The sequence below is a fragment of the Companilactobacillus muriivasis genome (assembly GCF_036246245.1).
Classification (GTDB): domain Bacteria; phylum Bacillota; class Bacilli; order Lactobacillales; family Lactobacillaceae; genus Companilactobacillus; species Companilactobacillus muriivasis.
This window is the reverse complement of the sequence record NZ_BTTQ01000001.1, coordinates 461,095-518,765: the sequence shown is the minus strand read 5'-3', so window position 1 is coordinate 518,765 and position 57,671 is coordinate 461,095. Positions and strand designations below refer to the sequence as shown.

Sequence of the window (57,671 nt, the reverse complement as noted above, 5' to 3'; positions counted from 1 at the left end):
ACAATATTGTATAATTAATAATTGTCGGGTTTCCGCCTCCGGTTTCCAGAAAAATGGAGTCCGCTGTGGGGACCGGGCCGAGCCAAGGTCTCGTCCCTCGGTTTGAAGCCTTGCCAAAAACCGGCAAGTCTCCAAACTCGTCCTGTGGAGTAAGAACGGAAAATCACCGTCCTAACTCCACCTCCACTGCAGGACTCCATTTTCTGGAAACCTCCGGCTAGTTTATTGGTAATAACTTGAGGTATTATTGGACTAAAAAGTTAGTTTATTTAAAGGTTATCTATTTTTTTAATGCGCAAATCAATTATGTAATAATCGTCTCATTGGTCATTGTAGTCGTATTATTAGTAATAAAAAATATAACGATTGATTTGTTAGTAAAGAAACCTTAGCTTCCGGTTGGCTGTGATTTCACCAGCAGTGAAAGTAATATAAGGACGCAAGTCCTTATATTACGGACGTCTTTTGAGACGCGGTTTTCGGCTCAAAAGCGAGGTTCGAGACCTTGGCTCGAACCGGTCCCACAGCAGGTGAAATCACAGCCAACCGGAAGCGGCAGATGTAATAGGCTTTAACATATATCATGCAATATCAAACCTGTAAATAATTATAGGAATTCATGAAAATAGTTAATAATTTGTAATTTACCCAGAATAAGTTTGTTATAATTGAAACAATTAAGAATTAAGACCCTATGAAAGAGGGATAAAATGAGTAAAGTAAAAATCCTTGCCGATTCATCGGTACAATTAACACCAGAAGAAATAGAAAAATATGATATTGGCATCGTTCCTTTAACAATCAGTATTGACGATAAGACTTACACTGATGGCGTAGATATTACTAGAGAAAAATTCGTTGAGGAAATGGATTCTTCAAAAGATCTACCTAAGACATCTCAACCATCGATTGGTACTTTTATGAAGGTTATTGATGACGTTCCAGAAGACTATACGGATATCTTAGCTTTGATTATGACACCATCGATTAGTGGTACTATTAATGCTGCTCGTCAGGTGGCTGACATGACTGACCGTAATGTGGAAGTTATCGATACTGAATTTACTGACCGTGCTCAAGGTTTCCAAGTTCTCAAGGCTGCTAAGATGGCTCAAGAGGGCAAATCAGCTGAGGAAATTAAGGCTGCCGTTAAAAAAGTACGCGATCACACATACCTATACATGGGTGTAACAAGTATTGAAAATATTTTGCGTGGTGGACGTTTGAGCCGTTTTGCTGGAACTCTTTCAACGCTTTTAAATATCAACTTAGTTTTAATTGTAAAAAACAACAGTTTGGATATCGCTAAACGTGGCCGTGGCCGTAAGACGATTGAGAAATATATGAATAATGTCATGGAAGAAATCAAAAGCTTGGAAAATATCAAGGCAATTGGTATTTCATACGTTGATAAAATGGATTATGTGAACGAACTCAAAGAGAAGTTGGCTGAAATTGTACCGAATGTACCATTATTAATTCGTGTAACAAGTCCGGTAATTGCAACACATGCCGGTTCAGGTGCCTTCGCAATTGAATTTTATACAGAGTAAAGCTGATGATTGCATCAGCTTTTTTTTGAAAGATGGATTATAAATGAAGAAAAAAAGTATTTGGATCATAATATTAATTGTTTTATTAATCGCTGTTGGCGGTGGGACATATTATTTTGTCAATCATAATCAACAACAAATTACTGAAACAAAGACAGTTAAAAAAACTAAACCTAAGAAAAAGGTTATTCCCAAGAAGACTAATATCAGCATTGTCGCCGTCGGGGATTCGTTGACTCAAGGTGTTGGCGATTCTAAATCTGTTGGTGGCGGATATGTTACTCGCTTAACCAAACGAGTTCAAAATAAGTATAAGATTAAAACAGAATCACATAATTATGGTGTTTCTGGTGATACTAGTCAGCAAATTATGGCACGTATCAAGTCAGACAAGAAGATGCATCAAGACTTGCCCAAAGCAGATATTATTACGGTAACTGTTGGTGGTAATGACTTCATGCACTTGTTGCAGCGTAAAGGATTGGATCTTACAGCTGGCGATATTGCTGATGAACAGGTTCAATTCGACAAGCGCCTTAAACAGTTGTTGACTGATATTAGAGCTTATAATAATGATGCACCAATTTACCTGATTGGTATTTACAATCCTTTCAGTATTTATTTGAGTAACGTCAAGAATGCTAAAACAGCCTTTATCAACTGGAACAATGCTTCAGCTAAAGTTGCCAGCACGTTTAACAAAACCTACTTTGTAGATATCAATAACTTATATCAACCAAAAGGTATCACGAAGAAAGTTAAGAAAACTGGTAGCAATCCATATCTATACACGAAGGACCACTTCCATCCAAATGGGACCGGTTATGATATGATGACAGACAAAGTCTTTGAGAAAGTAAACGGGACTACAAAGGAGTGGCTTTACAAGTAATCATGAAAAGAAATTATTGGAAATATGCGTTTATCGCTTTAGTAGCAATTATTGTCGTTGGTTTAGGATACATGGGTACGAAAGTTTTGAGTTCTTCAAAAGATAATTATCAAGTTTCTACAACCATTCCGGATCAAAATGAACGTGTCTTTACGGTTGACATGAACAAGCAAGAAGCCAATAAAATGGCTCAATATTATCTCAAGAACACTCTAAACGATGGTAAAACTGACTATCAATTGATTTTGAAAAAGGACGCTGAATTGACTGGTGCAATTGCCTTTTTAGGTGCCAAGATTCACTTTACAATTTTGATGCATCCATATGCCAAGACTAATGGTGATGTGCTTTTGAAAGCTAAAGAAATGAAGATTGGCGATTTATCATTGCCAATTTCCTTTGTAATGAATTATATTAAGAATAGCTTTAAGACTCCTGAATGGGTCAGTATCGATGGTAAACAGAAGACAATTCTTTTGAAGTTTACTAAATTCACTACTAAAGATGGCTACGGTATTCGTGCTAAAAGGATCGATTTGAAAAATAACAAATTGTCCTTTGAAGTAATGAATAGTAAAATTACGAATAACCAGTAGGAAGGAGTACATATGAGACGCAGTTTTTATGAGTTTTTAATGACTCTTCGCAATGCGGATAGTGTCGAACCAGAAGCAGAATTTGCGATGAATGCTTTTCGCGATACTTCTTTCCCCAAGCAAGAGCAAAATTATCAAAAGTTATCAGAATATTTAGAGTTGAATGCCGGGTACTTGCCTAGCATGACAATTTTTGATGAAGCATTTCAAAAGTATCAAGAAACAGATAAAAAATAAATTGACAGAAATAGGTGATGGTAATGGCACTACAATGGTATCCCGGACATATGAACAAGGCAAAAAATCAAGTACAAGATCGATTGAAATTAGTCGATATTGTATTGGAAATTGTTGATGCGAGATTGCCTTTCTCATCAAGAAACCCAGTTTTGGAAAATATTATTGATCAAAAGAAACACATCATTATTTTAAATAAATCTGATTTGGCCGACCCTAAGGTTACGAAAGATTGGAAACTCAACTTCCAACAAGAAGGTACTAACTCCATTGAGCTTGATGCCAAGCACAACAAAGGTTTAGGTCAAATTAAGAGTTTGATTAGATCTGAATTGTCAGATAAAATTGAACGTTACGAAAAAAATGGTGTCAAAAACTATCAGATTAAAGCTATGTGTATCGGGATTCCTAATGTCGGTAAATCTACCATTTTGAATCGACTCGTTGGTAAAAATGTTGCTGTTACCGGTAATAAACCTGGTGTCACTAAGAACCAGAATTGGTTGAAGACTAGTATCGGTATCGATTTATTGGATACACCAGGTATTCTTTGGCCAAAGATTGATGATCCCAAAGTTGGTATGAAATTGGCTTTGTCCGGCGCTATCAAGGATAAAATCTATGCGCCTGATGATGTTGCCATCTACGCCTTGAATTTCCTTGAGACCCACTATATGGACCAATTACAGGAAGCCTATGGTCTAACTAATGCTGATGTTTTCAATCATACGACTCCACAGCTATTGATGGACCTTACTCAAAAATTTGGTTATAAGGACGATTATGACCGTACATCACGTCGTATTATTGACGACGTGCGTAAATTGAAATTAGGCCGTTTGACGTTTGACATCCCTGGGGAGTTTTATGAAGAATAAGTACACTGTTAAAGCTGTTAGAGAAATACTAGAAGATAATGATGTTGATAAAGAATTATTAGCTGAATTGTCTGAAGATACGCGCAGTGGCGTTAAAAAGTTATTAGAGCAATATTATAAGAGACAGACTAAACATCAGGAACTGATTACTCGCTTTCAACAAAAGGAGTTTCTAGAAAAGCCTTATTGGGAAAATGGGGCAGTTGTTGCTGGTGTTGATGAAGTCGGTAGAGGACCGTTAGCTGGACCAGTTGTCACAGCAGCGGTTGTTTTGCCGTCCGATAATACGCTTTATGAAGTTGACGATTCAAAAAAGTTATCTAGTGCCAAGCGAGATGAACTTTATAAGCAAATTTGTGATCAAGCGATTGATATTAGTATTGGCGTCGGTAGTCCACACTTGATTGATACCCAAAATATTTATCATGCGACAGAATTGACAATGGCTGATTCTATCAATAATTTGTATCTCGAACCAGATCATATTTTAGTTGATGCGATGACTATACCAGTTGATATTCCACAGACTAAATTGATCAAAGGTGACTCAAAATCTTTGAGTATTGGTGCTGCTAGTATTGTTGCTAAAGTGGCCAGAGACCGTTTGATGACGATGTACAGCCATATTTATCCTGAATTTGGTTTCGAACGAAACGACGGTTATGGTACCAAAGAGCATCTAAAAGCTTTGGATACCGTTGGTAGAACTAAAATTCATCGTTTGAGTTTTGCGCCTGTAAAAAATATTCATAAGTTATACTAAAATAAGCATCACTTCCGTAATTTTATTCTGAGGGAGTGATGTTTTTCTTATGACAAAATTGACAGATTTCTTAATCAGATGCAGAATGACTGGCATGATGTCCAATCAGATAATGCTAAATATTATAAAAATTTCAATAAATAGTGCTAATCTAGAATCTGAGGCATATGAATTTTTGGAAACTGTTTGGGACCGTGGCAAATTTAACCAGTTTCTACTATTATTAGAACGTTCGCCTGAAGTTTTGCCGCCAGCAATTAATTATCTTGATGACGAATATCCGCAACTATTAAGAACTATTTATAATCCACCTGCTCTCTTGTTTTTTTCAGGAAAGATTGCTTTACTTAAAACTGACTGTATCGCCATTGTCGGTGCACGCAAAGCGACAGATTATAGTTTTCGTTGCATTGGCGGGCTTGTCCCACGTTTAGTAAATCGTTATACTATTGTGAGCGGTTTAGCTAGAGGCGTGGATTCTTGGGCGCATGAACATACGTTAAAGAATCACGGACAAACAATCGCTGTCACTGGCTGTGGTCTTGATTTAGTTTATCCTCCAGAAAATCTTGATTTACAGCAACAGATTATGAATAATGGTTTGGTAATCAGTGAATATCCGCCTAAAATGCCGGCTGATCGATTCCATTTCCCCCAAAGAAATCGAATCATTGCTGGTTTGAGTCAGAAAGTTATCATTACTGAAGCTAGAAAAAGAAGTGGTTCTCTAATTACTGCTAGTCTAGCTTTGGAAAACAATCGTGAGGTTCTGGCGATTCCTGGTCCAATTGATAGAGCTTTGTCTGTTGGTTGTAACCGGTTAATCGAAGAAGGAGCCACACCTTTAATTAATTTTAATAATTTATAAAATCAAGATGTCATTTTGAAGAAGTAAATTATCCTTTGAATTGACAAAATTAAAATCTGTGATTAATATATTGACAGTTTTACTTGATCCATTTGAAAGGAGCACCTTTACGTGCCATCAACTAAGCAAAAGAATTTGGTGATTGTTGAATCACCTTCAAAAGCAAAAACTATCGAAAAATATTTGGGACGTAATTATCATGTAGTTGCCAGTTTGGGTCACGTTCGTGATTTACCTAAGAGTCAGATGGGTGTCGACATCGAACATGACTACGAACCAAAATACATTTCAATTCGTGGTAAAGGTCCAGTTATAAAGGATCTCAAAAAAGAAGCAAAAAAAGCCAAACGCGTTTATCTGGCAGCCGATCCGGATCGTGAAGGGGAAGCCATTGCATGGCATGTCTCACATTTACTTGGTCTGGAAGATGACGGAAAGAATCGTGTTGTCTTTAACGAAATTACTAAAGATACTGTTAAACAAGCTTTCAAATCACCTCGTTCAATCGATATGAACCTCGTTGATGCCCAACAAGCACGTCGTGTTTTAGATCGTTTGGTAGGTTACTCAATTTCCCCAATCCTTTGGGCTAAAGTTAAGAAAGGTCTCAGTGCCGGTCGTGTTCAATCAATTGCTTTGAAATTAGTGATCGAACGTGAAAATGACATCAAGAAATTTATTCCTGAAGAGTATTGGACCATTGAATCAGTTTTCAAACATGATAAAGATAAATTCAAAGCTAACTTTTACGGATTAAACGGTAAAAAGGCTGAATTAAAAGATAATGCCCAAGTTCAAGAAGTATTGGGTAAGATTGATAAGAAAAAAGATTTCAATATTGATAAAGTTACTAAAAAAGAACGTAAACGTATGCCAGCTGCTCCATTTACAACCAGTTCGTTGCAACAGGAAGCTAACAAACGTTTAAACTTCAAGACTCGTAAGACCATGATGATTGCTCAACAATTATATGAAGGAATCAACTTGGGACGTAAGGAAGGTACTGTTGGTTTAATTACTTATATGCGTACTGATTCTAAGCGTATTTCAAAGGTCGCTGAAGCAGAAGCATCTAAGTTTATTCATGAAGAATATGGTGAACCTTTCGCTATCGTTAAAGAACGTAAGGATAAGAACCAAGAAGGTGCTCAAGATGCCCATGAAGCTATTCGTCCATCTTCAGTATTCCGAACACCAGCTTCACTTAAAGAAATTCTTAGTCGTGATCAATTCCGCCTTTACAGCTTGATTTGGTCAAGATTCGTTGCCAGTCAAATGACACCAGCTGTTTTCGATACAATGACAGTTGATTTGTCACAAAATGGCGTAATGTTTAGAGCTAATGGTTCAAAAATTAAGTTTGAAGGTTACCGTAAGGTTTACCAAAGCACATCTGATACTTCTAAGAAAGATAATATTCTTCCTGAATTAAACGAAGGCGACAGTGCTAAATTACAAAAGAACGATCCAGCGCAACATTTTACTCAACCACCTGCAAGATTTACTGAAGCATCACTTGTTAAGGCTTTGGAAGAAAATGGTGTTGGTCGTCCATCAACTTATGCACCAACAATTGATACGATTCAACGTCGTTACTACGTTAAATTAAATGGTAAGAGTTTTGAACCAACTGAATTAGGTGAAATAGTTGACAATTTAATTCAAGATTATTTCCCAGATATCGTTAATATCGACTTTACTGCTCATTTGGAAGATGAACTCGATGAGATTGAAGAAGGCAAAGAAGATTGGGTCAAGGTTGTTGACCACTATTACAAGCCTTTTGCTAAAGAACTTGAATCAGCTGAGGATAAAATCGAAAAAGTCCAAATCAAAGATGAACCAGCCGGCATGGATTGTGATATCTGTGGTGCACCAATGGTTATCAAGATGGGCCGCTACGGTAAGTTCTATGCATGTTCACGTTTCCCAGATTGTCGTAATACTAAGCCAATCGTTAAAGAAATCGGTGTTGTTTGTCCTAAATGTAAGAAAGGCCAAGTTATTGAAAGAAAATCAAAGAAAAATCGTATTTTCTATGGTTGTTCAAGATATCCTGACTGTGACTTTGTTTCATGGGATAAGCCAATCGGTCGTGATTGTCCTAAAGATGGCCACTACCTTGTTGAAAAGAAGGTTAAGGGTGGTCGTCAAGTAATTTGTCCAAACGGAGATTATGAAGAGGATATTCAAAAGTAATGAAAGAAAAAAAATTAATCGATAAATTTGTTGATAATTTAATGATTAATCATCGCTACTCGGAAGAAACAAAAAAATCTTATTTAGAAGATATAGATAATTTTGTTTCTTTTTTAAACCAAAATGGTGGATTTCATGGATTCACTAAGGTAACGCGTATCGATGTCGATACATATTTGACATATTTAGATGAAAAAAACTATGCGGATGAGACAATTGCCCGTAGAATCTCCGCATTGCGGTCTTTTTACAACTTCTTAATCAAAAATAAATTCATCAAGGCAAATCCCTTTGATTTAGTACAATTGCGCCACAAAGGCCGTAAACTGCCCCATTTCTTTTATGAAAAAGAGATGACGCAATTGTTCGAAGCAGTCAAAGGGGATGACCCACTTTCCCAAAGAAATTCAGCTTTATTAGAATTGCTCTATGCCACTGGCATGCGGGTGAGTGAGTGTGCTAATCTAGTATTAGATCAACTGGATTTTTCTAATGAAATAGTTTTAATTCATGGTAAAGGCGACAAGGACCGCTATGTGCCCTTTGGAAGTTATGCCAGGAGAGCATTAGAGACTTATTTTGATCAAGGTAGAAAGACGTTGATGCTTAAAAACCATCAAGATCACGATTACGTTTTTGTAAATAGTCGTGGTAAAAATTTGACTAGTCGTGGAATCGAATATATTTTGGATCAGATAATCAAGAAAACTAGCTTGACATCCGATATACATCCGCATATGATACGTCATACATTTGCCACACACATGCTCGATCATGGTGCTGATTTGCGAACGGTTCAAGAGCTACTGGGACATTCCAGCCTTTCGACCACGCAGATTTACACCCATGTGACAATGGAACATTTACAAAACGATTATAAAAAATATTTTCCAAGATAAGAGGAAGGTAAATAAATGACTACAATAGTTGCTGTTAAACATGACGGTCACACTGCAATTGCCGGTGATGGTCAAGTTACATTAGGTGAAAAATATATTATGAAGGGCTCAGCTCACAAAGTAAGACGTATCTTTGACGACCAAGTCGTTATTGGTTTTGCTGGTGGTGTTGCTGACGCTATTACACTTCAAGATTGGCTAGAAAAGAAGCTCAAGGCATATTCAGGTAACTTGAAACGTGCTGCAGTTGAACTGGCTCAAGATTGGCGTAAGGATCCAACTTTACAAAAACTCGAAGCAATGTTGATTGCCATGGATAAGGACAATTTGTTACTTATTTCTGGTAGTGGCGAAGTTATCGAACCTGACGAAGATGTTGTTTCAATCGGTTCTGGTGGTAACTTTGCGCAAGCAGCAGCCATCGCTATGCAACGTCATGCAAAAGATATGGACGCTGAACAAATTGCTGTAGAAGCAATTAAGATTGCATCAAGTATTGATATTTTTACAAACGAAAATATTATTTCCGATAAATTTTAGAGTGGAGATTAGTAATAAATGGACACATTAACCCCAAAAGAAATTGTTGCTAAACTAGATGATTATATTATTGGTCAAACCGATGCTAAGAAAGCCGTAGCGATTGCTTTATACAACCGTTACCGTCGGATGCAAGTACCTGCAAAATTGCAAGCTGAGATCACACCCAAGAATTTGATGATGATTGGACCAACTGGTGTTGGTAAAACTGAAATTGCTCGTCGTTTGGCAAAAATTGTCAACGCACCTTTCGTAAAGGTTGAAGCAACTAAGTTTACTGAAGTTGGTTATGTCGGTCGTGATGTTGAATCAATGGTTCGTGACTTGGTTAGCGTTGCAGTTACAATGGTTGAAAAAGAAAAATTTGACGAAATCAGACCAGAAGTTCGTCGCGATGTTGACAAAAAATTGGTCAAATTGCTTGCTCCTGGTGTTAAAAAAGAACAACGTCAAAACAATAACAATGACTTTATGAGTATGCTTAACAGCATGCAAAATGGTGGTCAAGGATTAGGTAATATTTTCAATAACGCTGGCGATACAGTGGACGAAGATCCTGATGCTAATGCTGATGTAACTGATGAAGTACGTGATCAACGTCTGTCAGTTAAAGAACAACTTGATAAAGGCTTGCTTGAAAACGAAGAAGTAACTATCAAAGTTGAAGAGTCTAAAAAAGTTGGTGCCATGGGCGACCAAATGGGTCAAATGGGTATCGATATGTCAGGAATGATGGATTCCTTGGTACCTAAGAAGACCATTACTAGAACATTACCAGTTAAGGAAGCACGTGAATTGTTGATTCAACAAGAATCACAAAAACGTGTTGACCATGATGAAATTTATCAAAAGGCTATCGAAAGAACTCAAAATAACGGAATTATCTTTATTGATGAGTTTGATAAGATTGCTGCTGGAGACAAACGTAATTCTGGTGAAGTTTCTCGTGAAGGTGTCCAACGTGATATCTTGCCTATCGTTGAAGGTTCACAAATTGCCACTAAATATGGTCCCGTTGATACAGATCACATTCTCTTTATTGCTTCTGGTGCTTTTGCCGAAAGTAAACCTAGTGATTTGATTGCTGAACTTCAAGGACGTTTCCCAATCCGTGTTGAATTGAATGACTTGACTGAAGACGATTTCATTCAAATCTTGACAAAACCAGACAATGCTTTGACAAAGCAATATGTAGCGCTTACAAGAGCGGACGGAATACATTTAACTTTTACTAAAGAATCTGTCGAAGAGATTGCAAAAATTGCTTTTGAATTGAATAATAGTAATCAGAATATCGGTGCAAGACGTCTTTCTACTGTCTTGGAAAAAATCTTGGCAGATATTTTGTATGAAGGACCTGATATGCAAATGGGTGATATTACCATTACTCGTGAATATGTCCACGAACAAGTTGGTAAGATTGCTTCAGATCAAGATCTTTCACGTTATATTCTTTAGGGGGAAAAACATGACAGTTTATCAATTGAAGAACGACTTCTTAACATTAAAGGTTAATTCTTTAGGTGCTGAAATGAACAGCATCAAGAATAACGAAGATTCAGAATTTATCTGGCAAGCAGATCCAAAAGTTTGGGGACGCCATGCACCTGTATTATTCCCAATTGTTGGACGTTTAAAGGATGACCATTACTTCGTTGACGACAAAGAATACAAGATGACACAACACGGTTTTGCTCGTGATCAAGAATTTGCTCTTGATTCACAAACAGATTCAAAATTAGTTTTGAGTTTGACAACTAGTGAAGCTAGTCTTGCTAAGTATCCATATCACTTCAAGTTGAGAATTGTTTATCAACTAGTTAAGGATACTGTTCAAATTTCTTACCTAGTCGACAGTATGGAAGAATCAGAAGATATGTACTTCTCAATTGGTGCACATCCCGGATTTGAAGTACCTTTCGATAAAGGTCTTAACTTTGAAGATTACAAAGTTACTGTAGATCCAGCCGAAACAAGAACTCATATTCCAATCGACAACCACTTAGTTAACCTAAATGGCGAAACAAAGGTTGAGAATCAAAACTTCCCAATGACACGTGACTACTTTGTTGACGATGCTGTTGTTTATCGTTTGAATGAACCAGCAGAAGTAACAATTGCTAGCGACAAGTCAGATCACAAGTTGACACTAGATACTGGTAACGCTAAGTTCTTCGGTATGTGGTCAACATATCCTGATGAAAATGGTAAGTTTATGTGTATCGAACCTTGGTGGGGACTTGCAGATAAGACTGACTCAGATAACAATCTTAAAAATAAATATGCTATTAACAAATTGGCTCCTAAGGAACAATTTGAAGCATACTTTAGCATTTCAGTTAAATAGTTAATCAAAAAGCTCAACATCTATTAAAGGTGTTGAGCTTTTTTTTGGCTGTCATTTTGATTATTTTAAAGCAGACACTTTTTTAGTGTTGGTAATGATACATTTTCGTGATAATTCTCTTTGAGATATTTCTGAATTCCAGTGACCGTATCATGATGTTCTGATAGTGATTTTATAAAAGTTCTGGCCTCATTTGTTAGTGGACTTCTTGATGAGCTAGTTTTTCTAAAGCTGCCATTGAATTTTTGAGTTTCAATAGGTTTAGGATCTTCAACGAGTTTTAATTTTATTTTTGGCTCAGGCGTTGTAATAACAGTAGTCTTTGACTCAGCCGCTACATAATCCGCTTGCTCGCTTAATTCAGCATCTTTTTGCTTCAATTCGTGCTGCAATGAATCGATAGTCAATACCAAGTCTGCTGTAATACTCTTATATTGGTTAATCTTTTTTTCATAAGACCCGATACGAGCTAATAAGGTATTGAGTTCTTTTTTTGTCCAAACGATGGCATCGTTACTTAGGCTGATGTAGCCTAAAGTATCATTCTCGTGTACTTGAATCGGTTTGATTGGTCCAGTAGGGGAGTCTTCAAAAGTGCCGTACGGGATGTTTTTAAAATAACCTTTTGTATGAGCGGTGTATGATTTGGTGGTTCCATGGAGACTGTTTTTAACATCCTCAATAAAATCAGAAACAATTCTTGTCAGCATGTCTTTATCTTTGTAATGAATTATCAAAAGAGGAATGTTGTTCTTATTACAGTAATCCAGACGAGCTGTTCCATTAGAACTAAGTCGCCTTAGGGCCTCATGAGCGCTTGTACTGCTATTTTTAGCTTTGTAATGTTGTGAGCCGTTATATTCGATAATTGCTAGAAAGCCATTAATATTCAATGCAAAATCGACTGGTAGCAGCACATGTTCAGTTTTACTTATTAGGTTGGGAAATGTTCGTTCACGATCAAAAACTATTTTCAGGTTATTCAAAATTCCAATGATCTGTGATTCTGGCACCGATGGTTGTATCAAAATTGAGCCTCCTCAAATAAGTTAACTTTATTTTAAAGGAAGTGGTCTAGACTCGTCTAATGTAAAACCTTAAAATACCTATAGAAAACGTTTGAATAGATATGGTTTTCAGCGTTATGAAACATTTAATTGCGCCAGTACTAGAATTGCTATAAAAGTTTATTGATAGTCTATAAGGCTAGAATTTTTTGTATACTGGAACCAAATAGATAATTATTCAGAAGGTCGTATTAATACATTCAAATTCAAAATTCGAAGGTATTAATACGACATTGCCACAAACAAAAACTATTGTTGAAGGTATGGGTGTTTCAGGCGTTAATATTGATGCAATAGGTATAATTGTTAATTTAAAACGTGGTTGGGAGTACGTTATAAACTCAACTTATAAATTTTATAATAATTCTGCTAAGAAAATAAATGAAATAGTTGCTAGGGATGATGATATTGATTCTGTAGCTATAAGAACTGGAAATATTCAAATTGGCGGTGTTGATTATGAACCTAAAATACCCACGGAAGATGAATTAATCAGTGATATAGATATATGTATCAACAATAAATCTCAATCTAAAACTCAAAATATCATTGAACTGATGTATAAAATGATGCGAAAGCAATATTTTAGGGATGGTAATAAGAGAACGGCAATTTTATTTGCTAATTATTATATGATCAGAAATGGGTTAGGCGTTCTAAATATTAATGAACAGCAAATGGAAAAGTTCAATGAATTACTTTCAGTTTATTATAATAGCAATGATATGAGCGTAATATTACAGTGGACGTATGATAATTGTATCTATGGGATTGATCGTTAGAATATCCTAAAACAACTAATTTATTTTTAAGAGCACAACAAAAAGGAGCTGATAACTAGTATCAACTCTTTTTTTGCATTATTTCATCCCTGTCTGGCTCTTACCGCTGACAGTCCCATTAGTGAAGTTAACAACGAAGTTAGCACCAGTACTACCAGATACACCAGAGGAGTAAGTAAAGCTCTTAGATGTCTTGTCAGAACTGAATGACTCGCTATAACCGTTAGGCTTGCCAACGTTTGTTAGAACAGTACTTTCTTCCATACCATTTTGAACCGAACTATAAGCATCTAGGCCTAATTTCTCAGAACGAACAGCCTTGAGCCCGCTAATTGCTTTAGCAATTGCATGACCATTGGCAAAAGTGACTTTCAGGCTTGATCCAAGTTCACCATTTTCAATATTATTCCAAGTATTGACTTCAGTTTTAGCATTATTGGCTGTTGAAGTGGATGTCGAAGATGGCTTTCCAAGCAGTCGTTGAACAGTTTTGATTGGCGTGCCACTGGACTCGTTGAGAAAAATACCGCTGTATTGGGCAAAGGTAACTCCAGGTTTCTTGGCTACTTTCTTCTTAGTAGTTTTCTTTGACTTCGAAACCTTAGTAGTTTGACTGAATGGACCAGTTTTGGTCATCTTCATCCCGCCGATGCCGCCACCAGCTAGTAAAAGAATTACGATAATAGTCCAGAACCACCACCGTTTATAAAAATGCTTCTTTTTATGTTTTAAAGAACGGCGAAATTCCGCTCTTGTAGGCAAATTATTGTTAAAGTTCATAATCGACCCCCTCCCCGAATTGATAACGCTTTACTATTATTCTATCAGTAACGAGGGATTATATGACTTTTATAAGCAAATTTTTACGATTATTTTATATTTTATTTCAACTTTTTATAGATAGATTATTTTTGTGAATAATAAATCCGGTATAACTCGTGGTGTGTGCTTTTTGTGTGTAAGTCAGTCTGAATCGAAAAAAATAGCCCATAATCAATCGATTATGAACTAGGAAAATTACTTATGAGATTTTTCTTGAGCTTCACGTTGCTGTTTTTTATACCGTAATCCAATTGGGACGAGGTTTTCTTGACCCTTCAAAAGTCGCTTGATATTAGGAATATGACGATAATAAATAATGACAGTAACAATTGCAGCGACGGCTGTTAGGATCCAATCGTGTAAGAATAGTGTCGCAATCGTAAAGAACAGAACGGTTGTAAGACTAGCTACACTGACCATACTTGTGATATATACGATTGAAGCTAAAACGATAAAGCAAATCACGAATAGTAGGGGATTATAGGCAAGCAAGATACCGGCACTAGTGGCAACGGCCTTACCGCCTCGGAATTTCAAGAAAATTGAGTAGCAGTGTCCAATAACGGCACAGATTCCGACAAAAAGAATTAGATGACGATCTAGTCCAAAGAAGACAGGCATCAATGCACCCAGAGTTCCTTTTAAGATATCAATCACTAAAACGACTGTTCCAGCGACTTTACCAAGAACTCGGTAAGCATTAGTTGTTCCGACATTTCCACTCCCGTACTCAAAAATATTTTTGTGGAAAAATACTTTTGCTATTATATAAGCGGTTGGAAATGAGCCAATTAGATAGGCTAAAATTACACAAATGAGAAGTTTCATTAAAAAATCACTCTCTCAGCTTTATTTTTTGGTATATTGTAACTCTATGGTGTTTTAACAAGAATTATAAATACCAACCTAGACATTATCCACTATTTTACCTGAAATTAAAAGATTTCTCTTGAATACGAACGTATATTCGTATATCGTTGATAGTGTTATAATACTAGAATATCGGATTTGTAGTAAATGAAAAGGAATGATATAAATGCCAAAATCATCTTATGATGATTCGTCAATTCAAATCCTTGAAGGATTAGAAGCTGTACGAAAAAGACCTGGTATGTACATTGGTTCCACTGATTCACGTGGATTACATCACCTTGTCTATGAAATCGTTGATAATGCGGTCGATGAAGCTTTATCAGGATTTGGTAAAGAGATCAATGTCACAATCAACAAAGATAGCAGCATTACGGTAGTTGACCATGGACGTGGGATGCCAACAGGGATGCATGCTTCTGGTAAGCCAACAATTGAAGTTATCCTAACAGTACTTCATGCTGGTGGTAAATTCTCAGAAAATAGTTACAAAACGTCTGGTGGTCTGCACGGTGTAGGTTCATCAGTTGTTAATGCTTTGTCAGAGTGGATGACAGTTCGTGTTGTTCGTGAAGGTAAAGTATACGAAGAACGTTTTGAAAAAGGTGGACACCCAGTTGGAACTTTGAAAAAGACTGGTACTACCAAAGAAGGTAGTGGAACAACAATTAGCTTTAAGCCTGATAAAACTATTTTTCAGACGACAAAGTTTAATTACGATACCTTAGCAGAACGTTTACGTGAGTCAGCATTCTTGCTCAAGGGTGTTAAGTTCACTATCACTGACAAACGTGGCGAAGAAGAGAAACAGGATGTTTTCCATTATGAAGATGGGATTCAATCATTCGTTAAGTATTTGAACGAGGACAAAGATACACTTGGTGGCATCTTCTATATTGAAGGTGAGAATTCCCAAATCGAAATCGAGTTCTCTGGTCAATACAACGATGGTTATTCTGAAAACATTATCTCCTTCGTTAATAACGTTCGTACTGCTGATGGTGGGACGCACGAAGCTGGAATGAAGTCTGGTTTAACAAAAGCTTTCAACGACTATGCTCGTAAAGTTGGCTTATTGAAGGAAAATAGTAAGAACCTCGAGGGTAGTGATGTCCGTGAAGGTCTTTCAGCTATTATTTCCGTGCGTATTCCTGAAGAAATTCTTCAATTTGAAGGCCAAACAAAGGGTAAACTAGGTACTCCGCAAGCACGTTCAGCTGTTGATCAACTAGTTTACGAACAAATGAGTTTCTACTTGCTAGAAAATGGTGAGCAAGCTCAGATGTTAGTTAAGAAAGCTTTGAAGGCTCGTGAAGCTCGAGATGCTGCTAGAAAAGCTCGTGAGAGCACTCGTAGTGGTAAAAAGAACAAGAAGACTGATGGTCTATTGTCTGGTAAGTTGACACCCGCTCAATCAAAGAACTCAGATAAGAATGAACTATTCTTAGTCGAGGGTGATTCTGCCGGTGGTTCTGCTAAACAAGGCCGTGACCGAAAGTTCCAAGCTATCTTGCCATTACGTGGTAAGGTTTTAAATACACAAAAAGCTAAACTTGAAGATATTTACAAGAACGAAGAAATCAATACAATGATTTATACGATTGGTGCTGGTGTAGGTGCGGACTTTAAACTTGAAGACCGTAACTATGACAAGGTTATTATCATGACCGATGCCGATGATGATGGTTCACATATTCAAATCTTGTTATTAACCTTCTTCTATCGCTACATGCGTCCATTAGTTGAGTCGGGACATGTTTACATTGCCTTGTCGCCTCTTTACAAGCTTCAAAAAGGTAAGGGTGCTAAGACTCAAATTAAGTACGCTTGGACTCCTGATGAACTACAAGCTGGAATCAAGAAGATGGGTAAAGGCTATGATTTACAACGATTCAAAGGTCTTGGTGAAATGAATGCCGACCAATTATGGAAGACAACTATGGATCCAGAAAATCGTATTTTGATTCGAGTTAATATCGATGATGCAGCACTGGCTGAACGTCGAGTAACAACATTGATGGGTGATAAAGTTAAGCCACGTCGTGACTGGATTGAAAATAATGTTCGTTTCAATGGTACCGAAGAAGGGGACAATATTTTGGAAAAAGTCGATGATGAGACTGATCCCATCGATAGTAAAATCGTTGACGATTTATTGAATAAGGAATAGGTGATAAATAGTGACTGAAAATTCTCCTAAAATTCAAGATATCTCGCTCGAAAAAATCATGGGAGATCGATTTGCGAGATATTCAAAATCAATTATTCAAGAGCGAGCTTTACCAGACATTCGTGATGGTTTAAAACCGGTTCAACGAAGAATTTTGTATTCAATGTTTTTGGATGGCAACACATATGACAAAGGTTTTAGAAAGTCTGCCAAAGGTGTTGGTAACGTCATGGGTAATTTTCATCCCCATGGTGATTCATCAATTTATGAAGCTATGGTTCGTTTGTCGCAAGACTGGAAGTTACGTAATCCCTTAATTGAGATGCACGGTAACAACGGTTCAATGGATGGTGATCCACCCGCTGCTATGCGTTATACCGAAGCACGTTTGAGTAAGATTTCTGGTGAAATGTTACGTGATATCAACAAAGAAACTGTTGATGAAGAATGGAACTTTGATGATACTGAAAAGGAACCGAAAGTTTTACCAGCGCGTTTTCCTAACTTGTTAGTTAACGGTGCCACTGGTATTTCTGCCGGTTACGCGACTGAGATTCCACCACATAACTTAGGTGAAGTTATCGATGCTACTATCAAGATGATTGATAAGCCCGATGTTACTTTGGAAGAACTCATGCAAATTGTTAAAGGTCCTGATTTTCCAACTGGTGGTATCTTACAAGGTAAAGATGGTATCAGGGATGCCTATCGTACTGGTCGTGGAAAAGTCTACTTGAGATCTAAGACTAATATTCAGGAACTTCGTGGTCATAAGTCACAAATTGTGATTACTGAAATCCCTTATGAAGTTAATAAAGCTATGTTAGTTAAAAAGATGGACGAAATGCGTGTCTTGAAGCGTGTTGACGGTATCGCTGAAGTTCGTGACGAAAGTGATCGTCAAGGATTGTCAATTGTTGTTGAATTGAAGCGGGATGTAGATGCCAATGGTATTCTAAATTACCTCTTCAAAAACACTGATTTGCAGATTTCTTACAACTTTAACATGGTTGCCATTGCTGACATGCGTCCTCAACAGGTCGGTTTAGTTCAAATCCTGAAGGAATATATTAAACACCAAGAAGACGTCGTCTTACGTCGTAGTCAATTTGATATGGCCAAAGCTAAGAAACGTTTGCATATCGTTGAAGGTTTAATCAAAGCTTTGTCAATTCTTGATAAAGTTATTAAGACTATTCGTGGTAGCAAGAACAAATCTGATGCTAAGAACAATTTGGTAAAAGAATATCAATTTACTGAAGAACAGGCTGAAGCTATTGTTTCCTTGCAACTTTATCGTTTAACTAATACCGATGTTACTGATTTGGAAAAAGAAGACAAAGCTCTTAGAAGCCAAATCACATCTTTGACTAAGATTATTGATGATCATGCTACTTTGATGAAAGTTATCAAAAAAGAAATCAAAGAAGTTCGTGATAATTATGCAGATAACCGTCGTACCAAGATTGAGGATAAGGTTCAAGAAATTGAAGTTGATACTCGAGTAATGGTTGCCAGTGAAGATGTTCGTTTGCTTGTCAGTCATGATGGCTATGTTAAACGTAGTAGCTTGCGTTCTTATCAAGCATCTACAGGCGATAACAATGGTCTAAAGGACGAAGATTATCCAATCATTGATCAAAACGTCAATACATTGGACCATCTGTTTGTCTTTACCGACAAAGGTAATTTAATCTATCGTCAAATCTTTGAGATTGAAGATAGTCGCTGGAAAGATATGGGCTCGCATTTATCCCAAGAAATTGGTTTGGACGCTGACGAGTCAATTCTAAAAGCCTTTGTCTTCAAGGACTTGAAAGAGACTGGTAATTTCTTAGCTGCTACAACTGAGAATTACATCAAACAAGTTGCTTTCAGTGATCTTTTGCCAGGACGAACATACAAGTCTCGTGCTTCTAAGTACTGCAAGTTGAAGAGTGCTGATGCTCGAGTAATGAATGTTTATTATGTGCCAAAGGATGCAAGTAACTTGGTTTACGTCTTTACAGAACATTCATATGCTTCAGCCTTTCCAATTACTGAAGTGCCTGTTGTCAGTGGTAAAGCTATTGGTGTTAAATTCGTCAGTCTCAAGGATGACGATGAAATCGCTGGTTACTTTATGGCAACAGATGAAAATGACAAGATTGCTGTTTTAACACAACGTGGTTCATATAAACAAATGAAATTATCAGAAATTCCTGTTACAAGTCGTGCTCGTCGTGGTGTCTTGACATTACGTGAGTTGAAACGTCAGCCACATCGCATCATGCTGGTAACTAATATTTCTAACGATATGGATATTTCAATTATTACCGATACAAATAAACAAATTGAGATTGATCGAGCAAGTCATCAAAGTACAGATCGCTATTCTAACGGATCCTTTATCATGGACCCAGCAACTGATGGTAATCCGGTAAGATTTGTGAAAGAAATTGAAGAAAAATAATGATATAAACAGCATAGTTTAATTTAATATAGTATTATTAACTTATTGAATATATTATTTTTTACTTCACAAATACCTAGGAGGATTCTTTTATTGCTGGACGAAAAATCAAGAAGGGTCTTTAGCTCCAAAGCTTTAAATTACTTTGACGAACTAACTAAAAATATGAGTTATACGAAAACGGCGCAATTATTGGGTATTACCCAGCCAGCTTTGACACAACAGATTAAAAAAATCGAACGTGTCGTTGGCGCACCGTTGTTTTACAGTGTTGGTAAGAAAATCTATCTAACTGATGCTGGAACGTCACTACTCAAAGCAACACATCAAATGTTTGATTTGATCAATAACGTGACTGATCATATTCAACAAGCTTCTTCAGAAAAGAGCGGTACAATCAGCATTGGATTACTTTCAACGGCTGAATCAATCGTAATTGAAGACTTTATTGTTGAATACAATCGTATCAATCCTAATGTTGTGATTGATTTGAATCTTTTGACACGTAAAGAACTCTGGGACAATATCCAGAATAATCAAATTGATATAGCTATCATGTATTTGCCTGATAAAAATATTAAGAGTTGGAAAATTTACAAGTCTAAAAAGATCATCAGTGATAATATTATGTTGATTCACAATAATGAAAAATTTAGTCGAAAAGAATCAGTTTGTTACAGGGATGCTATTAGTAAACCTTGGGCTACTTATCTGAAGACTTATTATTTTTCAGAGTTATTAAGGGAACGACTTAGGGATGCGCTGGTTGATTCACCTCAAGTTGTTGCCAGATTCTCGTCACCTTATCAACTTTTGAAGTTTGCTCAAGAGTCAGAGGACGTTTATACAGTTCTACCATTGAGTTTTTGCATTGCGCACCAATCAATGTTTAAACTTTATCAAACACCACTTGAACCAGCCATATCAAGTGATTTATCATTTGTATATCGGGAAGATAAAGAGAAGATTCCACGAATTGAGGAATTCTTGAGTGAGTGGGATAACTTCTTAGATAAAGTAAGTTATATTGATCGTCTTAAATCTTCTAGATAAATTTTATAAAGGGGTATAGTACACATGCCAAAGGAAAAAGAATTAGTATTTGGACACAAGAATCCTGATACAGATGCTGTTTCAGCAGCTATTGCTTATTCATATCTACAAAATCAATTAGGTTTCAACACAGAAGCCGTTGCTTTAGGTGAACCAAACCTAGAAACAAAGTTCGTTTACGATCACTTCAATGTTAAGTACCCACGTGTTATTTCAGCTATCAATGGTGAAGTTAAGAAAGTTATGCTTGTTGACCACAATGAAAGACAACAAAGTGTTTCTGACATCGATGATGTTGAAGTTACACACGTTGTTGATCATCACCGTATCGCTAACTTTGAAACTAAATTGCCACTATATTACCGTGCTGAACCAGTTGGTTGTGTAAGTACAATTATCTGGAAGATGTACCTTGAAAATGATGTTGAAGTCCCTGGCCAAATTGCTGCTATCATGGCTTCATCAATCATCTCAGATACATTACTATTGAAATCACCTACAACTACAGACGAAGATCGTGCTGCTTTGAAGAGCCTTTCTGAAACTGCTGGTATCGATTACGAATCATATGGTCTTGAAATGTTGAAAGCTGGTACTAACTTAGACAGCAAGACAACTCAAGAACTTATCGACATGGATGCCAAGAGTTTTGATATGAATGGTACAAGTGTACGTGTTGCCCAAGTTAACACAGTTGATGTTAACGATACTTTGAAACGCGAAAGCGACTTTGTTAAAGATATCAAGGCTGAAAATGACAAGAATGGTTACGGCTTGTTCGTACTATTGATCACTAACATCCTTACAAGTGACACAACTGGTATTATTATCGGTGCAGATGACGCAATTGCTAAGTTTGAAATAGCTCTTAATACTAAGGTTTCAGACAACAAGGCTGCTTTACCTGGTGTCGTATCACGTAAGAAGCAAGTTGTTCCTCCACTAACAGAACAATTTGACTAATTAAATTATTTTGTTTTTGAAAACACTTTCATAGACGTTTTGTAAAAATAAACCTCTTATTTTGTTAAAAAATGGAGGTTTATTTTTTTTGAACTTTCGTTGAAATCTGCTATTTCTATTGGTGCTATTAGTCTAAGATAATATTATGTAGTTGACTGTCAGAAGGCTGGTTAAGAATTTGAAAGAATAATCAGTGAAAGATGAGTAATAAATATTATGTAAATCTTGAAAACGTATTCGTCTTTCTGATATAATACTTGCATTGTCCAAAACCAATTTTACTTTGGTGAGTCCAATTGGTTTTAATTCGAGTGTTTTAAAAAAGGGAGTTTTAATTAATGAATGCATTAAATCTATTAATTGGCCTTATGCCAATGATTGGATGGGGACTATTCCCAATCTTAACCGGTAAATTCGGCGGTAAGCCCGTTAACCAAATTTTGGGAACAACATATGGTACATTACTTTTTGCCATTATCGTTGCCTTAGTTCGCCAGACACCTTTGTTGTCCGGCAAAGCGTTTCTATTTACCTTCTTGTCAGGTGTTTTCTGGTCAGCAGGTCAGATCTTAGTATTTTATGCTTTCGCTGAAATGGGTGTTTCCAGAACGATGCCTGTATCAACTGGTTTCCAATTGGTTGGAGCTTCACTTTGGAGTGTTATTGTCCTAGGAGAATGGGCAACAGGTAATGCCAAATTAATTGGTTTCTCAGCTATCATCTTGATTATCTTCGGTGTTTGGTTGACGACATATAGCGAGAAAAAGTTGCCAAAAGAAGATGGCGGTATGAACGCCGTTAAAGGTGTGTTATTAGTTGCCTGTGCGGAAATTGGCTACCTTGGTTACTCAGCCTTCCCACAAGCAGTTAACGTCAGCGGATTCTCAGCTTTCTTGCCACAAGCTTTAGGTATGGCAGTGGTCGCAACAGTCTTTGCCATTGCTACTAAGAGTAATCGTGCTGAAAAGCCATTCAAGACTAAGAGTTCATACACTAACATCATTAGTGGTTTATTCTTTGCTTTTGCGGCTTTGACATACTTGATCTCAGCCAGACCATCCGTTAATGGATTGGCAACTGGATTTATTCTTTCACAGATGAACGTTGTTATTGCCACACTTGGTGGAATTTATATCTTGCATGAAAATAAAACTAAAAAAGAAATGGGCTTTATCTTAACTGGATTAGTCCTAGTTGTAATTGCTGGTAGTGTTACGACTTTACTATAATTTACTTACTGGTATTGATTGATAATCATCAATACCAGTTTTTTTATCCAAAAAATAGTAAAAAAAAGAAGAACATTGCTGTTCTTCTCAAATAGGTTTGAAATTTATTTCTTCATATAATTAGTGGGTTCAAAGTATTTCTGCAATAGACCAATTAATAAATCGGTAATAACTGCCATTAAAGCAGTAGGTAAGGCACCGGCAAGAATCAATGGTGTACCATCAGTAGCGTTAGTTCCACGGATAATTAAATCACCTAGGCCACCGGCTCCAACGAAGGAACCAATAGCTGTATTACCAATAGCAACTATCATCGCAGTACGAATACCGGACATGATAACTGACATGGCCAGTGGCAGTTTGACTAAGTACAGTAGCTGTATTTTAGTCATCCCCATACCTCGTGCTGAGTCGATAACGTGAGGATCAACATTGCGCATCCCAGTGTAAGTGTTTTTCAAGATAGGCAGCAAGGAGTATAGAAAAATCGTTACGATGACTGTATTAGGTCCTAAGCCAAGCACTAGCATGATGATAGATAGCATGGCTAGGGAAGGGACTGTTTGAATGACATTGGCGATACTAATAATGAAGTTACCAAGTTTATAATGATTAGCAATGTATATTCCCAATGGGATTCCAATTATTACCGCAATTAGGACACCATAGAATGAGATTAAGAAATGCCGACAAAACTGTTGTAGGATGTATATTCCATTATGCGTAAAATAAAAGATTAATTGTCTCCATAGCGGCTGATCAGCCATTATTTTTCACCTCTGAAATAATTGTTTTTTTGTAAGAATTCGTGAGCGACATCTGCCGGTTCGCGGAGATTATTATCGACTTCGTAATTCATTGTTTGCATTTGAGATAGAGAAATCTTGCCATCCAAACGATGAAGTAAGGGCTTTAGTTCAGGGTGTTTACGTAACAAGCTATTATTGACGACCATACTAGTATCATATGGTGGGAAGAAATGTTTGTTGTCAGGAAGTATCTTCAAGTTGTAACTCTTGATACGACCATCGGTTGAATATCCTAGAACGGCGGACATTTTACCAGCAGCAACGGCCGAATAAACTAGACCGACTTGCATTGGATAAACACGTTTGAAAGTGAATCCATAGGTACTAGAGAAAGCTGGATAACCATCATCGGGACGATTTATCCAAATGTTATCAGCACCGATGTTCATGTTTGGAGCAATCTTTTTCAGGTCACTGATATTGTGTAAATTATATTTTCGAGCGACTTTTTGCGTAACCAACATATTATAAGTATTGGCAAATCCGTACGTTGGAAACCAAGTTTGATCGAATTCTTTTTTATATAATCGTTTAACAGTTTGATTAGCTTTAGTCCGATTCTTGATTGGCTTGTGTTTCAAAGTGGCAATTAACTCATCACCAGTAAAGTTTTCGGCAGCGATGTCAGCGTTATTACGCATTAAGGCAGCGTGGACTAATTGATTGGAGCCTAGGTTATTGACAATTTCAGTATGGTAGTCAGTTTCATGTGAAATGAGTTCCATGATTATTTCGGACATAATCATTGATTCAGTAGTTGAAAGACTGGCTACACGAATAGTGTCTTTTGAGCCGGAGCCTAAACCGGGCCAGCCACAACCGGAAACGAACAACATGGTCATGAGTGATATAAGGGTGAAAACTTTCTTAAATGATTTTTTCATAATTACACCTCACTACGTTTAGTTTTTGGTGTAACTTTTTTCTCGAATAATCCTAATAAGTAATCGGCAAGAATGGCCAAAATAGTAACTGGAATCGTACCACCAATGATAAGGCTAGGATTGTAAAGATTAAGTCCGTTAAAGATGAAATCACCTAATCCACCGGCACCGATGTATGATGCCAAAGTAGACCAAGAAATTACATAAACAGTTGAGAGCCTGATACCAGACATTATAATAGGCATGGACATAGGGATTTCAACTTTAAAAATGGACTGCATCGTGGTCATCCCCAGACCTCTGGCAGCGTCTAAAAGATTCTTGTTGACCTTTTTCATACCAATATAAGTATTACGTAAAATTGGCAACAATGAGTAGATGAATAGGGCCACAATGGCTGGAACTTTTCCGATACCAAAAATTGGAATCATCAAAGCTAGTAATGCTAAGGAAGGAATCGTTTGGAGCATTCCTGTAATGGACATGACATACTTAGCCGTTTTGTCATAGCGAGTCAAGATAATGCCTAAGGGTACAGCAACGATAATTCCGAGGATAATGGCGAAAGCTGAGATATAAATTTGTTCCCAGGTTTTGATTATTAATTCAGAGCCATGCTGGTTCAGAAAGGTAATCATGCATTATCACTCTCCTTTGCGATTGAATCAGGTAGTTTAATGCCTTCAGGGTTATCCAATTCTTCACTACCCCAGATGGCATCGTAAATGATGTTGACTAGTGAGGCACGTGTGACAATCCCAATTAAATTATTGTCATCGTCAATTACAGGGACATATTTGTATCCTTGTTTCAAAATATGTTCACTTGTATCACGCAAATATGACGTTGTCTTGACCTTAAAACGATTTGGTAGGTAAATGTCCGAGACGTTTGAATATTTTGAGTAGCGGTCGTTTATGGTCTCTAGATCAATATATCCTTTGAGCTTGTTATTATCATCCGTAACCAATAGGGTATCGGTATGTTTAACACTCATTTCTCGAATTGCTTCAGCTAATGATTGACCGAGAGTAATCTTTGCTGGATCTTTCGACATGATGTCACTGACTGAGAGTGTATTTTGTTGAGCTTGGAGTAAACGCTCTTCACCCAATAGATCTTTGACAAAGTCAGAAGCGGGATGTTGTAAGATATTATCCGGTGTATCATCTTGAATGATATTGCCGCTATCCATAATAACAATGTGGGTGGCAAGTTTTAAAGCTTCATCCATATCGTGAGTAACGAAGATAATCGTCTTACCAAGTTCTTCTTGAAGGTGTTTGACCAATTCCTGTAGATCATCTCTTGTGATAGGGTCTAGGGCACCAAATGGTTCATCCATTAAAATGATGTCCTGATCGGCTGCTAGAGCTCTGACAACGCCAATTCTTTGCTGCTGCCCACCAGATAGTTCAGCTGGATAACGTTCTAAATAACTTTCTGGTAACTCAGCCAGTTTAATTAATTCTTTTGCTTTACGATCCATCTTGGCCTGTGGCCACTTAAGTAGTTTAGGAACCAAAGTAATGTTATCCTTGATGGTCATGTGAGGCATTAGTCCATTATTCTGAATAACATAACCAATAGTTCGACGTAATTTGACAGGATCATATGATTTAAGATTCTTGCCTTTAAAAATAATCTTTCCACGACTAGGTTCTATCATGCGATTGATCATTCTCATTGTCGTAGTCTTTCCAGAACCAGATGTTCCAATTAGACAGACAAATTCCCCCTCATTAATCGTTATATTGATATTCTCGACAGCATCATTGCCGCCACGGTAATTTTTTGCTACATCTTGAAATGAAATTATTTCTTTCGCGGTCTGCATAAATCCTCCTATAAAATGATTAACATTAGCTATAGTACAATGATACCGGGACTAATTCAAAAATCGGTGCAGGTTTTCATGCCAAAAGTGGTTGTCAAACGCAAATATAGCAACAAATCTACTAAATTTATCTTTTTAGACCGTTTTGTATTAGTAAGGGATGATATTTACCGATGAACAGAAAAAAACATAGCCACGGACAATTTGCTCATGGCTATGTTTCTTTAATTTTATATCAGAGAGTTTTAGGTTTTATTGGTCTATTTTATTAACTATACAAAATTGGGAGGATATTTATTTTACGTAGTATTAATGAGAAAATCACATTTTCATGTATATCTAAGGAGTATATTTTGTCAGATGACTTTCTATCTATCTGACGGTTAGAATATAACTCCTTTTTAAATACTAGTTAAATAATATGCTCAATTATTTGGCGTAATTTCTTAATGTTGGTGGCGTATAAGCTTTAATAAATTTACCGATTTCGGGCAAAGAATCGCTGAATAGCAAGGTTTTACGGGTGCTTTCTTCCATGAATCCTTTAGCCGTCATTGAGTCGAAGAAACTTGCCAATTCGTCATAATAGTGGTCAACGTTGTAGAAGATACATGGATTGGTACTATCGCCAACTATCGTCCAGGAGAAGGCTTCAGAGATTTCTTCTAATGTTCCAGGACCACCTGGCAAGGCAATATTAGCGACTGAATCATCTAGCATTGCTTGTTTGCGTTCTGACATATCGGAGACGATATCCAGTTTGGATAGGGTATTATGTGAAAGCTCACGACTAGCTAGTTCTTTAGTAATAATACCGTGAACATAGCCGTTATTTTCCAAGACACTATTAGCGACAACGCCCATTAATCCGTAACGGCCTCCGCCATATGTTAATCCGTAGTTATTTTCAACAATCCATTGGCCCAGTTTTTTGGCACCAAGTGAATAAATTTCATCATTACCTGTGGCAGCACCACAGTATACTGCAATATTTTCCATAATTTCACTTTCTTCTATATATCAAAATTTGTCTCACGTTTGAGACGACGGTAATACATCAATGAGGGAGTGTCTAATGCATCGAGTGCACGTTGCTGATTCTCAGATAAGTCATGTGTGCTTAAGGCTAAGAGAATGAAGGTCGTGTACAGTTTCTTAGGCGCTAGGTCTAAGTTAGTTGCTTCACTGTCTCGCTTCAGATCACGATGAATAGCCGGTACAGTCAATAGGGGTGTATTGGCTCCGCGATTACGACTTAAAAATAGATTATCATTATTCCAATATGTACGATATGGTTCAATGTATGTTTTGTATAAATTTAAGAATTGTTCTTCATCATCATTAAACTTAATTTGATTGAATTTTTGATAGAAATCAGGAGCCATAGCCTCTTTATAATTAAAGCCTTTGGCAATAATAAGAATCAATAAGCGTGTGTAGATACTGAGGTCAGATTTTAAATATTCGGGAAGCTTTAGAAAGACTGCTACGGGGAAACCTGACTGTTTCGGTACAGTGACACTATTTATATTCAAAGTGGGAATTTCGGGTGTTTTTTTAACACTGAAGAGGTATTTAAAGTAGACGTTGAGATTACTGATAACTTTATTGATTGTACTAGCTGACAATTGTAAGTTTTCAATCATAAAATCTTTAAATAAACGGACGTCCATCTCGTGAACATCTTTGATATCCTCAGTGATTTTATAGTCATTGTTGTGTTGAATCGTGTAGTTAAAAAAGTCAGTCAAGGAGTTCATATATTCTGTATGTGCCTTGGGTGAAATGTGTCTGGTCTTCAAGTAAGCGTCAAAGCCAGTTAAGTAAGGAATCTTTACCATGTGAAAACCTCCTTTTCTTATATCTATTATACATTTTGAAAACTTTTGGGTAAAAAAAGAGCTAGGGAAGACCCCTAACTCTGATAATTTAACTTATTTCACGTCAATTTTAAGGACTTCGTCGCCAGTATCAACGGCTTTTTCATCAAAAGCACCCATATCTTTAACAGCATCAGAATTTGTAATGATAGCCATAATAGATGTATCCTTGCCAGAATCTTTAATTTGTTGAAGGTCCATCGTTGCTAGTTTTTGACCAGTTTTAACCGTGTCACCTTCACTAACGAAGACTTCGAAAGGCTTACCTTTTAGTTCAACTGTATCGATACCCAAGTGTAGCATTACTTCCAAGCCATGGTCACTAGTAATCATCAAAGCATGCTTAGTTGGGAAAACAGTTCCGATAACTCCACCAATAGGAGCTACAATTTCATCGGCACTAGGATTAACAGCAAATCCATCCCCCATGAGTTTTTGTGAGAAAACTGGATCACTGACCTTATCCAAATGAATTAGTTCGCCTTTAGCTGGAGCAACGAATTCGTCAACCTTTTTTCTAGAGAACAACCCCATTTTATTCTTCCTCCTTGAAATACTTAGCAATCCTCGATGACAAATGATTTCTTTGACGCTAGAAAAGTTTAAATTGAAGCCACTGTGATCAAATGATACTGTGGTATTTCTCAAAGAACGATTTCGAAATTGTCATTGTGAACCAAAACCACGATTATAAATTGCTAATGCGCTTACATTTTATGCGTTAATACAATTATAGATAAAATATGGTATTTTGCAAGGGCTACCATCTTATCGTGTAATGTAGGAAGTCCGGTATTCTAAAGGTGTTTGCTGAAAATGACTTTTAAATAGTGTGTTGAAATACGTATCACTGTTAAAACCACATCGATTAGCAATCGTTTTGATTGAATAATCAGTAGTCCTTAGCAATTCTTGACTGTGCTTTAAGCGAATTATTGTTAAATATTGGGTAGGACTGATACCAGTTAAACTCTTAAAGGTTCGTTGTAAGTTAGATACGCTACCGTGGCAGTCTTCAGCAATGGTATTTAATGACAGTTCATGCTGAAAATTATGTTCCAGATACTGTTTGATCTGTTCAACCCAGAGCTCATTAGGAGTAGAACCAGTTGGCTGACATCTTTTACAAGGACGAAAGTTAGCAGATAGAGCTTCTGTCGCAGTTTTAAAGATTACGACATTTTCTTTATTAGGAGCCTTAGAATGACAAGATGGTTTGCAGAATATCTTAGTGGTTGTAACTCCGTAGAAAAATTGACCATCCTTAGATTGATCATTATTGATTACGGCGTTCCATCTAGAATTTGTTAAGGGATGTTTCATAAGCTGACCTCGAATTAGAATGCAAGATTTTTAAGTGAATCTTAGCATATAATAAGACTACATAAAAGTTGGTGAATAATTATGAAGAAAATTTATTATCATGTTTTTTTAATTGATGAACATAAATATTTGATTGGTGCTACAGATAAAGGCCTGGCGTTTGTTGGCTCTAGAGATAAAGGTATTGAGGAGCTGCATGAATTTTACGACTGTCAATTAGTCGATAGCATTGATCAGGTAAGACCCTATGTGGCACAGCTTACTGAATATTTGGATGGGTCAAGACATAAATTTGATTTGACGATTGACATTACAGGTACACCATTTCAAGAAGACGTTTGGAAGACATTACAAAGTATTCCCTATGGAGCAGTAACAGACTATACGAGTATTGCCCAAAGCATTGGTCGTCCAAAAGCAAGTCGAGCCGTTGGGACAGCTATTGGCAAAAACCCACTACTGATGGTAATTCCATGTCACAGGGTACTTACTAAGTCTGGCAAATTGGGTGGTTATCGCGGCGGCCTAGGGATGAAACGTGATTTATTGAAATTAGAGCAAAATAATTAAATGAAGTTGTATTTCTTTTCGTACTTTAAATATAAGGGATGATTAAGTATTTGTGATATGATTTATCTATAATATTTTAGACAAATGAGGAGTTTTTAGCTTGAAATTAGAGACCATCTTAAAAGATGAATTCGGGTACGATACTTTTAGACCTGGTCAAAAAGAGTTGATTGAAAAAGTCATGGCCGGTAAAAAGGCGATGGGGATTATGCCTACTGGTGGTGGTAAATCGATTTGTTACCAATTGCCTGCAACTATTTTGTCAGGGTTGACCCTAGTTGTATCGCCACTGATTTCTTTGATGAAAGACCAAGTTGACAGTTTAATTGAGGCCGGTATTCCTGCAACCTACTTGAACAGCACCGTTGAATGGCATGACCGTGAGGAACGGATGCGTTATATCGAAAGTGGGGCAGTTAAACTGTTATTTGTTGCGCCTGAAAAGATTGTTGACGATGAATTTTTCAGTTGGCTGTCAGGCTTAGATATCTCTTTGATAGCGATTGATGAAGCCCATGTGCTTTCATCTTGGGGGCACGATTTCAGAAGTAGTTATTTGAAAATGGTCGGTCCGTTGCAACAGTTACCTGGTGATATTGCTTGGTTAGCTTTGACGGCGACAGCGACTGAACAAGTTCAAGATGATTTGGCTAAGATTCTTGATATTCCGGAAGAAAATATCGTTAAAACAGGCTTTGACCGTGATAATTTAGCTCTAAAAATTGAGCGAGGCGTTGATAAGTCGGAGTATATTCTGAATTACGTCAAAGCTCATATTGATGAGTCTGGAATCATTTATGCCGGCCGTCGTGAAGATGTTGACAATATCTATAAATTTCTCAAGGAAAATGATGTTTTAGTTGGTCGTTACCATGCAGGTTTGAGCGATAAAGAACGTCATCAGCAGCAAGAGGACTTTCTTTTCGATCGAATCAACGTAATTGTGGCTACTAATGCCTTTGGAATGGGAATCAATAAGACCAACGTTCGCTATGTGCTACATTTCACCGTTCCCGGGACAATTGAGAGTTATTATCAAGAAGTTGGTCGTGCGGGACGTGATGGCCTACCAGCTGAAGCAATTTTACTGTACACTCCAGCCGACTTACGTTTACATCAGTTCTTTATTGATAAATCATTGGGTGATGACCAATATAAACTCAGTTTAAAGAATAAATTGTTTGAAATGAGCCGTTATGCCGAAACTGAGACTTGTCTGATGAAGTTCATTTTGGACTATTTCGGGGAGAAGAATACTGATGTGTGTGGTCGCTGTTCGAACTGTCTCGATGATCGTGAAGTTGTTGACGTTACGGCAGATGCTCAGAAGGTACTCAGTTGTGTTGTGCGCATGGGACAACGATACGGTAAGAAGGTTACAACTCGAGTGTTAGTTGGAAAAGATGATGTAGCTGATGATTGGCGACACTTCGAAAAACTCTCGACGTTTGGTATTTTTAAAGATAAGACTTTGAAAGAAACAAGCCGGTTGATTGAATTTCTCTCGGCAAATGGTTTTCTAAGAAGCAGCGGGGGAGAATACCCCACACTGTTATTATCCAAAAAGGGTGCTGATGTACTCAAAGGCAAGATCAATGTTGCGAAGAAACGTGACGTTAATCATGTTGTACCAAGTAAGTCAATGGTCGCTGACGGAAGCTTTGACGTTGATCTATTCGAGAAATTACGTGGTTTACGTTTAGAATTTGCTCGAAAGCAGGCCTTACCACCGTTCATGATTTTCTCAGATAAGACATTGAAAGATATGTGTGTTCGAATTCCTACAAATAGTAATGAGTTCTTGGCAGTTAGTGGAGTAGGAAAAGCTAAACTAGAACAGTATGGGGAAAGCTTTATTAAAGAAATAAAAACTTATCAAGCAGCCCAGTAGATAGTCAGTTAAATAATTGACTATCTTTTTCTTGTTATTTGCCTAATTAGAGTGGAGAAGGGCAAAAAAATAAAAGGCTGATATAACGGCATTTATACCAGGAAAGATCTGGTAGGATAGGGTATTATACCAATAAAGTAGTCATTTAATGGACTAGGTGAGTGCTGAGAAGTAAATTCTGTGATTGTTTGTCGATGAGTTCATGGACAAAAAAGTTGAATGTGAGCAATAAATTGACATATATTGGCGGGATTATTGAGTATTTTTGATGATATTTTTAGATTAAATAAAATGTTTTACGAAAACATAAATTTCAAAAAAAACAAATCCAAGAAACAAACCGTAAAAATCGAAAAAGAGTAAAATTGAGGTATATACAGATCAAAAGAACATTCCTTACAACAAGTAGGGACCAAAAAGGGGGCAAAATATGAAGAAGGTAGCAATAATATCGGACATTCACGGCAACTACACTGCCTTTCACAACGTTATAAAAGATGCCGAAGAACAAAATGTCACTGAATATTGGTTTCTTGGCGACCTTTTGATGCCCGGACCTGGAACCAACTCTATTATGAAACTCCTAAATTCAGTCAATACTACCCAAATGATCCGTGGTAATTGGGACAACTTCCTATTTGAAGATATCGTTTCCATTGGTAAAGAATACCTTAAAGAGCCTCAAACACCCTATATCATTGAGTTAATCAAGTATGTCTTCAATCACCTTGACCCTAAATACCTGCAGCAAATCAAGGATTGGCCTATTGCTTCAGAGACGTCTCTGAGTGGTCTTAAAATACTCTTAGCGCATAATTATCCGTCTAAGAACTATGGTCACGAGCTGTTACCATATGAAAAACAGGAAAATTTCGATAAATTGCTGTTTAGTAAGCCATATAACGATTATGATATGGCAATTTATGGTCATACGCATCATCAAGTATTTAGAACCAGCAGCAATGATCAATTAATCATTAATCCTGGTTCAATTGGCCAACCATATACAGCTTGGCCTAATTTGAGTGCTGACAGACGCGCTCAGTACACGATTATAACTTTTGATGATACTGGTTATGGTGGGATTGATTTCAGAAAAGTTTCTTATTCAATTAAAGATGAGCTAGACTTTGCAGCAGAAAATAATTTACCATTCATTGAGTTGTATAAAAAGATTTTCACCGACGGCAAAGCATTCACACATAATGATGAAGCTCTGAATGAAATCATCGACAAATATGATTATCGAACTGATGCTTTAAAATACATTAATAAAATAGCCCTCTTTGGTAAAAATATGTAACTTCTCATAATATGTATTATGTAACCTTGGATACGTAAATCTGAAAATGGTCATTTCCCCATCAACATTAAAACTAATGACCAGCCCCACACTCCTATCCAAATAACAAAGAACAACGGGAAAAATCCAAAGAACAATCCTACAATTGCAATCCAGAAGATCAATCTTCGAATCGATGCTACGATTGGATAATTAAAAAGCATTGAACCAATCATTAAAATCTGAAATATGATTTCGAACATGCAATGTATCACAATCGACAGGATATCTTTATTTTTTGGATCTTTTGATAATCGTGTATGCATTCGTATAAACCTCGTCTGATTTAGTTAGTTTAGTGTATCAGATTAAATGTATTAAAAATATTGGATTTGACTATATGTTTGTAAATCTTTCTTTACATTGTTAAATCAACCAAGAAACGATTAAATTCCTTAATTAAGAACTTAATCGTTTTTATATTGCTCGTTATTATTATTTTACCTTCAGAATCTTTAAAGAATTATACCGAGAAACAATTTCTAAAAAGCCAAATAAACAGGTTTCCATAGCTCTGTTCCTGTAAACTGAAACTGAAGAAATTGATCTTGAATATGTTCAATTGTATATGGTTCATATGACTAACTCATAACCAAAATGGTTTGAAAGAAATCAATCACGTATATTAAGGAGCAAAAAGTTGAAAAAGAGATTAATTATGACTGGCATTGCTGCACTGGCCCTATTTGCGGTCTTTACAACATATTACGTGAGTAACGTTAGATCAAAAAAGATTATTAATGAACAAGTAATATCGAAACATAAAATGAAACAGCCAAAAGAATTTATTGATAAGAAAACTGCCGAACAAGTTAATCATAAATTTTACAGCCACGAAAAAATCCAGGCCGGAGCTCAAATGGATTTTGTAGGATACCCCTCCACCTTTTCTAAAATGGTCAATTCTGGTCAGTTAACAATAATCGGACAAGTAACCGGATTGAATAGTTTTGTATCTAATGATCAACCTTATACAATTGCCGACGTTGGTGTGCAGAAAGTTCTACATGGAGAAAGTTCTCGGCAAAATAAGATCATCAGGGTAATGTTTCTAGGAGGAAATATTGCTACTGAAAATACATCTAAAGTAGTTACTGTTGAATACAGTGAGAATCGTTTGCCAAGGGCTGGAGAAAAAATTGCAATGATTCTTTCTAAAGAAGAAGCAGACACAAACAATATTCCTGGAGAGTTCTGGGTAACACAATTTGCAAATAAGTCTGTCTTTTTTCAAGATAAAGATGGACAATATCGAAGAATACCAGAAGCAAAATCTATTGGCGGCGGTACTTCTGATAGTAATGGGAACCAAAATGATTTCAACGCTAAGGACGACAAAAAAATTAATGATGGAATGAATAAATTAATTAATAGTAAACAATAAGGTTTTACGCGTGGTGCTAGTTAAGTATGCCGTCTCCAGAGCTGGGAAATATTCTCAAGCTGTGCGGAACGGCCCGAGCCAAAATGCGGTCTCGAACCTCGGTTTGAAGCCTTGACACAGTTCGTCAAGGATCCAAACACGTCATCTTCCGTACTTATACCACTACCACGGCACACAAATATTTCCCAGCTCTTCCGACTAATTAATCGTTATTAGTCGAATGTGAAAGCATTTAAACAATTTTAGACTATGAACTATTTGTAATAGGTTATCAACTAGCACCATGCGTAAGGTTTTATATTCGAGCACTATGTTAACGTTAATTTGTTGGAATCCATAAAAAAGCGATTAAATTCCTTAATTAAGAATTTAATCGCTTTTTATATTTTATATTATTATTTTTTACCATTGCTACGTTGAACTAATTTAACCAATTCGACGATAACAATCATCAAAATACCTGCTCCTAATACAGTTAGCCACTGAACTAAATTAAGCTCTGAAACGTGGAATAAACTGTTGAAACCTGGAACAACGATTGTGGCAGCTACCATGATAAATGATGCGGCAACCCCAATATTAAATACTTTGTTCTTAAATGGATGAATTTTGAAAATTGATTGGTAAGTAGATTTAACGTTAAACGCGTGGAACAACTGAATCAATGCTAATGTTGCGTAAGCCATTGTTAAGGCATCGGCATGCATTGCAGCGTTACCTGTATGAACTGGGAACATCAATGCTAACGCGTAAACACCCAACGTGATAAGTCCTTCGAGGATACCTTGGTAAACAATTGCTGAACCGATACCACCACTTAGAAAACTAGATTTTCGTCCACGAGGTTTTCGATCCATGATACCAGGTTCAGTTGGTTCAACACCTAAAGCAATTGCTGGGAACGTATCTGTGGCCAAGTTGATCCATAATAACTGAACTGGCAATAAGATATCCCAGCCAAGAAGTGTCATCATGAATAATGTTAAAACTTCACCTAAATTAGCCGAAAGTAAGTATTGAATTGATTTTTGGATATTCGAGAAGACTTTACGTCCTTCTTCAACAGCAACAATAATAGTAGCAAAGTTATCGTCAGCTAAAACCATATCTGAAGCACCCTTGGAAACTTCAGTTCCGGTGATTCCCATACCAATACCGATATCAGCAGATTTCAAGGCAGGGGCATCATTGACACCGTCACCAGTCATAGCAACGACTTTACCCTTCTTTTGCCAAGCATTAACAATTCTTACTTTATGCTCTGGCGAAACTCGGGCGTAAACTGAGTAATTTTTAACATTTTTAGCAAATTCTTTATCACTCATTTGGTCTAATTGAGCACCAGTAATCACTGCAGCGTCATCACCAGGTTCAATAATACCTAATCTAGCGGCAATGGCTTCGGCAGTATCTTGATGGTCACCAGTAATCATCATTGGACGGATACCAGCCTTTTTAGCGTCAGCAACTGCGGCGGCAGCCTCAGGACGTTCAGGGTCGATCATACCAATCAATCCCGCAAAAGTAAGGTCATTTTCGACTGTATCGGAGTTAACCTCTTGAGGAATTGAATCGATAATCTTATAACCCATAGCTAGAACACGTAATGCTTGAGTAGCCATGAACTTGTTTTGCTTGAGAATGTCATCCTTATCAGTTTCGGTGAACTTTCTGACTTCATCAGGGCTAACTTGAATATCGGTAATACGTTGTAACAACATGTCGGGAGCACCTTTAACGGCTACTAGAAACTTACCATTATCTAACTGGTGAATCGTTGACATTAACTTACGTTCGGAATCAAAGGGAACTTCGGCAACTCGAGGTTCTTTTTTTAGTTCTTCTTCAATCTGATAATCATGGTCAAATCCGAATTGAACTAAAGCCGTTTCGGTTGGATCACCAACAAGCGTACCGTCAGCTTGGATCTTAGTATCATTGCTAAACGTCATAACTTGCAAGACTTTATCGTTTCCTGAAATTTCATCAGCAGCATCTTGTAATTTACCATACTGATAAACTTTTTCGACAGTCATCTTGTTCTGTGTCAAAGTACCAGTTTTATCGGAAGCAACAATATCGGTACTACCTAATGTCTCAACCGCAGGAAGTTTTCTAACCAATGCTTTACGCTTAGCCATTCTAGTAGTTCCCAAAGCCAAAATGATGGTAACAATTGCTGGTAGGCCTTCAGGAATAGCGGCAACCGCAAGTGAAATCGCTACTAGAAGCATATCAATAATTAGTTCGTTCATTGGTAATCCCGAAGGATTATTGAAGATACCAACAGCAAAGATAATCGCTGCAATTATGAGAATCAACCATGTCAAGGTCTTTCCTAGAGAATTCAAATTATCTTGCAATGGTGTACTGCTATCTTCAGCTTTGTTGATCATACCAGCAATATGACCAACCTCTGTTTTCATACCGGTAGCGACAACGACACCCAAACCACGTCCATAAGTAACATTACTGTTCATATAAGCCATGTTCTTTCTGTCGCCTAAGGGAATATCTTCATCAGGTAATAGATCGATTTCTTTTTCAACTGGAACTGATTCACCAGTCAATGCGGATTCCTCAATTTTCATTGAAGCTGAATCAAGCAACCGAATATCCGCTGGAACGATATCCCCAGCTTCAAGCAATACAATATCTCCGGCAACTAGATTTTCACTACTAACAGTGGCAAATTTACCTGCACGTTTAACGTGAGCTTCTGGTGTCGACATCTCTTTTAGGGCATCAATAGCTTCCTCAGCTTTTGACTCCTGGAAAACACCAAAGACGGCATTGATGATTACAACAGCCAAGATCAATGCGGCATCAGCCCACTCTTGTGCGACTACACCAGAGATAAAGGCAGCAACAAGTAAAACAATAATCATGAAATCTTTAAACTGATTGAAGAATTTTTGAATGATGGTTTGTTTCTTACCTTGAGCTAAAGCGTTGGGACCATCTTGTTCTAAACGTTGTTTAACGTCTTGTTCGCTCAGTCCCTCCGTACTCGTTTTGAATTGTTGAAATAGTGATGCTTTATCTAAAGAATAGTAACGGGTCGTACTGTTTTTCTCTTTCAAAATATGTCCTCCTCTTATTACTCTCAGGGATAAAAAAAGACTTGCACGCTAAATAGCGTACAAGTCTCACTAATTAAGACAAAACCAGACCAAAAGGTCTTGCTGACGATTTTGTCACAGGCAACTTTAATTCTGCAAGTTACTCCCTTGTGTTGAAAATAGTATAAGTGATATTTGGGGATAAAGCAATCAATTTCATCCATAATTTGTCTTAAACACCAAACTGGGACAACTAGTTGATTTTATCCCAATCAATACCACCAGTTATGTCCATTTCTTTGGCATTATCAGTCATATTTTGATGAACTTTGTTCAGAGTTCCATCATTTAATAGATACAACGTTTCTTTAAATGACCGATAATCTTTCAAACTCATAATTACTGCACTTTCATCTGTGAGGGCGACCTTATTAACCATTCTAGTTGGTTGCGTCTGAAGGTATCTTTGAATCAAAAATGGTAATAATATTATCAGTGTCAAATTTATTAAGTAAACCCCGTCTTGTGGCATTAGTAATGTCGTAATGCTCTTTTCCATTGCTCCGTTGAATTTTTGAGCACTCAATATTGTGTCAATGGAAATAAAATCTGAAAATTCACGGTAATAAATTACGTTGGCTATTAAGATTATCGTTTCTAAAGCAAACAATATGATAATCGCTGTTGTAAATGTCTTTTTTCGGACGAAGTAATTGGCGATACTTAAAATTAACAAGATAAAACCGAATGGGTTGAAGAGAGCTATTACGATCTGTAGCGGTCCCTCAATTCCCAAATTAAAATCCATAAAATATGCAATAATCGTCTCAATCCAAAGTAAAACTGAAAGTAACAAAATTACCTTTTGTCTTGTTACGTTTGTTAAAACTTTTTTATTCATCATTTTTACTACCTGATCTGGGTATGAAAAGAGCATTAGTAAGATATTTTTTACTAATGCTCTTTGATACTCCCGATTTGCTTACACTTTCAGTATACAAAGAAGAAATTACTAATTCAATAAGATTTGTGAATTTTGTAACTATATTTTCTGATATTGCCATGTTCTTTTTATACATAAAAGCTTATTACTTTTGTGTACGAAAGGAACAAGCACAAATTATCCTCATATTTCAACCTATTTAAATTACCACAATCTGAGAGACGAATTCTATGAACAACAGATCTACACTTGGTCGTCAAAGATATGAACTTGACCATAGAATTAACATTCGATAAAATGAGTGATTTTGTTGAAAAACGGGGGCTATTTGTAAGAAATAACCCCTGTAAAAAGTTGACGTATCAACCTGTAAAAACTACAATATATTTACAGGGTCTATTTAATTAAAATACTAAATAATAGTCCCTGTGATGGAGGGCCTATGAAACAGCTAGTTTTACCAATAAAAGACACCAATGTGCTAAATGAAGTTAAAAATACCCTCTTACGAAATTTCAAATATGGTCGACGCAACTACACAATTTTTCAAACTGGTAAAGCGACACTTTTACGAGTCTCTGATGTCATGTCTTTAAAATACAGCGATGTTTTTGATGACTACGATGAGCTGCGAAAGAATGCCTATATTCACGATAAGAAAACTGGTAAACCAAATACGTTATATTTGCGTCCAATTAAGCGTGATCTATTAATTTACCAAAAATGGTTGTTAGAGAATCATGTACAATCGGATTGGTTGTTTCCTTCGATGGAACGTCCTGAACGACATGTATCTGAAAAACAGTTTTATAAGATCATGGCCAAAACTGGAGATTTGTTGAATATCAATTATTTAGGTACACATACAATGCGTAAAACTGGAGCTTACCGAGTCTATATTCAATCAAATTACAATATTGCTTTGGTGATGCGCTTGTTGAACCATAGTAGTCAGCAAATGACCCTTGCCTATTTGGGATTAGACCAGGAATCACGTGAACAGATGTTAGATCAGGTTAATTTTGGATAGAGTGGAATAAAATATGTTTAACTTTCAATTGTAAATGTAAAAATGACTAGCAATCTAATTTTTTAGATTACTAGTCATTTTTGGTGTACTAAAAAAGCCAATGAACTATTTTCTAGTCCGTTGGCTTAACATTAATTTTGAACTAATTGATTTTGTTGAATCCAAGCGTTAGTACCAATGCGGTACATTTTAACACCAGTTAATGGATTTACAGCACGTCGATCAGTGCCCCATTTACTGTTGGCATTTACTGTATTACCAGTATAGCGACCGTTGTTGTCGTAAATTTTAGCATTGGTTGTAGCTGTGACGCTAGCACCTGCTAAGAATGATGCCCAAGGTAGCGCGTCATTAGCTGAAACGAATCCGTTAGTACTTACATGATAGAATGTACTACCGTTGATAATAGCAATCATATCAGAAATCCAATCAGTACTTGGTGCTAATTCCAAATCTGTACGTTTGTTACCATAGCGGTCATATAATGGTGTAACAACATTCTTAGTTGAAACGCCACCACGTAAATCAGCTGTGACATAATTATTACGTTCAGCGTAGTCGGCACTTGTCTTACCAGCATCAGCTACATCATATTTAGAAACGTTAGCGTAGTCATTGTTGTTAGTTAAGAAGTATGAGTAAACGTCACTAGGATCATATTTGCTGTATGAAGCTTGATCATTACCCATTTCTTGTGAAAAGTAAACCATACCGTTACGAGAAACGCTGACACCAATTCCGACATAATTAATGTATGGATTTAGCATATTCTTCCTGTGACCATAGTTTGGTTCTGAATCATACATTTCACTATAAAATTCGTGCGTAATTTTCTGTGCGATTGAAGCTGCATCAGTTGTACCGATCATTGAGAAAGGCATCTGTGCAATATTTTCTTCGGCAGTCAAATTATATGGATACATATTAGCTGAATTCCAGCCCGCATGGTTATCAACACCACCGGTACTTGTAAATGAATCAGTTCTAGCTTGAGCATAATTATTCAAAATCCCTACAGATGTCAAAGCTGACAATCCATTTTGAGCTCTCAAACGATTCAATTCTGACAACATGGCCATTTTAACTGAAGCAATATCAATATTGTTATAACTCGCTTGAGTATTTGCGGTTGTTGATGAATTAGAATTTGTAGTGTCATTTGTTGAAGTGGTAGTAACCGTCTTATTAGGGTCGACACTATCATTAGTGGCAGTGGCTACATCAGTATCACTACTAGAGTTGGTATTGGTCGTTGTTACTGTAGAAGCGTTATTGGCGTTTGCAGTTGCATCGGCATACGCAATATTACCTCCCAAACTTGTAGCAAGAAGTGCACTTGCAGCTACTAAAATAGCTGCTTTCTTCGTTTTAGAAAACATGATACTACTCCCCTTTTCAATGTGAACATAATGGTTATGTTTATTTTAACTCAATGGATGTATTAATAAAGTACTATTTATAATAAACATTTTATATTATTCCGGTAAATAAAGGAACTTTCCACTACTTTAAGTATAACTTTCTTTGAAAGGGTTTGAAATAAATATTTTTCTTTGGTTTTGGGGGCCGCCGAAGGCCGTAAGAAATGTAGCCGCTATGAGGACCGGTTCGAGCCATAGTACGGTCTCGAACCTCGATTTGAAGCCTTGCAAGTTCAGCAAGTCTCCAAAGTCGTCCTGTGGTGTAAGTGCTAAAGCACTAACGCCACCTCCACAGCTGTCTACATTTCTTACGGCCTTCGGCTATTTTGTTTGTTGCTGTTATTTAGTACGTTATTTGTAATTTATCCATTGATTATTTAATGAAATCAATTTATGTCGTACTTATATTTGAAATATTGACTTTCTATTTTTCGATAATATTTCACAAATTATGTAAAAGTAATACCACAACCAAACCAAACATTAGCCGGAGGTTGTCAGTGATATAGTCATGCTATGCAGATGGCGTTACGGCTTTAGCCGTTACACTACGGGACTAGTTTTGAGATTCGCGTACTTTGCGAAGCTCAAAGTCGAGGTGGGAGACCTTGGCTCACACCGGTCCCCATAGCTTGAGCTATATTACTGACAACCGGAGGCGGAAAAACAAAAAATACCCTACGATCTAACCCGTAAGGTATCAAAAAAATTCAATTATGATTTGTCGAAGTCACGCATCCAGGCTAGTGCTAGTGCACCTTTTCCTAAATGTACTCCGATAACTGGTCCAAAGTATGAACGTTCTAATGTAGCATCAGGATATCTTTCATGGACTTCATCGGCCCAACGGTCTCCCGCTTCAGGATCATCCGCATCTAAGACTAATAATCTCAATGGATATGGACTGGCATCCACAGCAGCATTCAATTTCTCCTCGGCCTTTAACTTGGCTTTCTTCATTGAACGTACTTTATCGTAAGCTACGATTTTGTGTGATTCATTGTCAAATTCCAATAAAGGTTTAATATTTAATACAGTACCAATTACGGCTGAAGTGTTTGATAATCTGCCACCCTTAACTAAATTCTTCAAATCATCAACTACGAAAGTTTCGCCGATTGATGAACGTAGGGCATCTAAACGATCAATGATTTCATCTACTGGTTTATTCTCTTGTGCCATTCGTGCAGCCTCTTGAGCTAAATAACCCATTAAGCGAACGGTGATGTGCGAATCATAAACAACTACATTGATGTTGTCGATTGCTTGAGCGGCACTCTTGAGATTATTAACAAATCCAGAGATTGTACTTGCTAAATGAATTGAAATTACGGTATCATAGCCTTCTTTAGCCAGTTTATCGTATACCTTTAGCATTTCACCCATTGAGGGTTGAGCTGTTGAAGGTAATTCTGGTGATTTCTGTAGTAAATCATAGAATTCGGATGTAGTGATATCAATATCTTCACGATATGTTTTAGTATTAAATACTACCTCTATTGGCACAACTGTTATATTATATTTATCGACTGTTTCTTGTGGCAAATAAGATGTACTATCTGTAACAATGGCTATTTTCATAAATTTATCAATTCCTTGTTTGGTTACGTAAAATGTTTGGATAACCATTAGATTATATCATATTCACGCTATTTTATATTTGTTACACATTAAAAGTTTCAGAAATTATCGCTTAGTTTTAAGAAAGGAAGCAAAATATGTCTTTTGATGGAATGTTTACGCATGCTATGGTAAACGAATTAAATCAGAACCTCCGCGGTGGTCGTATTAGCAAAATCCAACAACCATTCGCCAATGAATTGATTCTTACAGTGAGAAGCAATCGTAAGAATCGTCAACTTTTATTGTCAGCACATCCCTCATATGCAAGAGTTCAAATAACGCAACAACCATTTGCCAACCCTGCTAAACCATCGACGTTTGTGATGTCTTTACGTAAGTATATTACTAGTGCAATCGTCGAGGATTTCAGACAATTAAATAATGACCGTGTAGTTTCAATCGACCTCTCAGCTAAAAATGAACTAGGAGATATTCACAGCTATACATTAGTTACCGAAATTATGGCACGTCACAGTAATATCTTCTTGATCAACAAGGAAACTGGTAAAATTGTTGATTTAATAAAACGAGTTTCACCAGAAAATAATAGTTTCCGTGGTTTATTACCAGGTGACGATTATAAATTACCGCCCGCACAAAATAAAATCAACCCATTTTCAACTACTGATGATGATTTGACGGGTATGTCCGCTGCCGATATTCGTCAGAAATATGAAGGTATCGGTTTAGATACATCAGCTGAGTTAGAACAGTATATTGCACAAGGCAATAGTTTTGATGATTTTCTCAAGAGTTATCAAGAGAATCTACATCCTAACGCTGCCAATAACAATAAGCATAAATTAGGATTCTTCCCGATTAGCTTTAGCAATACAACAACTGAGGTCAATGACTACCCATCTCTTAGCGAGTTACTAGATAATTACTATCTTGATAAAGCTCGTCTTGACCGGATTGAGCAGCAAACTAAGAGCGTAACTCACCGTTTGAGTATTATCTTGAAAAAGGATAAGTCTAAGGTCAAAAAGCTCAATCAACAGTTATCTGCTACCGATGTGATGGCTAAGTACAATCTCTATGGCGAACTGTTAACGACTTATATGTCACAGATCAAACATGGCTCAAGTTCCATTACTTTGACTAACTATTATAATAATGAAGAAGTGACGATCAAGTTAAATCCTGAGTACTCACCTTCACTTAATGCCCAGAGTTATTACAAGAAGTATCGTAAGTTACAAAATTCTATTCCACATATCAAGGAACAACTAGAGATTACGACTAACGAGGTTAATTACCTAGAGTCAGTTCTAGCATCCCTTGAATACGTTGATATCGAGGATGTGGACGGAATCGTTGATGAGTTGATTGATTCTGGCTATATCAAGAAAAAGCGTAAGAATGCTCCTAAGAAACGTAAAAAGAAGATTGGTGAGGATTTCAAGTCAACTAATGGTGTTGAAATTACTGTTGGTAAGAATAACTTGGAAAATGATCAATTAACTATGAAATTAGCACAAAAGAATCACTACTGGTTCCACGTTAAGGATATCCCTGGTTCACACGTTATCTTAAAGACGAGTGATCCTGATGAACAATCAATTACCGAAGCTGCTACGATTGCTGCCTATTACTCTAAAGCACGTGATTCAAGTAAAGTTCCCGTTGATTATGTTCAAATTAAACATATTAGAAAGCCTAATGGTGCTAAACCTGGTTTTGTAATCTTTGAAGGACAAAAGACAATTTTAGTCGATCCTGACCGTAAATTAGTTACTGATTTAAAAGAGGAAAAATAAAAAGTCACCTAATGGTGGCTTTTTATTTTTCCTTCAAACGTAGTTCTTTAAGTTTCTCTTGGATCTCTTCTTTATCTAATAACTTATAACGCTTGTCGTCAATTGTTAATAGATATTTCTCATCAAAGTTATCAAATACCTTTTCCAATGATAAGTCATCGTCAATCTTATTACCTAGTAGTAATTTAACCAACGTATCAATCACATGGACTGAACTAGCAAGTTCGTGGCGGATAATATCATTCGTCATCCCTCGGTATTTCTTAGTTACTAGCCAATGGTCATTACTCTTAACCATTTCAAAGTTAAAAATATCGACTTTATCATTATCTTCAAGTTCTAGCTTGATTAATTTGGAAATTTCCACACGGTCTTCAGCAGTCATGAAATTATTAACCGAACTGATTTCATACAAGTGATTATCACGTCTACCACGATAAATAACTGAAGGAGCTAAGAAATTGTTACCGTCCGTTACGACCATAACCCTAACACTTGTATCACCTTTCAATTCGATATTCTTAATCTCTTGGGCACTGAATTGGAAGACACGGTCATCTCCGGTATCAACTAAATTCTTCGAGAGGTCAATGATATTGAGCACACTATCATGTTCAATCAAACCAAGACTCTTCATCTCCATGTGAGGATCGTCTATCTCAACAACCTTTCGACGCATCGACAATGGAGCATTCCATGGTTCACGTCCAATAATAATAGGCTCAAGTCCATTTTGATCAATTGATTTAGCTAGTTGAAATAAAACGAACTGACGAATCATAATATCAGTTTTCGAAGTAATGATTGGTGTTCTAACGATAATCTTCTTTCTATCGCTCAACTCCAGCTCATTACTGATACCGCTAGTAACAAAATAGTTATGATTGATGTATTTGTTATTGGCAACTGACACCGCACGCTTATTCTTAACCACCGTTCTAGTTACAATATCAGTACTATCAAGCAACAGTTTACTGTGGCCGACACCTTTAACACCCATCTCAACCATGCGTTCAACATTCTTACCGTCAATCTCGCCTTCACGAATGATCAGGCTGTTATTGATAATATTTTGCAATGCATTTAGATATGGTACATTAACGCCAGTAATCTCTGATAGCACAGGCATTTCAAATTTTCGACGTAAAGCTTCAGACAAGACGTCAAGAATCCAGTTAGTCGGGTGAATGATTTTTTCAAAGAGTTCATCATCATCTAACTTGCGCAATTCATTGTAACGGTCAAAGTTGTTATTTAACTTGTCATTTAAGGCACCCTTATTCAATACCTCTTCCAAACTAAAGCCATTGACCACAATGCTAGAGTCAGATGTCTTACTTGGCCCCAAGTATTTTTGACCAGGAGTCTTCCATTGAGGGAAGCGTGATGTTAAATGGTCTACAAACGGCTCAGTTGCTCCGTTGAAGTAGTTTCCGGCGTCTAATTGTAACTTGTCCAGGTGATAACCTAAACAAAGCTCAGCCACAGCTGTAGCGATAGGATAACTTGTCGCATATTCCAAAAATTTGGTTTCCTCACTCAAACGTGGGATAAATTCCGTAATATACGATTCCTTAGTCGTGTGGTTATAAGCAAAGTGGACTGTACAAATACCAACGATATTAAAGGCTCGAGCCAATTTGATTGAATAGTTACGCAATCGTTGCAATTTTGAATCATTCAATGAGATAGCTGGCGAAATCAAATTGGAATCCAAATGATGAATACCAATGGGTTCAATATCCTCAATTGTTCCAATCAATGATGAATTATCATAACGATCACGTAAGATAGTAAATGAATATTCACTGAATCCCCTAATACTACGTTCAATTTCAATTCGACTATCGGAAATATCTTCCATCGCCATAAAGTTATCTAGTTCGAACAAATTATTAATATTTGTCCAGCCACTGGAGTGACGGTTGGAATAACGTCTTCTAGCAATAATTGGAAAACCGATTGATCGAATAAAACTATAAATTTCTTTCTCATCATCAGAAGAAATGAACTTAATTACAGGCAAATTAGCTTTAGTCAATTTCTTGATGAATAGTTCACGCTTAAAAGTTGCCAATGAGGCAGAAAAACTAGCTCCCAAAACTTTAGTAGTACCGATTTTACCATTTAAACTAGAAATAATTCCTAGAGCATTACGATCACCAACCGTCGGCAAAATAGCATCAGGATGATATTTCTGAATAAATTTCAAAACATTATCGCCGGTAACCTTTTCAACAACAGTTTTGTCGTAAAAGACACCTGAAGATAATAGCGACGTAGGATCTTCAACGATGATAGATGTTTTGTAACCGAGTTGATGCAAAATATCGACTGTATCATAAAGAGCGGTAGAGAGATCAACGTTTTTGTCACTACTAGTAGGACCGATAATTAAAATAGTATGTACATCATCTAATTCCATTGATTTCTAGCTCCCTCTTGTTTCTTAACTGATTCAACTAAATCGATAAATTCATCGAAAACATAATAACCGTCAGTAGGTCCGGGTGCTGCTTCGGGTTCAAATAAGACACACATAATTGGCAAGTATTCGTGACGGATACCCTCGATTGTTCCATCAGCCACACAGACGTTAGTGACGATGAAATCAGAGCCACCGATATACTTTTCATCTAAAGTGTAAGAGTGATTGTGGTTAACAAAGTCAATTTTGCCACTGGCCACTTCTTTAACAGCCAATGATGATTCGTGGTGTGGTTCCTTCAAAGGTATAATCCGACAGTCGTTAGCTAATGCAATCAACAGATTACCTAGGCCAATGCCGAGTAATGGATAACGCTTTTGTAAAATTTGAATTGTTTTGATAGTCTTAGGCAAATCCTCTGGATTACCAGGGCCATTTGAATAGATGATCCCGTCCGGATGCAAACTTTCGATTTCCTCAGCCGTAGAATTATAGTTGACGATAATCGAGTTGCAATCACGATATGATAATTGCCTTAAAATTGAATACTTTAGACCCAAGTCGACAATGACAATCTTCAAGCCCATGTTGGGATTAGGATATGACTGTCTAGTTGAGACACGCTTTACCAAATCTGGTGGCAAAACTAAGGCTTTGATCTGGTCCATGGCATGTTCGTCATGAGTATCCATGATGCTTGCCTTCATCTCGCCGTGTTCCGCAATGTGCTTTGCCAATGCACGAACATCGACATTTTTAATCCCTGGTATTTTAAGTCCGGTGATCCAGCTCTCAAATGAAACTGAACCATCAACAGTTGATAAACTTGATGAACCAATAACTACACCTTTACACTGCGAGTTGATTGATTCATAAAAGTCGCGATTAATTCCTGAGTTACCAACAGAAGGAATCGTGAACGCCAAAATCTGGCCCTCAGTATCAGGGTCAGTGACGGATTGCTCAATTCCAGTACGATTATTTGATATTACCAACTGTCCCGTGGTAATGATAGAAGATCCAAAACCTTCACCAGGAAACACGGTCCCGTCTTCTAAAATTAAATAACGTTTCATTTCTAGCAACTCCTCAAAATAATTTATTCGATTTCGATTTTATCCTCGCCATCGATTTCTTTCATAGATACTTTAATTTTTTCTTTTTGAGAAGTGGGAATGTTTTTACCGACAAAGTCAGCTCTAATAGGTAATTCACGGTGTCCACGATCAACTAAGACCGCTAGAGAAATTTTCTTAGGACGACCGACGCTCATCAAGGCATCCATGGCAGCACGAATGGTTCTACCAGTATAGAGAACATCATCAGTTAAAATTACATGTTTATTATTTATATCGATATCTAATGGTTCCGCTTTTACAGTAGTCAAATCAGTTGCTTCATGATCATCACGGTATGGAGTAATGTCCAATTCAGCCACGGGAATACTGATGTTTTCCAATTGTTTAAGACGTGATTCGATTCTGTGAGCTACGAAAACCCCTCTAGTTTTAATTCCTACCAATACAAGGTCATCAATTCCCTTGTTTCGTTCAATAATTTCATAAGTAATTCGGGTCAATGCACGAGTCATTGTTTGACCGTCAATAATTTCTTTAGCCATATAATTTTCCTACTTTCAAAAAAGCACTCACAAAGTGAGTGCTTTTCGTTTTTATAATCGCACACAATTCTATTTTTAGATTATAGCATGAGATTACGACTGTCAATGTCGTAATTTATCAAGCGTATCTAAGAAAACCTTAGGTGGTTCAACGGAAAACTCCATCCACTCGTTAGTCCGTGGATGCACGAAGCCTAATGTCTTGGCGTGTAGGAATTGTCCCTTACCTTGTAAGGTGTTCTTAGGTCCATATAAAGGATCACCCGCAACGGGATGACCGATATATTGCATATGAACTCTAATTTGGTGTGTTCGACCAGTTTCTAATTTTAATTTTAAGAGCGAATAGTTTTCAAATTGTTCCAGTACAGTAAAATGTGTCACAGCATGACGTCCACCTTCGACCACAGCTTGTTTCTTACGGTCAAATTTAGAACGACCTAATGGAGCATTTATCTTACCAGTTCTTTCTTTGAAATTGCCATGTACGATGGCCAGGTATTCACGAAGATTACTTTTTTCCTTCAATTGTTGCATCAAAGATTGTTTGGCTAAGTTATTCTTAGCAATCATCAGCAATCCAGAAGTATCTTTGTCGATACGGTGGACGATTCCCGGACGAATTACATCATCGTCGTTGATTTGACAATGGTACAAAATTGCATTGACCAATGTCTTATCTGGATGTCCAGCCGCTGGATGAACGACCATCCCTTGTGGCTTGTTGACTACCAAGACATCACTATCTTCATAGACCACATCGATTGGAATATTTTCCGGAATGGCTTTGATTGGTTCCTCTTCAGGAACATTGACTAAAATCTTGTCACCCTTAGTTAATTTGGCTCCTGTTTTACTAACTGGTGCCTCGTTGACTAGGACATTACCATCTTTGATAAATTTTTGAAGCTGAGAACGAGTCAAATCTTCAATCTGCTCATTCAAAAAAGCATCTAAACGAGCCTTTTTAGGTTCGTCGTATTCTAAGTTAAAGGACTTACTAATTATTTTTCTCACCTGCTACTTGGATAATCAATGACACGACAATCAAAATCACACCAATAGTGATATAAGTGTCGGCCAAATTAAAGATTGGGAAGTTCATAAAGTCTAAATTGAACATATCGACTACAAAACGCCTTGCAAAACGATCGATACCATTACCAACTGTCCCCGCTAATAAGAATATCAAAGAAAATCGATAAAGATACTCTTTTTTATCAGCTTTAACAAATAAATATATTAACACGACCACCGCAATAATTGTAACTAAATAGAAGAAAAGCATTTTTCCCTCTAACATACTCCACGCTGCACCAGTATTAGTGATATGCGTAATAGACAATAAACCGGGAATAAAGTCGTGAACCGTCATCGGAACGATGTGGTTAGTTACATAATATTTGAGTCCTTGATCACCAGCAACTAAAACAACAAAGAGCAGCCAATAAATCAACTGCACTAGAACAATCCTCCGATAGTTCCCTCATTGTCAACATCCATGCCTAAAGCAGCGGGCTTCTTTGGAAGTCCTGGCATAGTCATCACATTACCTGTTAATACAACAACGAATCCGGCACCAAGTTTTGGTACGATGTCCGTTACATGTAAGGTAAAGTCAGTTGGGGAACCAAGGCGTTTAGGATCATCACTCAAAGAATATTGAGTCTTAGCAATACAGACTGGCAAGTCATCCCAAGCTTGATCTTTCAAAATTTGTAATTGTTTGCGAGCCTTAGCGCTGTATTCAACGTTGTTAGCACCGTAGATTTCAGAAGCAATTGTAGCAATCTTAGCTTCAGTTGTTTCGCCATCTTCGTAGAGACGTGTGTAGCTAGCTTCTTTTTCAGTTGCTTTGATGACAGCCTTAGCTAAAGCTTGACCACCTTTACTACCATTGTGGTGGATTTCAGCTAATTCAACGTCAACGCCTACTTCATCACAAAGTGTTGTCAAAAGTTTGATTTCGTTATCAGTATCTGTATCAAACTTGTTGATAGCAACAACTACTGGAATGTGATAGTAACGCATATTGTGAATGTGACGTTTCAAGTTCTTAAAGCCAAGATTCAAAGCGTTCAAATCTTCATTCTTAATATCATCTAGCTTTTGACCACCGTTGTACTTCAAAGCACGAACAGTTGCTACAATGACAATAGCGTTTGGAGCGTGGTTAAGTCTTGGAGTTACGATATCCAAGAACTTCTCGCCACCAAGGTCAGCACCGAATCCGGCTTCAGTAACAGCGTAGTCACCTAACTTCATAGCTAATTTAGTAGCTAAGATACTGTTACATCCATGGGCAATGTTAGCGAATGGACCACCGTGGATAATAGCTGGTGTATTTTCTAGAGTTTGTACCAAGTTAGGTTTCAAAGCATCTTTCAATAGAACAGTAATTGCACCTTCGACACGTAAATCTCTAACAAAGATTGGTTTCTTGTCATATGTGTAAGCAATTAAGATACTTGAAATACGTTCCTTCAAATCGTCGATGTCTTGTGCTAAACAGAGTACAGCCATCAATTCACTAGCAACGGTAATTTCAAAGTGGTCTTCACGAGGTACTGAGCTAAATGGTCCACCTAATCCAATAACGATGTTTCTCAATGAACGATCATTGATATCTAGAGCTCTCTTCCATGTAATGCGACGAGGGTCAATATTTAAGGCGTTGCCTTGGTGAATGTGATTATCAATCAAAGCTGCCAAAGTGTTAACTGCACTTGTTAAGGCGTGCATATCACCTGTGAAATGAAGATTGATATCTTCCATAGGAACGACTTGGGCATAACCACCACCAGTGGCGCCACCTTTCATCCCCATAACTGGTCCTAATGATGGTTCACGAAGTGCTAGGACGGTCTTTTTACCAAGTGATTGTAAAGAATCTGCTAAACCGATAGCTACGGTTGATTTACCTTCACCAGCTGGAGTTGGATTGATAGAAGTAACTAGAATTAACTTTCCATCATCTTTCTCCATACTTTTAACAATGCTACGACCTGAGAACTTAGCCTTGTAATGACCATATGGTTCAATATCATCTGATGTCAAACCGATCTTACCAGCAATTTCGTTAATATTTTTCATCTTGTCATGCTCATTGATTTGAGCGATTTCGATATCACTTGGAAATGACATTGCTTTCACCTGCTTCTTTTTTTATTAGACTTAAAATCCCTTTTGTGGAAGTAATCCTAAATGGGAAGAAATCACGATTATTAAAATCGAATTCCATCGTCCATTTATTATTCGCTTTTATATTGACATCGGAGTGGTCAAACGTCCGCATCTTGTAATAAGGTTCTTTGATGATTACCTGGTTCGCTGTTATGCTAACCCAAGAGTTAGTTATAATATAGAAAACGTAGATTCCATCAATGATCCAAATTAGAAAAGGAATAAAACTGAGCGTCATGAGTTCCAGTTGCAAAATGATTCCCAAACATGCGAGACTCAATGCAATTGACCACATAATGATTCCCCATGCGCCAGTTGGTTGAACTAAATGTTTCTTTGACATAATTTCTCCTGAAAGGTTCTAAAGAATATGATTAAATTGTACACCGACGCTGGATTAAATACTAATCTAAATCTTGGTGTGGTAGCGTTCGTTATAAGACGTGATGAAAATACTTATAAGGAGGCAATCCACCAAGATAACACCGATAACCACTATTTAGAATTTTTGGCATTAAAACTTGCCCTACAAAAGATTATAAACGAACAATGGAATAATGAGATAGTTTTAATACATTCAGATAGTCAAATTGTCATTGATAGTATTGATAAAAATTATTCGAAACACTATCAACCGATATTGGATGATATTTTAGAACTGCTAAAACAGTTTCCAACCTACTTTGCTAAACACATTGCTGACAAAGATAATGGTGCTGCTCATGCCCTTGTTCACCAAAAAATGTTAAATATTAGAACACACGGTGATAAATAGTTTCTGAATTTCACAATCTGTGCTACTATAAAAACGTTTTCAATTCAGATGAGGGGGTTTTCCTTATGTATTACGTTGTTATGAAAGATCGCGATATCCGTGATAACTTGGCTACCGAACAATATTTGATGAATAATGTGAAATTTGATGAACCTTTGGTTCTCTTTTATATTGAAAAACCATGTATTATCGTCGGTCGCAATCAAAATACGATTGAAGAGATTAATAGTGACTATATCAAGGACAATAATATTACTGTTACTCGCCGGATTTCTGGTGGTGGTGCAGTTTATCAAGACCTTGGTAATCTTTGCTTCAGTTTCGTAGTTGATTCAGATGATAAAAACTTTGGTGATTTCAAATCCTTTACCCAACCTATCATTGACGCCCTACACCAAATGGGCGCTACCACAGCCGAAGTATCCGGTCGTAATGACTTATTAGTTGATGGCAAGAAGTTCTCTGGAAACGCAATGTACTCCAGAAATGGCAAAACATTCTCACATGGAACTTTGTCACTTGATGTTGACCTTGATGTTTTGACTAAAGCATTGCACGTTTCAAAGGATAAAATTGCTTCTAAGGGTATTAAGTCTATCCGTAGTCGTGTAACTAACTTACGTCCATACTTGGCCCCTGAGTACCAAAATTTAACAACAGAAGAGTTCCGTGACCGTCTATTGCTTGAATTATTCCATGCTAACAACTTAGATGAAATTAAAGACCGTCAATATATTGTTTCTGCTGACCAACAAAAAGAAATCGATAAAATTAAAGAACAATATTATTACAATTGGGATTGGGTTTATGGTAAGTCCCCTGCTTTCACTGCTAAACAGCGTAAACACTTTGACATGGGTACTGTTGATGTTCGTTACAACATTACTAATGGTAAAGTCGAGAACATCGAAATCTACGGTGACTTCTTTGGTATGAAAGATGTTAATGATATTAAAGAAAAATTGTTAAATGTTAAATTTGATCGCGATGAAATTTTGAAAGTTCTTAACCAATTTAATTTAGACGATTACTTCAAAGGTATTCCTAAGGAAGACCTAGGTAAATTGTTCACTCCCTAACATAAAATTTTTGATACTACTTTTAGACAAAAAATTGAGCCGAGAAAATTTATTCTCGACCCATTTTTTATTTTTGGTATGATTATCTTTATTGAGGAGAAAAAAATGATTAATGAAATAGCTTTAAATCACGGAATTCAATTGATAGATGTTCACTCAACTGAATCCTTAAACGATGACGACCGTGCCATTTTAATTGAGAAATACAATTTAACTAATGAAATCTTGGATTACGCTGATGATGAAAATGAGCGGGCCCGTTTTGAATACGATGAAATTACCAACACCTATCTAATCGTCTATAACGTGCAGAATGAAAACGAACAGACACCTGATGTGTCACAACGTGTTTTGCCAATTTCTTTTGCTATTAGAGAACAGCAGCTATTCCTTTTCACTAACGATGCAACAAACTATGTTAAAGATTACCTAGTTGCTGCCAAGAATCATCTCACACAAGCCGATCAACGCGAAGTTTGGGAATTTATCTTTAATACACTAGATCAAATTTCTAGCGATTACAGTGACCAAATCAGTGAAGCCGACGTTCGTCGCAATCGAATCCAAAATTTAATCAAGAAACACCATTCTTCGGAAAAACAAATTCTTGAGTTAGCTGATTTAGAAGATTTAACGACATATTTGAATACGGCCATCAATGGCAATCTGACTGTGGTGAAGCAGCTTGAATTGATTTCAACCGGCAATGTTCAAGCCTTACATTTAAATAAAACAGCTCGTGAACACTTGCATGATTCCTTGATTGAAATTGAACAAATTAAGAATCAAGTCGACCTAAGTTCTGATATTATTGACCGAATTTCCAACACTTATAACAATATTTTGAATAATAGAACAAATACGACCATGAAAGTACTGACAATTTACACAATTGTTCTCAGTATTCCCACGATCGTATCCGGATTTTACGGGATGAATATGAAATTACCTGTTGCTGACCAAGGTTGGTCATGGATTTTTTCATTAGTCATCACAGTAGTTATTATTTTAGTAATACTTTGGGATTTGCACCGACGCGACAGCCTCTAGTGTCTAGCCCAGTATTGATAAAGGTCAGTTCTGATTGAACCATTGTAAAGCTTACGTTTCTTAGTAGCTTGGTGACCATAGTACTGTTCAAATTCTGTATCACTAGTTAGAATATATTTATTCCATGTGGGAGCGGTCGCAAAGACTTCTCCCATTTCTTTATACAATTTACGAACATTTGCCATATCACTCATACGTTGACCATAAGGTGGATTGGTAATGATAGTACCGTAATCCCCTTCAATCTTTAAATCCTTAACTGCGACTTGCTTAAAGTGAATATCATGCAAGACACCAGCATCATGAGCGTTCAACTTGGCAACATCAATCATTGAGCCATCAATATCACTTGCAAAAATATCTAAGTCGATATCTTTAACGCCAGCTTTAGCTTCTTCCTTCAAATTGGTAAGAATTTTGTCGTCAAACCAATCAAAGTTTTCAAATGCAAAATGACGTTGGATTCCGGGGGCAATATTCTTAGCTAAACGAGCAGCTTCAATCGCAATTGTACCTGAACCAGTTGTTGGGTCCATAAATGGATCTTCTTCAGGATGCCAAACAGTCAATAGAATCATTGAAGCTGCAAAGTTTTCCTTCAAAGGAGCAGCACCGTGTTCAATACGGTAGCCACGTTTGTAAAGTGAGTCACCAGTTGTATCAAGTGTTACTTCAACAACATCCTTATGAATTCTAGTTTCAATTTGGAAAGTTGCACCAGTTTCAGGCAAACGACCACGACGCATAAAGACATAAGCCATCTTATTAACGATGGCTTTTTTTGTGATTGCTTGAATATCACGTTCAGAGTGCAATTGTGACTTCACAGTTCTAGCTTTGATTGGAAAAGCAGCATTTAAAGGTAACCATTGGTCCCATTGAATGGCATAAACTTTGTCAAAGAGTTCTTCGAAAGTTGTCGCCTTAAAAGTACCAACTAGGATCTTGATACGGTCAGCACTGCGCAACCATAAGTTGGCCTTGGCAATATCTTCATATTCACCATCAAAATAGACTTTACCGTTTTCGGTCTTAGTCTCATATCCTAATTTTTGTAGTTCTTTTGCGGTTATAGATTCAAATCCGCTTGACATCGTTGCAATTAATTTCATATTGCCCTCTATTGTTTTTATTTTTTAATTTTGGTTATCAATTTAATCTTTTTTACGTATGGTACTATTTGATAATTTGTTCTAGGCGTTCGCATTAATTATACTTCAGTATCTAAATGAATCTAATATAAAGATATTTGAATATTTTTACATCCAATTATTAACAATTAATTAGTCGGAAGAGCTGGGAAATATTTGTGTCCCGAGGTCCTAGACCGCACTCTGACCCGGACCGTTCCGCACAGCTAGAGAATATTTCCCAGCTCTGGAGACGGCATATTTAATTAACACCGTAATTTTTTGTATAAAAAAAGGACGAACAAGTCGTCCCTCTGCCTCGATAAACTCCTATAAGCCACGTTTTGTCCAAGTAACAGGTTGGCGACCTATCACCATAAGTAATCATCTATCTACAATTAAGCCTTCACAGTAGATTCAGTTCTCGTTGTGAAGCGCCCCTACCAAAGTTTGGGTTGCCCGCTTGCGGGGTTTACCTCGTTCCACCATTGCAATTTCTCACAATAATACGTCTCTGTGGCACTTTCAAGCTATTCACACATAGCTAAAGCCTTAGTGCTTTCGCTGCCGTTACCCGAAGGTACCTTGGCTTATTGGGCCAAGCACAAACACTGCAAGCATCTCAGCTCGCGCGGGCGTGGACTTTCCTCAGCCTAGATAACTAGACCGCGATTACTCGTAATTTACCGACTTGAATAGTATACACTAAAATTGGTTCATATTGTTAGAATTATTAAAATTTCCATTAAAATTATTTTGAGGTTGGTTTGAACCACCGTTCATAGGACGATTTTGTTGGAAATTATTATTTGAATTATTGTTATTGAAACCATTGTTATTCATTGGTTGTTGTTGATTCATACGAGGATTGATCTCAGTATGACCACTTTCAACGCCAACATGATTGTTCATATTGGCAGGATTAGGAACAACAGCTGAAGCAAATTGCTTTGTTTCATGATCTTCAGGTAATCCGTTAGCGAAATCGCGACCAAAGACACGTTTTTCAAGATTTGAAAGACGTTTCAAAATATCATAGTTAGTTGAAGCTTCAGCAGTAGCGCTCATAGCAGGCTTTTGTTGAGGTCTCATTCTATTATTAGTATTTTGTCTTGGTTGTTGAAAATTTTGACCTTGACCAGGATTACTTGTATTGCCGGCACCGGCGTTGTGAGCTTGCATCAAACGGTCATTTTCTGACTTTAATTGACTGATTTCATTTGAAAAAGTTTCGTAGTCCTTGATAATTCCATCTAAGAATTGATCAACTTCAGTTGGGTCATAGCCACGCATCTTAGTTTTAAATTCTTTTTGTAAAATATCATTTGGTTGATAATTTAAAGAAAGATCATTACCATTACCATTTTGTTGATTCATTCCATTCATGTTGTTCATTTTTAAACACCCCAGTGTTAATTATTGTCGATTTATCTTATACCTTAACTATCATATAACATATTAGCAAA

At 36.9% G+C, this 57,671-nt stretch carries 53 protein-coding genes and 1 other RNA gene (1 of these 54 running past the window's edge); 27 read left to right on the top strand and 27 right to left on the bottom strand.

Going from position 1 to position 57,671, the window contains the following annotated elements:
• Nucleotides 1–710 precede the first annotated feature (710 nt).
• The 12 genes from AAA923_RS02560 to AAA923_RS02505 all read left to right on the top strand — a co-directional run bounded on the left by AAA923_RS02560 (nt 711) and on the right by AAA923_RS02505 (nt 11,772).
• A complete protein-coding gene (locus AAA923_RS02560) occupies nt 711–1,553 on the top strand; it encodes a DegV family protein (RefSeq protein ID WP_338214394.1) in 843 nt (280 codons plus the stop codon).
• 43 nt (nt 1,554–1,596) lie between these two features.
• Nucleotides 1,597–2,445 (top strand): SGNH/GDSL hydrolase family protein, encoded by an 849-nt coding sequence (locus AAA923_RS02555; protein WP_338214393.1) that lies wholly within the window; start codon nt 1,597–1,599, stop codon nt 2,443–2,445.
• Between the two features lie 2 nt (nt 2,446–2,447).
• Entirely contained in the window at nt 2,448–3,041 is a 594-nt protein-coding gene (locus AAA923_RS02550) for a YpmS family protein (protein ID WP_338214392.1), read from the top strand.
• A gap of 12 nt (nt 3,042–3,053) precedes the next feature.
• Nucleotides 3,054–3,278: a YozE family protein gene (locus tag AAA923_RS02545; RefSeq protein ID WP_041501585.1), complete on the top strand. Its 225-nt coding sequence runs from the start codon at nt 3,054–3,056 to the stop codon at nt 3,276–3,278.
• A gap of 23 nt (nt 3,279–3,301) precedes the next feature.
• Nucleotides 3,302–4,156 carry a ribosome biogenesis GTPase YlqF gene (gene ylqF / locus AAA923_RS02540; protein ID WP_338214391.1) on the top strand — a complete coding sequence of 285 codons (855 nt, stop codon included), beginning with the start codon at nt 3,302–3,304 and terminating at the stop codon, nt 4,154–4,156.
• Nucleotides 4,146–4,919, top strand: a complete 774-nt coding sequence (gene rnhB / locus AAA923_RS02535; RefSeq protein ID WP_338214390.1) for a ribonuclease HII — start codon at nt 4,146–4,148, stop codon at nt 4,917–4,919. Before ylqF ends, rnhB begins: the two co-directional genes overlap by 11 nt.
• A gap of 49 nt (nt 4,920–4,968) precedes the next feature.
• A complete protein-coding gene (gene dprA / locus AAA923_RS02530) occupies nt 4,969–5,787 on the top strand; it encodes a DNA-processing protein DprA (RefSeq protein WP_338214389.1) in 819 nt (272 codons plus the stop codon).
• 111 nt (nt 5,788–5,898) lie between these two features.
• Nucleotides 5,899–7,986 (top strand): type I DNA topoisomerase, encoded by a 2,088-nt coding sequence (gene topA / locus AAA923_RS02525; RefSeq protein WP_041501630.1) that lies wholly within the window; start codon nt 5,899–5,901, stop codon nt 7,984–7,986.
• A complete protein-coding gene (xerC, locus tag AAA923_RS02520) occupies nt 7,986–8,885 on the top strand; it encodes a tyrosine recombinase XerC (protein ID WP_338214388.1) in 900 nt (299 codons plus the stop codon). Before topA ends, xerC begins: the two co-directional genes overlap by 1 nt.
• Before the next feature lie 15 nt (nt 8,886–8,900).
• Nucleotides 8,901–9,425, top strand: coding sequence for an HslVU peptidase proteolytic subunit (hslV, locus tag AAA923_RS02515; protein WP_338214386.1), 525 nt, complete (start codon nt 8,901–8,903; stop codon nt 9,423–9,425).
• An 18-nt stretch (nt 9,426–9,443) separates the two neighbouring features.
• Nucleotides 9,444–10,883, top strand: coding sequence for an ATP-dependent protease ATPase subunit HslU (gene hslU, locus AAA923_RS02510; RefSeq protein WP_338214385.1), 1,440 nt, complete (start codon nt 9,444–9,446; stop codon nt 10,881–10,883).
• A 10-nt stretch (nt 10,884–10,893) separates the two neighbouring features.
• Nucleotides 10,894–11,772 carry an aldose 1-epimerase family protein gene (locus AAA923_RS02505; RefSeq protein WP_041501626.1) on the top strand — a complete coding sequence of 293 codons (879 nt, stop codon included), beginning with the start codon at nt 10,894–10,896 and terminating at the stop codon, nt 11,770–11,772.
• Nucleotides 11,773–11,837: 65 nt separating this feature from the next.
• On the opposite strand, the gene AAA923_RS02500 is transcribed toward AAA923_RS02505, so the two are convergent.
• On the bottom strand, nt 11,838–12,800 hold the full coding sequence (locus tag AAA923_RS02500; protein ID WP_338214384.1) for a hypothetical protein: 963 nt from the start codon (nt 12,798–12,800) through the stop codon (nt 11,838–11,840).
• A 272-nt stretch (nt 12,801–13,072) separates the two neighbouring features.
• Between AAA923_RS02500 and AAA923_RS02495 the strand changes: the two genes are divergently transcribed.
• Nucleotides 13,073–13,621: a Fic family protein gene (locus AAA923_RS02495; protein WP_338214383.1), complete on the top strand. Its 549-nt coding sequence runs from the start codon at nt 13,073–13,075 to the stop codon at nt 13,619–13,621.
• 78 nt (nt 13,622–13,699) lie between these two features.
• On the opposite strand, the gene AAA923_RS02490 is transcribed toward AAA923_RS02495, so the two are convergent.
• Entirely contained in the window at nt 13,700–14,401 is a 702-nt protein-coding gene (locus tag AAA923_RS02490) for a DUF3862 domain-containing protein (protein WP_338214382.1), read from the bottom strand.
• Between the two features lie 237 nt (nt 14,402–14,638).
• Nucleotides 14,639–15,271 carry a glycerol-3-phosphate 1-O-acyltransferase PlsY gene (gene plsY, locus AAA923_RS02485; RefSeq protein ID WP_338214381.1) on the bottom strand — a complete coding sequence of 211 codons (633 nt, stop codon included), beginning with the start codon at nt 15,269–15,271 and terminating at the stop codon, nt 14,639–14,641.
• A 208-nt stretch (nt 15,272–15,479) separates the two neighbouring features.
• Here plsY and parE point away from each other — a divergent pair, with 208 nt between their 5' ends.
• The 5 genes from parE (at nt 15,480) to rbsU (ending at nt 23,180) form a co-directional block, all read left to right on the top strand.
• The gene (parE, locus tag AAA923_RS02480) at nt 15,480–17,483 is read left to right on the top strand and encodes a DNA topoisomerase IV subunit B (RefSeq protein WP_338214380.1); all 2,004 of its coding nucleotides are present in this window, start codon (nt 15,480–15,482) and stop codon (nt 17,481–17,483) included.
• Between the two features lie 10 nt (nt 17,484–17,493).
• Complete coding sequence (parC, locus tag AAA923_RS02475) at nt 17,494–19,935, top strand: DNA topoisomerase IV subunit A (RefSeq protein WP_338214379.1); 2,442 nt, start codon at nt 17,494–17,496, stop codon at nt 19,933–19,935.
• Between the two features lie 93 nt (nt 19,936–20,028).
• Nucleotides 20,029–20,988 (top strand): LysR family transcriptional regulator, encoded by a 960-nt coding sequence (locus AAA923_RS02470; RefSeq protein WP_338214378.1) that lies wholly within the window; start codon nt 20,029–20,031, stop codon nt 20,986–20,988.
• Nucleotides 20,989–21,012: 24 nt separating this feature from the next.
• On the top strand, nt 21,013–21,951 hold the full coding sequence (locus AAA923_RS02465) for a manganese-dependent inorganic pyrophosphatase (protein ID WP_338214377.1): 939 nt from the start codon (nt 21,013–21,015) through the stop codon (nt 21,949–21,951).
• Between the two features lie 338 nt (nt 21,952–22,289).
• Complete coding sequence (gene rbsU, locus AAA923_RS02460) at nt 22,290–23,180, top strand: ribose/proton symporter RbsU (RefSeq protein WP_338214376.1); 891 nt, start codon at nt 22,290–22,292, stop codon at nt 23,178–23,180.
• A gap of 104 nt (nt 23,181–23,284) precedes the next feature.
• Here rbsU and AAA923_RS02455 read toward each other — a convergent pair whose 3' ends face one another.
• The 8 genes from AAA923_RS02455 to AAA923_RS02420 all read right to left on the bottom strand — a co-directional run bounded on the left by AAA923_RS02455 (nt 23,285) and on the right by AAA923_RS02420 (nt 29,913).
• On the bottom strand, nt 23,285–23,947 hold the full coding sequence (locus AAA923_RS02455; RefSeq protein ID WP_338214375.1) for an ABC transporter permease: 663 nt from the start codon (nt 23,945–23,947) through the stop codon (nt 23,285–23,287).
• Nucleotides 23,947–24,873, bottom strand: coding sequence for an osmoprotectant ABC transporter substrate-binding protein (locus AAA923_RS02450; protein WP_338214374.1), 927 nt, complete (start codon nt 24,871–24,873; stop codon nt 23,947–23,949). The genes AAA923_RS02455 and AAA923_RS02450 overlap by 1 nt, the downstream gene beginning before the upstream one ends.
• A gap of 2 nt (nt 24,874–24,875) precedes the next feature.
• A complete protein-coding gene (locus tag AAA923_RS02445) occupies nt 24,876–25,511 on the bottom strand; it encodes an ABC transporter permease (protein ID WP_338214373.1) in 636 nt (211 codons plus the stop codon).
• Nucleotides 25,508–26,710 carry a betaine/proline/choline family ABC transporter ATP-binding protein gene (locus tag AAA923_RS02440; protein ID WP_041501615.1) on the bottom strand — a complete coding sequence of 401 codons (1,203 nt, stop codon included), beginning with the start codon at nt 26,708–26,710 and terminating at the stop codon, nt 25,508–25,510. Before AAA923_RS02440 ends, AAA923_RS02445 begins: the two co-directional genes overlap by 4 nt.
• A 429-nt stretch (nt 26,711–27,139) precedes the next feature.
• Complete coding sequence (locus tag AAA923_RS02435) at nt 27,140–27,709, bottom strand: LOG family protein (RefSeq protein WP_338214372.1); 570 nt, start codon at nt 27,707–27,709, stop codon at nt 27,140–27,142.
• 14 nt (nt 27,710–27,723) lie between these two features.
• Nucleotides 27,724–28,551 (bottom strand): site-specific integrase, encoded by an 828-nt coding sequence (locus AAA923_RS02430; RefSeq protein WP_338214371.1) that lies wholly within the window; start codon nt 28,549–28,551, stop codon nt 27,724–27,726.
• A 93-nt stretch (nt 28,552–28,644) separates the two neighbouring features.
• Entirely contained in the window at nt 28,645–29,124 is a 480-nt protein-coding gene (locus AAA923_RS02425) for a PTS sugar transporter subunit IIA (RefSeq protein WP_338214370.1), read from the bottom strand.
• Nucleotides 29,125–29,358: 234 nt separating this feature from the next.
• The gene (locus AAA923_RS02420) at nt 29,359–29,913 is read right to left on the bottom strand and encodes a bifunctional transcriptional activator/DNA repair enzyme AdaA (RefSeq protein ID WP_338214369.1); all 555 of its coding nucleotides are present in this window, start codon (nt 29,911–29,913) and stop codon (nt 29,359–29,361) included.
• Nucleotides 29,914–29,994: 81 nt separating this feature from the next.
• Here AAA923_RS02420 and AAA923_RS02415 point away from each other — a divergent pair, with 81 nt between their 5' ends.
• From AAA923_RS02415 to AAA923_RS02405, 3 genes are all read left to right on the top strand, one after another.
• On the top strand, nt 29,995–30,483 hold the full coding sequence (locus tag AAA923_RS02415) for a methylated-DNA--[protein]-cysteine S-methyltransferase (RefSeq protein WP_338214368.1): 489 nt from the start codon (nt 29,995–29,997) through the stop codon (nt 30,481–30,483).
• A gap of 100 nt (nt 30,484–30,583) precedes the next feature.
• Nucleotides 30,584–32,374: a DNA helicase RecQ gene (recQ, locus tag AAA923_RS02410; RefSeq protein WP_338214367.1), complete on the top strand. Its 1,791-nt coding sequence runs from the start codon at nt 30,584–30,586 to the stop codon at nt 32,372–32,374.
• 430 nt (nt 32,375–32,804) lie between these two features.
• Nucleotides 32,805–33,677, top strand: a complete 873-nt coding sequence (locus tag AAA923_RS02405; RefSeq protein ID WP_338214366.1) for a metallophosphoesterase family protein — start codon at nt 32,805–32,807, stop codon at nt 33,675–33,677.
• Between the two features lie 50 nt (nt 33,678–33,727).
• On the opposite strand, the gene AAA923_RS02400 is transcribed toward AAA923_RS02405, so the two are convergent.
• Nucleotides 33,728–33,982 carry a hypothetical protein gene (locus tag AAA923_RS02400; protein WP_338214365.1) on the bottom strand — a complete coding sequence of 85 codons (255 nt, stop codon included), beginning with the start codon at nt 33,980–33,982 and terminating at the stop codon, nt 33,728–33,730.
• A 374-nt stretch (nt 33,983–34,356) separates the two neighbouring features.
• Between AAA923_RS02400 and AAA923_RS02395 the strand changes: the two genes are divergently transcribed.
• Nucleotides 34,357–35,100, top strand: coding sequence for a hypothetical protein (locus AAA923_RS02395; RefSeq protein ID WP_338214364.1), 744 nt, complete (start codon nt 34,357–34,359; stop codon nt 35,098–35,100).
• A gap of 395 nt (nt 35,101–35,495) precedes the next feature.
• Here AAA923_RS02395 and AAA923_RS02390 read toward each other — a convergent pair whose 3' ends face one another.
• Together AAA923_RS02390 and AAA923_RS02385 are read right to left on the bottom strand one after the other, a co-directional pair.
• Entirely contained in the window at nt 35,496–38,183 is a 2,688-nt protein-coding gene (locus AAA923_RS02390) for a cation-translocating P-type ATPase (RefSeq protein ID WP_338214363.1), read from the bottom strand.
• Between the two features lie 232 nt (nt 38,184–38,415).
• On the bottom strand, nt 38,416–39,066 hold the full coding sequence (locus AAA923_RS02385; protein ID WP_338214362.1) for a hypothetical protein: 651 nt from the start codon (nt 39,064–39,066) through the stop codon (nt 38,416–38,418).
• 481 nt (nt 39,067–39,547) lie between these two features.
• Between AAA923_RS02385 and AAA923_RS02380 the strand changes: the two genes are divergently transcribed.
• On the top strand, nt 39,548–40,135 hold the full coding sequence (locus AAA923_RS02380; RefSeq protein WP_338214361.1) for a site-specific integrase: 588 nt from the start codon (nt 39,548–39,550) through the stop codon (nt 40,133–40,135).
• 131 nt (nt 40,136–40,266) lie between these two features.
• Here AAA923_RS02380 and AAA923_RS02375 read toward each other — a convergent pair whose 3' ends face one another.
• Entirely contained in the window at nt 40,267–41,514 is a 1,248-nt protein-coding gene (locus tag AAA923_RS02375; protein ID WP_338214360.1) for a CAP domain-containing protein, read from the bottom strand.
• Nucleotides 41,515–42,270: 756 nt separating this feature from the next.
• On the bottom strand, nt 42,271–43,137 hold the full coding sequence (locus AAA923_RS02370) for a DegV family protein (protein ID WP_338214359.1): 867 nt from the start codon (nt 43,135–43,137) through the stop codon (nt 42,271–42,273).
• A gap of 137 nt (nt 43,138–43,274) precedes the next feature.
• Here AAA923_RS02370 and AAA923_RS02365 point away from each other — a divergent pair, with 137 nt between their 5' ends.
• Nucleotides 43,275–44,939 (top strand): Rqc2 family fibronectin-binding protein, encoded by a 1,665-nt coding sequence (locus AAA923_RS02365; protein ID WP_338214358.1) that lies wholly within the window; start codon nt 43,275–43,277, stop codon nt 44,937–44,939.
• A gap of 22 nt (nt 44,940–44,961) precedes the next feature.
• Here AAA923_RS02365 and AAA923_RS02360 read toward each other — a convergent pair whose 3' ends face one another.
• From AAA923_RS02360 to AAA923_RS02330, 7 genes are all read right to left on the bottom strand, one after another.
• Entirely contained in the window at nt 44,962–47,364 is a 2,403-nt protein-coding gene (locus AAA923_RS02360) for an ATP-binding protein (protein ID WP_338214357.1), read from the bottom strand.
• The gene (locus tag AAA923_RS02355; protein ID WP_041501088.1) at nt 47,355–48,443 is read right to left on the bottom strand and encodes a carbamoyl phosphate synthase small subunit; all 1,089 of its coding nucleotides are present in this window, start codon (nt 48,441–48,443) and stop codon (nt 47,355–47,357) included. Before AAA923_RS02355 ends, AAA923_RS02360 begins: the two co-directional genes overlap by 10 nt.
• Before the next feature lie 23 nt (nt 48,444–48,466).
• Nucleotides 48,467–48,988 (bottom strand): bifunctional pyr operon transcriptional regulator/uracil phosphoribosyltransferase PyrR, encoded by a 522-nt coding sequence (gene pyrR / locus AAA923_RS02350; protein WP_041501089.1) that lies wholly within the window; start codon nt 48,986–48,988, stop codon nt 48,467–48,469.
• Nucleotides 48,989–49,090: 102 nt separating this feature from the next.
• Nucleotides 49,091–49,993, bottom strand: coding sequence for an RluA family pseudouridine synthase (locus AAA923_RS02345; protein ID WP_041501105.1), 903 nt, complete (start codon nt 49,991–49,993; stop codon nt 49,091–49,093).
• Entirely contained in the window at nt 49,989–50,450 is a 462-nt protein-coding gene (gene lspA, locus AAA923_RS02340; protein ID WP_041501090.1) for a signal peptidase II, read from the bottom strand. Before lspA ends, AAA923_RS02345 begins: the two co-directional genes overlap by 5 nt.
• Nucleotides 50,450–52,132 carry a formate--tetrahydrofolate ligase gene (locus AAA923_RS02335; protein ID WP_041501091.1) on the bottom strand — a complete coding sequence of 561 codons (1,683 nt, stop codon included), beginning with the start codon at nt 52,130–52,132 and terminating at the stop codon, nt 50,450–50,452. The genes lspA and AAA923_RS02335 overlap by 1 nt, the downstream gene beginning before the upstream one ends.
• Entirely contained in the window at nt 52,116–52,514 is a 399-nt protein-coding gene (locus AAA923_RS02330) for an EbsA family protein (protein WP_338214356.1), read from the bottom strand. The genes AAA923_RS02335 and AAA923_RS02330 overlap by 17 nt, the downstream gene beginning before the upstream one ends.
• A 27-nt stretch (nt 52,515–52,541) precedes the next feature.
• Here AAA923_RS02330 and AAA923_RS02325 point away from each other — a divergent pair, with 27 nt between their 5' ends.
• From AAA923_RS02325 to AAA923_RS02315, 3 genes are all read left to right on the top strand, one after another.
• Nucleotides 52,542–52,946 (top strand): reverse transcriptase-like protein, encoded by a 405-nt coding sequence (locus AAA923_RS02325; RefSeq protein WP_338214355.1) that lies wholly within the window; start codon nt 52,542–52,544, stop codon nt 52,944–52,946.
• Between the two features lie 65 nt (nt 52,947–53,011).
• Complete coding sequence (gene lplA, locus AAA923_RS02320; protein WP_338214354.1) at nt 53,012–54,025, top strand: lipoate--protein ligase; 1,014 nt, start codon at nt 53,012–53,014, stop codon at nt 54,023–54,025.
• A gap of 105 nt (nt 54,026–54,130) precedes the next feature.
• A complete protein-coding gene (locus AAA923_RS02315) occupies nt 54,131–55,075 on the top strand; it encodes a magnesium transporter CorA family protein (RefSeq protein ID WP_338214353.1) in 945 nt (314 codons plus the stop codon).
• Here the strand turns inward: AAA923_RS02315 and AAA923_RS02310 are convergent.
• The 4 genes from AAA923_RS02310 to AAA923_RS02295 form a co-directional block, all read right to left on the bottom strand.
• Entirely contained in the window at nt 55,072–56,187 is a 1,116-nt protein-coding gene (locus AAA923_RS02310; protein WP_338214352.1) for a THUMP domain-containing class I SAM-dependent RNA methyltransferase, read from the bottom strand. The genes AAA923_RS02315 and AAA923_RS02310 overlap by 4 nt on opposite strands.
• A 346-nt stretch (nt 56,188–56,533) precedes the next feature.
• An RNA gene (gene rnpB / locus AAA923_RS02305) (RNase P RNA component class B) lies at nt 56,534–56,889 on the bottom strand.
• 21 nt (nt 56,890–56,910) lie between these two features.
• Nucleotides 56,911–57,600 (bottom strand): cell division regulator GpsB, encoded by a 690-nt coding sequence (gene gpsB, locus AAA923_RS02300; protein ID WP_338214351.1) that lies wholly within the window; start codon nt 57,598–57,600, stop codon nt 56,911–56,913.
• 44 nt (nt 57,601–57,644) lie between these two features.
• Nucleotides 57,645–57,671, bottom strand: the 3' portion of a protein-coding gene (locus tag AAA923_RS02295; protein ID WP_338214350.1) for an SLOG family protein. Its footprint extends 525 nt past the window's final position; only the last 27 of its 552 coding nucleotides appear in the window; its start codon lies beyond the right edge, outside the window — the gene reads right to left on this strand; its stop codon occupies nt 57,645–57,647.

Excerpts from the sequence above, each read along its gene's own strand:
- AAA923_RS02560 (WP_338214394.1), top strand. The coding sequence starts at position 711 with ATGAGTAAAGTAAAAATCCTTGCCGATTCATCGGTACAATTAACACCA.
- AAA923_RS02555 (WP_338214393.1), top strand. The coding sequence starts at position 1,597 with ATGAAGAAAAAAAGTATTTGGATCATAATATTAATTGTTTTATTAATC.
- AAA923_RS02550 (WP_338214392.1), top strand. The coding sequence starts at position 2,448 with ATGAAAAGAAATTATTGGAAATATGCGTTTATCGCTTTAGTAGCAATT.
- AAA923_RS02545 (WP_041501585.1), top strand. The coding sequence starts at position 3,054 with ATGAGACGCAGTTTTTATGAGTTTTTAATGACTCTTCGCAATGCGGAT.
- ylqF (WP_338214391.1), top strand. The coding sequence starts at position 3,302 with ATGGCACTACAATGGTATCCCGGACATATGAACAAGGCAAAAAATCAA.
- rnhB (WP_338214390.1), top strand. The coding sequence starts at position 4,146 with ATGAAGAATAAGTACACTGTTAAAGCTGTTAGAGAAATACTAGAAGAT.
- dprA (WP_338214389.1), top strand. The coding sequence starts at position 4,969 with ATGACAAAATTGACAGATTTCTTAATCAGATGCAGAATGACTGGCATG.
- xerC (WP_338214388.1), top strand. The coding sequence starts at position 7,986 with ATGAAAGAAAAAAAATTAATCGATAAATTTGTTGATAATTTAATGATT.
- hslV (WP_338214386.1), top strand. The coding sequence starts at position 8,901 with ATGACTACAATAGTTGCTGTTAAACATGACGGTCACACTGCAATTGCC.
- hslU (WP_338214385.1), top strand. The coding sequence starts at position 9,444 with ATGGACACATTAACCCCAAAAGAAATTGTTGCTAAACTAGATGATTAT.
- AAA923_RS02505 (WP_041501626.1), top strand. The coding sequence starts at position 10,894 with ATGACAGTTTATCAATTGAAGAACGACTTCTTAACATTAAAGGTTAAT.
- AAA923_RS02490 (WP_338214382.1), bottom strand. The coding sequence starts at position 14,401 with ATGAACTTTAACAATAATTTGCCTACAAGAGCGGAATTTCGCCGTTCT.
- plsY (WP_338214381.1), bottom strand. The coding sequence starts at position 15,271 with ATGAAACTTCTCATTTGTGTAATTTTAGCCTATCTAATTGGCTCATTT.
- parE (WP_338214380.1), top strand. The coding sequence starts at position 15,480 with ATGCCAAAATCATCTTATGATGATTCGTCAATTCAAATCCTTGAAGGA.
- AAA923_RS02465 (WP_338214377.1), top strand. The coding sequence starts at position 21,013 with ATGCCAAAGGAAAAAGAATTAGTATTTGGACACAAGAATCCTGATACA.
- rbsU (WP_338214376.1), top strand. The coding sequence starts at position 22,290 with ATGAATGCATTAAATCTATTAATTGGCCTTATGCCAATGATTGGATGG.
- AAA923_RS02455 (WP_338214375.1), bottom strand. The coding sequence starts at position 23,947 with ATGGCTGATCAGCCGCTATGGAGACAATTAATCTTTTATTTTACGCAT.
- AAA923_RS02450 (WP_338214374.1), bottom strand. The coding sequence starts at position 24,873 with ATGAAAAAATCATTTAAGAAAGTTTTCACCCTTATATCACTCATGACC.
- AAA923_RS02445 (WP_338214373.1), bottom strand. The coding sequence starts at position 25,511 with ATGATTACCTTTCTGAACCAGCATGGCTCTGAATTAATAATCAAAACC.
- AAA923_RS02440 (WP_041501615.1), bottom strand. The coding sequence starts at position 26,710 with ATGCAGACCGCGAAAGAAATAATTTCATTTCAAGATGTAGCAAAAAAT.
- AAA923_RS02435 (WP_338214372.1), bottom strand. The coding sequence starts at position 27,709 with ATGGAAAATATTGCAGTATACTGTGGTGCTGCCACAGGTAATGATGAA.
- AAA923_RS02430 (WP_338214371.1), bottom strand. The coding sequence starts at position 28,551 with ATGGTAAAGATTCCTTACTTAACTGGCTTTGACGCTTACTTGAAGACC.
- AAA923_RS02425 (WP_338214370.1), bottom strand. The coding sequence starts at position 29,124 with ATGGGGTTGTTCTCTAGAAAAAAGGTTGACGAATTCGTTGCTCCAGCT.
- AAA923_RS02420 (WP_338214369.1), bottom strand. The coding sequence starts at position 29,913 with ATGAAACATCCCTTAACAAATTCTAGATGGAACGCCGTAATCAATAAT.
- AAA923_RS02415 (WP_338214368.1), top strand. The coding sequence starts at position 29,995 with ATGAAGAAAATTTATTATCATGTTTTTTTAATTGATGAACATAAATAT.
- AAA923_RS02405 (WP_338214366.1), top strand. The coding sequence starts at position 32,805 with ATGAAGAAGGTAGCAATAATATCGGACATTCACGGCAACTACACTGCC.
- AAA923_RS02400 (WP_338214365.1), bottom strand. The coding sequence starts at position 33,982 with ATGCATACACGATTATCAAAAGATCCAAAAAATAAAGATATCCTGTCG.
- AAA923_RS02385 (WP_338214362.1), bottom strand. The coding sequence starts at position 39,066 with ATGATGAATAAAAAAGTTTTAACAAACGTAACAAGACAAAAGGTAATT.
- AAA923_RS02380 (WP_338214361.1), top strand. The coding sequence starts at position 39,548 with ATGAAACAGCTAGTTTTACCAATAAAAGACACCAATGTGCTAAATGAA.
- AAA923_RS02375 (WP_338214360.1), bottom strand. The coding sequence starts at position 41,514 with ATGTTTTCTAAAACGAAGAAAGCAGCTATTTTAGTAGCTGCAAGTGCA.
- AAA923_RS02370 (WP_338214359.1), bottom strand. The coding sequence starts at position 43,137 with ATGAAAATAGCCATTGTTACAGATAGTACATCTTATTTGCCACAAGAA.
- AAA923_RS02365 (WP_338214358.1), top strand. The coding sequence starts at position 43,275 with ATGTCTTTTGATGGAATGTTTACGCATGCTATGGTAAACGAATTAAAT.
- AAA923_RS02360 (WP_338214357.1), bottom strand. The coding sequence starts at position 47,364 with ATGGAATTAGATGATGTACATACTATTTTAATTATCGGTCCTACTAGT.
- AAA923_RS02355 (WP_041501088.1), bottom strand. The coding sequence starts at position 48,443 with ATGAAACGTTATTTAATTTTAGAAGACGGGACCGTGTTTCCTGGTGAA.
- pyrR (WP_041501089.1), bottom strand. The coding sequence starts at position 48,988 with ATGGCTAAAGAAATTATTGACGGTCAAACAATGACTCGTGCATTGACC.
- AAA923_RS02335 (WP_041501091.1), bottom strand. The coding sequence starts at position 52,132 with ATGTCATTTCCAAGTGATATCGAAATCGCTCAAATCAATGAGCATGAC.
- AAA923_RS02330 (WP_338214356.1), bottom strand. The coding sequence starts at position 52,514 with ATGTCAAAGAAACATTTAGTTCAACCAACTGGCGCATGGGGAATCATT.
- AAA923_RS02325 (WP_338214355.1), top strand. The coding sequence starts at position 52,542 with ATGATTAAATTGTACACCGACGCTGGATTAAATACTAATCTAAATCTT.
- lplA (WP_338214354.1), top strand. The coding sequence starts at position 53,012 with ATGTATTACGTTGTTATGAAAGATCGCGATATCCGTGATAACTTGGCT.
- AAA923_RS02315 (WP_338214353.1), top strand. The coding sequence starts at position 54,131 with ATGATTAATGAAATAGCTTTAAATCACGGAATTCAATTGATAGATGTT.
- AAA923_RS02310 (WP_338214352.1), bottom strand. The coding sequence starts at position 56,187 with ATGAAATTAATTGCAACGATGTCAAGCGGATTTGAATCTATAACCGCA.
- gpsB (WP_338214351.1), bottom strand. The coding sequence starts at position 57,600 with ATGAACAACATGAATGGAATGAATCAACAAAATGGTAATGGTAATGAT.